The 57,671-nt window shown below is 59.6% G+C and carries 53 protein-coding genes (1 of these 53 only partly in view); 28 read left to right on the plus strand and 25 right to left on the minus strand.

Annotated features, from left to right (window positions below; genetic code table 11):
- From livM to JL39_RS09860, 6 genes are all read left to right on the plus strand, one after another.
- Positions 1–50, plus strand: the 3' portion of a protein-coding gene (gene livM / locus JL39_RS09835) for a high-affinity branched-chain amino acid ABC transporter permease LivM (RefSeq protein WP_037149216.1). 1,339 nt of this gene lie to the left of the window's left edge; 50 of the gene's 1,389 nt are visible here — the last part of the coding sequence; the start codon falls outside the window, past its left edge; its stop codon occupies positions 48–50.
- Positions 50–928 carry an ABC transporter ATP-binding protein gene (locus tag JL39_RS09840; protein ID WP_037149219.1) on the plus strand — a complete coding sequence of 293 codons (879 nt, stop codon included), beginning with the start codon at positions 50–52 and terminating at the stop codon, positions 926–928. Before livM ends, JL39_RS09840 begins: the two co-directional genes overlap by 1 nt.
- A complete protein-coding gene (locus JL39_RS09845; RefSeq protein ID WP_037149222.1) occupies positions 928–1,656 on the plus strand; it encodes an ABC transporter ATP-binding protein in 729 nt (242 codons plus the stop codon). The genes JL39_RS09840 and JL39_RS09845 overlap by 1 nt, the downstream gene beginning before the upstream one ends.
- A gap of 24 nt (positions 1,657–1,680) precedes the next feature.
- The gene (locus JL39_RS09850) at positions 1,681–2,034 is read left to right on the plus strand and encodes a DUF6867 family protein (protein WP_037149225.1); all 354 of its coding nucleotides are present in this window, start codon (positions 1,681–1,683) and stop codon (positions 2,032–2,034) included.
- 142 nt (positions 2,035–2,176) lie between these two features.
- Positions 2,177–3,292, plus strand: coding sequence for a branched-chain amino acid ABC transporter substrate-binding protein (locus JL39_RS09855; RefSeq protein ID WP_037149228.1), 1,116 nt, complete (start codon positions 2,177–2,179; stop codon positions 3,290–3,292).
- Positions 3,293–3,591: 299 nt separating this feature from the next.
- Complete coding sequence (locus JL39_RS09860) at positions 3,592–3,885, plus strand: hypothetical protein (protein WP_037149230.1); 294 nt, start codon at positions 3,592–3,594, stop codon at positions 3,883–3,885.
- Positions 3,886–4,104: 219 nt separating this feature from the next.
- Here the strand turns inward: JL39_RS09860 and JL39_RS09865 are convergent, their stop codons facing one another.
- Both JL39_RS09865 and JL39_RS09870 read right to left on the minus strand, forming a co-directional pair.
- Complete coding sequence (locus JL39_RS09865) at positions 4,105–5,040, minus strand: response regulator transcription factor (RefSeq protein ID WP_037149660.1); 936 nt, start codon at positions 5,038–5,040, stop codon at positions 4,105–4,107.
- Positions 5,033–8,419 (minus strand): ATP-binding protein, encoded by a 3,387-nt coding sequence (locus JL39_RS09870; protein WP_037149233.1) that lies wholly within the window; start codon positions 8,417–8,419, stop codon positions 5,033–5,035. Before JL39_RS09870 ends, JL39_RS09865 begins: the two co-directional genes overlap by 8 nt.
- 411 nt (positions 8,420–8,830) lie before the next feature.
- Here JL39_RS09870 and JL39_RS30905 point away from each other — a divergent pair, with 411 nt between their 5' ends.
- The gene (locus tag JL39_RS30905; RefSeq protein ID WP_081952780.1) at positions 8,831–9,592 is read left to right on the plus strand and encodes an aspartyl/asparaginyl beta-hydroxylase domain-containing protein; all 762 of its coding nucleotides are present in this window, start codon (positions 8,831–8,833) and stop codon (positions 9,590–9,592) included.
- Positions 9,593–9,681: 89 nt separating this feature from the next.
- On the opposite strand, the gene JL39_RS09880 is transcribed toward JL39_RS30905, so the two are convergent.
- Both JL39_RS09880 and JL39_RS09885 read right to left on the minus strand, forming a co-directional pair.
- Entirely contained in the window at positions 9,682–10,278 is a 597-nt protein-coding gene (locus JL39_RS09880; RefSeq protein WP_037149237.1) for a LysE family translocator, read from the minus strand.
- A gap of 74 nt (positions 10,279–10,352) precedes the next feature.
- Positions 10,353–10,790, minus strand: a complete 438-nt coding sequence (locus JL39_RS09885) for a DUF488 domain-containing protein (RefSeq protein WP_037149665.1) — start codon at positions 10,788–10,790, stop codon at positions 10,353–10,355.
- 95 nt (positions 10,791–10,885) lie between these two features.
- Between JL39_RS09885 and JL39_RS09890 the strand changes: the two genes are divergently transcribed.
- On the plus strand, positions 10,886–11,845 hold the full coding sequence (locus JL39_RS09890; RefSeq protein ID WP_037149239.1) for a helix-turn-helix domain-containing protein: 960 nt from the start codon (positions 10,886–10,888) through the stop codon (positions 11,843–11,845).
- Between the two features lie 50 nt (positions 11,846–11,895).
- Here JL39_RS09890 and JL39_RS09895 read toward each other — a convergent pair whose 3' ends face one another.
- Positions 11,896–12,552, minus strand: a complete 657-nt coding sequence (locus tag JL39_RS09895; RefSeq protein WP_037149667.1) for a phytochelatin synthase family protein — start codon at positions 12,550–12,552, stop codon at positions 11,896–11,898.
- A gap of 100 nt (positions 12,553–12,652) precedes the next feature.
- On the minus strand, positions 12,653–12,961 hold the full coding sequence (locus JL39_RS09900; protein ID WP_037149242.1) for a putative quinol monooxygenase: 309 nt from the start codon (positions 12,959–12,961) through the stop codon (positions 12,653–12,655).
- Positions 12,962–13,205: 244 nt separating this feature from the next.
- On the opposite strand from JL39_RS09900, the gene urtA reads away from it, so the two are divergent.
- The 16 genes from urtA to JL39_RS09980 all read left to right on the plus strand — a co-directional run bounded on the left by urtA (position 13,206) and on the right by JL39_RS09980 (position 29,023).
- A complete protein-coding gene (gene urtA / locus JL39_RS09905) occupies positions 13,206–14,495 on the plus strand; it encodes an urea ABC transporter substrate-binding protein (protein ID WP_037149245.1) in 1,290 nt (429 codons plus the stop codon).
- A gap of 205 nt (positions 14,496–14,700) precedes the next feature.
- Complete coding sequence (gene urtB, locus JL39_RS09910; RefSeq protein ID WP_037149248.1) at positions 14,701–16,305, plus strand: urea ABC transporter permease subunit UrtB; 1,605 nt, start codon at positions 14,701–14,703, stop codon at positions 16,303–16,305.
- Positions 16,302–17,474 (plus strand): urea ABC transporter permease subunit UrtC, encoded by a 1,173-nt coding sequence (gene urtC / locus JL39_RS09915; protein ID WP_037149251.1) that lies wholly within the window; start codon positions 16,302–16,304, stop codon positions 17,472–17,474. The genes urtB and urtC overlap by 4 nt, the downstream gene beginning before the upstream one ends.
- A 19-nt stretch (positions 17,475–17,493) precedes the next feature.
- The gene (gene urtD, locus JL39_RS09920; RefSeq protein ID WP_037149253.1) at positions 17,494–18,255 is read left to right on the plus strand and encodes an urea ABC transporter ATP-binding protein UrtD; all 762 of its coding nucleotides are present in this window, start codon (positions 17,494–17,496) and stop codon (positions 18,253–18,255) included.
- A 2-nt stretch (positions 18,256–18,257) separates the two neighbouring features.
- The gene (gene urtE, locus JL39_RS09925; protein ID WP_037149256.1) at positions 18,258–18,953 is read left to right on the plus strand and encodes an urea ABC transporter ATP-binding subunit UrtE; all 696 of its coding nucleotides are present in this window, start codon (positions 18,258–18,260) and stop codon (positions 18,951–18,953) included.
- 221 nt (positions 18,954–19,174) lie between these two features.
- Positions 19,175–20,305, plus strand: coding sequence for a PHB depolymerase family esterase (locus JL39_RS09930; RefSeq protein ID WP_348270562.1), 1,131 nt, complete (start codon positions 19,175–19,177; stop codon positions 20,303–20,305).
- Complete coding sequence (locus JL39_RS09935; protein ID WP_037149258.1) at positions 20,242–21,087, plus strand: urease accessory protein UreD; 846 nt, start codon at positions 20,242–20,244, stop codon at positions 21,085–21,087. Before JL39_RS09930 ends, JL39_RS09935 begins: the two co-directional genes overlap by 64 nt.
- An 18-nt stretch (positions 21,088–21,105) precedes the next feature.
- Positions 21,106–21,408, plus strand: coding sequence for an urease subunit gamma (locus JL39_RS09940; RefSeq protein WP_037149263.1), 303 nt, complete (start codon positions 21,106–21,108; stop codon positions 21,406–21,408).
- Between the two features lie 19 nt (positions 21,409–21,427).
- The gene (locus JL39_RS09945) at positions 21,428–21,733 is read left to right on the plus strand and encodes an urease subunit beta (RefSeq protein ID WP_037149266.1); all 306 of its coding nucleotides are present in this window, start codon (positions 21,428–21,430) and stop codon (positions 21,731–21,733) included.
- An 8-nt stretch (positions 21,734–21,741) separates the two neighbouring features.
- On the plus strand, positions 21,742–22,137 hold the full coding sequence (locus JL39_RS09950; RefSeq protein WP_244446871.1) for a lysozyme inhibitor LprI family protein: 396 nt from the start codon (positions 21,742–21,744) through the stop codon (positions 22,135–22,137).
- Positions 22,138–22,193: 56 nt separating this feature from the next.
- A complete protein-coding gene (gene ureC, locus JL39_RS09955) occupies positions 22,194–23,903 on the plus strand; it encodes an urease subunit alpha (protein WP_037149271.1) in 1,710 nt (569 codons plus the stop codon).
- Positions 23,904–24,107: 204 nt separating this feature from the next.
- A complete protein-coding gene (locus tag JL39_RS09960; protein WP_037149273.1) occupies positions 24,108–24,650 on the plus strand; it encodes a peroxiredoxin in 543 nt (180 codons plus the stop codon).
- Between the two features lie 126 nt (positions 24,651–24,776).
- Positions 24,777–25,238, plus strand: coding sequence for an urease accessory protein UreE (gene ureE, locus JL39_RS09965; protein WP_037149277.1), 462 nt, complete (start codon positions 24,777–24,779; stop codon positions 25,236–25,238).
- 6 nt (positions 25,239–25,244) lie between these two features.
- Positions 25,245–25,916: an urease accessory protein UreF gene (locus JL39_RS09970; RefSeq protein ID WP_037149279.1), complete on the plus strand. Its 672-nt coding sequence runs from the start codon at positions 25,245–25,247 to the stop codon at positions 25,914–25,916.
- A 42-nt stretch (positions 25,917–25,958) separates the two neighbouring features.
- Positions 25,959–26,570: an urease accessory protein UreG gene (gene ureG / locus JL39_RS09975; RefSeq protein WP_037149281.1), complete on the plus strand. Its 612-nt coding sequence runs from the start codon at positions 25,959–25,961 to the stop codon at positions 26,568–26,570.
- 230 nt (positions 26,571–26,800) lie between these two features.
- Positions 26,801–29,023: an adenylate/guanylate cyclase domain-containing protein gene (locus JL39_RS09980; RefSeq protein WP_037149282.1), complete on the plus strand. Its 2,223-nt coding sequence runs from the start codon at positions 26,801–26,803 to the stop codon at positions 29,021–29,023.
- A gap of 12 nt (positions 29,024–29,035) precedes the next feature.
- Here JL39_RS09980 and JL39_RS09985 read toward each other — a convergent pair whose 3' ends face one another.
- The 6 genes from JL39_RS09985 to JL39_RS10010 form a co-directional block, all read right to left on the minus strand.
- A complete protein-coding gene (locus JL39_RS09985; RefSeq protein ID WP_052182792.1) occupies positions 29,036–29,560 on the minus strand; it encodes a YHS domain-containing (seleno)protein in 525 nt (174 codons plus the stop codon).
- Between the two features lie 37 nt (positions 29,561–29,597).
- Positions 29,598–30,188, minus strand: coding sequence for an ankyrin repeat domain-containing protein (locus JL39_RS09990; RefSeq protein WP_037149284.1), 591 nt, complete (start codon positions 30,186–30,188; stop codon positions 29,598–29,600).
- 238 nt (positions 30,189–30,426) lie between these two features.
- Positions 30,427–30,894: a cyclic nucleotide-binding domain-containing protein gene (locus JL39_RS09995; protein ID WP_037149673.1), complete on the minus strand. Its 468-nt coding sequence runs from the start codon at positions 30,892–30,894 to the stop codon at positions 30,427–30,429.
- Positions 30,895–30,946: 52 nt separating this feature from the next.
- Positions 30,947–33,661: an ABC transporter transmembrane domain-containing protein gene (locus JL39_RS10000; RefSeq protein WP_037149286.1), complete on the minus strand. Its 2,715-nt coding sequence runs from the start codon at positions 33,659–33,661 to the stop codon at positions 30,947–30,949.
- Positions 33,662–34,018: 357 nt separating this feature from the next.
- Positions 34,019–34,843 (minus strand): MBL fold metallo-hydrolase, encoded by an 825-nt coding sequence (locus JL39_RS10005; RefSeq protein WP_037149288.1) that lies wholly within the window; start codon positions 34,841–34,843, stop codon positions 34,019–34,021.
- A gap of 198 nt (positions 34,844–35,041) precedes the next feature.
- Positions 35,042–35,596 (minus strand): Pycsar system effector family protein, encoded by a 555-nt coding sequence (locus JL39_RS10010; RefSeq protein WP_037149290.1) that lies wholly within the window; start codon positions 35,594–35,596, stop codon positions 35,042–35,044.
- A gap of 113 nt (positions 35,597–35,709) precedes the next feature.
- Here JL39_RS10010 and JL39_RS10015 point away from each other — a divergent pair, with 113 nt between their 5' ends.
- Together JL39_RS10015 and JL39_RS10020 are read left to right on the plus strand one after the other, a co-directional pair.
- Positions 35,710–39,333: a FecR domain-containing protein gene (locus JL39_RS10015; RefSeq protein WP_244446860.1), complete on the plus strand. Its 3,624-nt coding sequence runs from the start codon at positions 35,710–35,712 to the stop codon at positions 39,331–39,333.
- Positions 39,333–41,300, plus strand: a complete 1,968-nt coding sequence (locus JL39_RS10020; RefSeq protein WP_052182793.1) for an adenylate/guanylate cyclase domain-containing protein — start codon at positions 39,333–39,335, stop codon at positions 41,298–41,300. Before JL39_RS10015 ends, JL39_RS10020 begins: the two co-directional genes overlap by 1 nt.
- Positions 41,301–41,544: 244 nt before the next feature.
- On the opposite strand, the gene JL39_RS10025 is transcribed toward JL39_RS10020, so the two are convergent.
- From JL39_RS10025 to JL39_RS30500, 9 genes are all read right to left on the minus strand, one after another.
- Positions 41,545–42,249, minus strand: a complete 705-nt coding sequence (locus JL39_RS10025) for a Crp/Fnr family transcriptional regulator (RefSeq protein ID WP_152601090.1) — start codon at positions 42,247–42,249, stop codon at positions 41,545–41,547.
- A gap of 162 nt (positions 42,250–42,411) precedes the next feature.
- On the minus strand, positions 42,412–45,747 hold the full coding sequence (locus JL39_RS10030; protein ID WP_037149293.1) for an efflux RND transporter permease subunit: 3,336 nt from the start codon (positions 45,745–45,747) through the stop codon (positions 42,412–42,414).
- Between the two features lie 21 nt (positions 45,748–45,768).
- Positions 45,769–46,962: an efflux RND transporter periplasmic adaptor subunit gene (locus JL39_RS10035; protein ID WP_037149295.1), complete on the minus strand. Its 1,194-nt coding sequence runs from the start codon at positions 46,960–46,962 to the stop codon at positions 45,769–45,771.
- A gap of 293 nt (positions 46,963–47,255) precedes the next feature.
- The gene (locus tag JL39_RS10040) at positions 47,256–48,227 is read right to left on the minus strand and encodes an ABC transporter substrate-binding protein (protein WP_037149297.1); all 972 of its coding nucleotides are present in this window, start codon (positions 48,225–48,227) and stop codon (positions 47,256–47,258) included.
- A gap of 54 nt (positions 48,228–48,281) precedes the next feature.
- Positions 48,282–49,409 carry an ABC transporter permease gene (locus tag JL39_RS10045; RefSeq protein WP_037149298.1) on the minus strand — a complete coding sequence of 376 codons (1,128 nt, stop codon included), beginning with the start codon at positions 49,407–49,409 and terminating at the stop codon, positions 48,282–48,284.
- Positions 49,406–50,293 carry an ABC transporter permease gene (locus JL39_RS10050; RefSeq protein ID WP_037149301.1) on the minus strand — a complete coding sequence of 296 codons (888 nt, stop codon included), beginning with the start codon at positions 50,291–50,293 and terminating at the stop codon, positions 49,406–49,408. Before JL39_RS10050 ends, JL39_RS10045 begins: the two co-directional genes overlap by 4 nt.
- A complete protein-coding gene (locus tag JL39_RS10055) occupies positions 50,293–50,628 on the minus strand; it encodes a hypothetical protein (RefSeq protein WP_037149303.1) in 336 nt (111 codons plus the stop codon). The genes JL39_RS10050 and JL39_RS10055 overlap by 1 nt, the downstream gene beginning before the upstream one ends.
- Before the next feature lie 3 nt (positions 50,629–50,631).
- Positions 50,632–51,423, minus strand: a complete 792-nt coding sequence (locus JL39_RS10060) for an ABC transporter ATP-binding protein (protein ID WP_037149680.1) — start codon at positions 51,421–51,423, stop codon at positions 50,632–50,634.
- Positions 51,420–51,869, minus strand: coding sequence for a hypothetical protein (locus JL39_RS30500; RefSeq protein WP_152601091.1), 450 nt, complete (start codon positions 51,867–51,869; stop codon positions 51,420–51,422). The genes JL39_RS10060 and JL39_RS30500 overlap by 4 nt, the downstream gene beginning before the upstream one ends.
- Here JL39_RS30500 and JL39_RS10070 point away from each other — a divergent pair.
- A complete protein-coding gene (locus JL39_RS10070) occupies positions 51,857–52,276 on the plus strand; it encodes a cupin domain-containing protein (RefSeq protein WP_037149306.1) in 420 nt (139 codons plus the stop codon). The two genes, JL39_RS30500 and JL39_RS10070, sit on opposite strands and share 13 nt — an antisense overlap.
- An 88-nt stretch (positions 52,277–52,364) precedes the next feature.
- Here the strand turns inward: JL39_RS10070 and hydA are convergent, their stop codons facing one another.
- Genes hydA through JL39_RS10085 form a run of 3 tightly spaced genes read right to left on the minus strand, consistent with a single transcriptional unit; the run spans position 52,365 to position 55,384 of the window.
- Positions 52,365–53,819 (minus strand): dihydropyrimidinase, encoded by a 1,455-nt coding sequence (gene hydA / locus JL39_RS10075; RefSeq protein ID WP_037149310.1) that lies wholly within the window; start codon positions 53,817–53,819, stop codon positions 52,365–52,367.
- Entirely contained in the window at positions 53,816–54,094 is a 279-nt protein-coding gene (locus JL39_RS10080) for a hypothetical protein (RefSeq protein WP_037149313.1), read from the minus strand. The genes hydA and JL39_RS10080 overlap by 4 nt, the downstream gene beginning before the upstream one ends.
- Positions 54,095–54,130: 36 nt before the next feature.
- Positions 54,131–55,384 (minus strand): Zn-dependent hydrolase, encoded by a 1,254-nt coding sequence (locus JL39_RS10085; protein WP_037149315.1) that lies wholly within the window; start codon positions 55,382–55,384, stop codon positions 54,131–54,133.
- A gap of 249 nt (positions 55,385–55,633) precedes the next feature.
- On the opposite strand from JL39_RS10085, the gene JL39_RS10090 reads away from it, so the two are divergent.
- Entirely contained in the window at positions 55,634–56,278 is a 645-nt protein-coding gene (locus tag JL39_RS10090; RefSeq protein ID WP_037149318.1) for a TetR family transcriptional regulator C-terminal domain-containing protein, read from the plus strand.
- 79 nt (positions 56,279–56,357) lie between these two features.
- Here JL39_RS10090 and JL39_RS10095 read toward each other — a convergent pair whose 3' ends face one another.
- Positions 56,358–57,392 carry a glutamine synthetase beta-grasp domain-containing protein gene (locus JL39_RS10095; RefSeq protein ID WP_037149322.1) on the minus strand — a complete coding sequence of 345 codons (1,035 nt, stop codon included), beginning with the start codon at positions 57,390–57,392 and terminating at the stop codon, positions 56,358–56,360.
- Positions 57,393–57,671: the final 279 nt, after the last annotated feature.

The following is a 57,671-nucleotide window of genomic DNA, read 5'->3' on the forward strand; positions in this document are numbered from 1 at the left end:
AGGAGCGCAAGGTGGTTTCCGGCAGCTTTACGAAGGAGGGTCACGGCTGATGGCCCCCGAGACGAACACGATGACTTCCACGACAGTTGGCGACACCATCCTCAAGGTCGAGCACCTCTCGATGAAGTTTGGTGGCCTGATGGCTATCAACGACTTCTCCTTCGAAGCCAGGCGCGGTGATATCACGGCCCTGATCGGCCCCAATGGTGCCGGCAAGACGACCGTCTTCAACTGCATCACCGGCTTCTACAAGCCGACCATGGGCATGATCACGCTCAGGCAAAGGGATGGCCGCGAGCACCTTCTGGAGCGGCTCAAGGATTTCGAGATCACGAAGTCCGCGAAGGTCGCCCGCACCTTCCAGAACATCCGCTTGTTTTCGGGTCTCACGGTTCTGGAAAACCTGCTGGTCGCGCAGCACAACGTGCTGATGAAGGCATCCGGTTACACGATCCTCGGCCTGCTCGGCCTGCCGACTTACAAGAAGGCAGTCGGGGCGTCGATCGAGAAGGCGAAATACTGGCTGGACAAGGCCGATCTTACCGATCGCGCCGACGATCCGGCGGGTGATCTTCCCTACGGCGCCCAGCGCCGTCTGGAGATTGCCAGAGCCATGTGCACGGGCCCGGAACTGCTCTGCCTCGACGAACCGGCCGCCGGTCTCAATCCGCGCGAGTCCGCAGCGCTCAACACGCTTCTGCATTCGATCCGCAGCGAGGGCGTTTCGATCCTGCTCATCGAACACGACATGTCGGTGGTCATGGAAATCTCCGATCATGTGGTGGTGCTGGAATACGGCCAGAAGATATCCGACGGTACGCCGGACCATGTGAAGAACGACCCCAAGGTTATCGCCGCCTATCTCGGCGTCGAAGATGACGAGGTAGACGAGGTGATTGCGGTAGAGCTTGAGGGAGGGGACCGCTGATGGCCGGTGAATCCCTTCTGAAGGTCCAGGGCGTCGAGACCTATTACGGCAACATTCGCGCGCTGGCGGGTGTCGATGTCGAGGTCAACAAGGGCGAGATCGTCAGCCTGATCGGCGCCAACGGCGCCGGCAAGTCGACCCTGATGATGACGATCTGCGGCAGTCCGCAGGCCCGTAACGGACAGGTCATCTTCGATGGCGAAGACATTACCCGCCTTCCGACACATCTGATCGCTCGCAAGCGGATCGCGCAATCTCCGGAAGGCCGGCGCATTTTTCCGCGCATGACCGTCCTGGAAAATCTGCAGATGGGCGCGGGCCTCGATAACCTCAAATATTTCGCCGAGGACGTCGAGAAGATTTTTACGCTCTTCCCGCGCCTCAAAGAGCGCCAGAGCCAGCGCGGCGGTACGCTCTCGGGTGGCGAGCAGCAGATGTTGTCGATCGGGCGCGCGCTGATGGCGCGGCCGAAGCTGCTGCTGCTTGACGAGCCGTCGCTGGGCCTGGCGCCTCTCATCGTCAAAGGGATTTTCGAGGCGATCAAGAAGCTCAACCAGGAGGAGGGACTGACCGTCTTCCTCGTCGAGCAGAATGCATTCGCGGCACTCAAGCTTTCCGACCGGGCCTATGTCATGGTCAACGGCAAAGTAACGATGAGCGGGCCTGGCAGGGAGCTTCTCGCCAATCCGGAAGTGCGCGCCGCCTATCTCGAAGGCGGACGTCACTGACCGGGCCGCGAAGGGAGATTTGATATGCAGGGACTTTTCTTCGAAGACGATACCGGTGTCCGCTACGTCCTGCGCTTTCTCGTCATGCTGATCGGTTTCTGGACCGCCTGGCGTACCGGCAAGGCGGTCGCCGACGGCTGGAGCGGCCTGCCGACGGTGATCGTCTATACGCTCCTTCTCGGGGTCGTGATGCGTTTCATGCATTACGCGCTCTTCCAGGGGCCGTTCATCAGCGCTTTTTACTACGTGATCGACGTGGTGCTTCTCTCGATCTTTTCGATCGCCGGATTCCGCCTGCGCCGGACGCGCCAAATGGTGCAGAATTACTACTGGCTCTATGAGCCGACCTCCGCTTTTTCATGGAAGAAGAAAGATTGACAGGTGGAGTTTTCTACCCTCAGATTGGTTCAGGTCGAGCCTCAAACTGAAACCTAGAGTGGAACAATTTCCGGCACGGTCATGGTGGGTATTGTGCCGGTTTTTCAAACCAAACCCGCTTTAAGAAACTGGGAGTAAATCAATGAAGAAGTCTCTTCTTTCCGCTGTTGCGCTGACGGCCATGGTCGCTTTCAGCGGCAGCGCATGGGCCGATATCCTCGTCGGCGTCGGCGGACCGCTCACCGGCCCGAACGCCGCCTTCGGCGCGCAGCTGCAGAAGGGCGCCGAGCAGGCTGCTGCTGACATCAATGCCGCCGGCGGCATCAACGGGGAAAAGATCAAGATCGTTCTCGGTGACGACGTTTCCGACGCCAAGCAGGGCGTTTCGGTCGCCAACAAGTTCGTCGCTGACGGTGTGAAGTTCGTCGTCGGCCACTTCAACTCGGGCGTATCGATCCCGGCTTCTGAAGTCTATGCCGAAAACGGCATCATCCAGGTCACTCCGGCGTCCACCAACCCGACCTTCACCGAGCGCGATCTGTGGAACACCTTCCGCACATGCGGCCGTGACGACCAGCAGGGCGGGGTTGCCGGCAAGTACATCGCCGACAACTTCAAGGACGGCAAGGTCGCCGTCATCCATGACAAGACCCCGTACGGTCAGGGCCTCGCCGACGAAACCAAGAAGGCGATGAACGCCGCCGGCGTCAAGGAAGTGCTCTACGAAGGCGTTACCACCGGCGACAAGGACTTTTCGGCTCTGATCGCCAAGATGAAGCAGGCCGGTGTCACGCTTGTCTACTGGGGCGGTCTGCACACCGAAGCTGGCCTCATCATGCGCCAGATGAAGGATCAAGGCATCAAGGCTCCGATGATGTCGGGTGACGGTATCGTTTCGAACGAGCTTGCCTCGATCGCCGGCGATGCCGTCGACGGTACGTTGATGACGTTCGCTCCCGACCCGCGCAAGAACCCTGCTGCCAAGGAGCTCGTCGAGAAGTTCCGCAAGGCTGGTTTCGAGCCGGAAGCCTATACGCTCTACTCCTACGCTGCTCTGCAGATCATCGCGGAAGCTGCCAAGAAGGCGGGTTCGACGGAAGGCGAGAAAGTCGCCGAAACCATGAAGTCCTCCGGCCCGTGGAAGACCGCGATCGGCGAGATCGGCTTCAACGAGAAGGGCGACATCACCCGTCCGGACTATGTCATGTACAAGTGGGGCAAGGGCGCCGACGGCAAGTACACCTATACCGAGATGTGATTTCGTTGCGGGGTCACCTGCACGAAAGAAGTCGCGGAAGCCGGGCATTGCCGGGCTTCCTTGCTTTTGGAACCGCCGCAGGCAGTCGGATGGTGATTGGGCATCGGGAACACATATAAAAAGGTCGATGCTGCCGAGCGCATTCATCTGTTACCTCGGCGGGAGGAGGATATTCCGTCGACATCAAACGAGGGGCCATAAACGAGGGGCCAATCGAAAATAAGCTGTTGGTACCGGACTTGGAAATTGCCGCCGTTGGTACATATTAACAAATGTCATCCAACGGGGGAGATCAGGTTATGGATTTAAGTGCCATTATTGCCCAGATCATCGGCGGTGCAGTCGGCGGAGCGGCGGGCGGAAAAATTCTGAAAGATTCTGACCTCGGTCAGATCGGGAATCTCATAGCTGGCGCAGTCGGAGGCGTTGGCGGCGGTTCTATCCTCGGCTCAATGCTTGGCGCCGGCGGCGCTGCGGCAGGAGGCATCGACATCGCGGCTCTTGCCGGCCAGCTCGTCGGCGGCGGTGTTTCCGGCCTTGTTGTTCAAATCATCGTTGGTCTGGTCATCAACAAGCTTTTCAAGAAAGCCTGACTGCAGCGACGCATCGAATGGAAGGGCAGGGAGGCAACCGTTCTGCTGCTTTCCCGTGATGTCGTCGCACGCAAGCTTTGATATCTGCTGCCCGGCGGGAGCAACGGCCCCGCTATGTAATCATTTGGCCGGACCGGCGCTCGGCGGACAGTTTCCGGCGGCGTTTGCCTGGCCGTAGGTGCTCGTTTTTCACGACGAACCACTCGATCGTTCAGGCCGTCACGCCGACCGCTCCTCACCATGCAGGACATGGGCGGCTTTGACGGCGGCCGAGGCACGGTTCTCAACGCCGAGCTTCACATAGATCTGTTCGAGATGCTTGTTCACCGTGCGGGCCGATAACCCGAGAATATCGCCGATGTCGCGGTTCGATTTTCCCTTGGCGATCCAGAGCAACACCTCGGATTCGCGCTGGGTCAGCGGAAAATGCTGGCGCAGCACCTCATCGTCCGGGCGCCTGTTGGCCGCCATCAAACGAAAGAGATATTCGTCGGCGCCGATCGCACCGAGGAACGAGAATTGCAGGCTCGTCTGGCCGTTGTCGGCCAGCGAAAAGGCTGCGTCGCGCGCAAAGCCCGGTTTGTCGCGCTCGCCCATCCAGGCGAAGACGCGCTGCACAACGATGTCCAGACCGTCATCGCTGCCGGTGGCGGCATTGATCAGCCTTGTCGCCTGCGGGGTCGACCAGCGGATGCTGCCGTTCGCCTTGACCGCGAGGAGATGCCGACCGGCGGCGTCCAGCGCGACGCGGGCGCTCTGGGCCGAGCGGGCATTGGAAAGATGGACGCGGATACGGGCGCGCAGCTCATCGATATTGATCGGCTTCGTCAGGTAATCGACGCCGCCGGAATCGAGCGCATGCACCACATGCTCGGTCTCGGTGAGCCCGGTCATGAAGATCACCGGCACCTGTGCCACGGCAGCGTTTGTCTTAAGCTTGCGGCAGGTCTCGAAACCATCCATGCCGGGCATGACCGCATCGAGCAGGATGAGGTCCGGCGTGATGCGCTCGACGATCTTCAGCGCCGCCTGGCCAGACGTGGCAATCAGCACCGAGAAACCGGATCCTTCCAGTGCCTCGGTGAGGAAACCCAGCGCTTCGGGGCTGTCGTCCACCAGAAGGACGATATCGCGCGGCAGGACCGTCTCAGCCATCATTCGTCCTCTCTGCCTCCAGCCAGGTCAGGAATTTCATATAGCCGGCGAGATCAAAAGCCTGCACATAGGCGCCAAGTTCCTCGGCGAAGGGGCGATGTTCCTCCTGCTTCGCGAGATCGGCGAGCTTTGCCTCGATGCCGCGCACGTAGCCGATTTCTCCGAGCCGCAAAAGGTCCTGCACATGGTTCGTCCCCGGACTTTTGATCGGTTTTTTCGGGCCGGCGGGGAGCGTGGCCGCTACCTCGTTCTCGTAGATCCAGACGAGACCGAGATGAGCGGCGAGCTTGTCTGCTAGCCGGCGGATATCGACGGGTTTGGCGATCGCGTCGCTATGGCCCTCGTCGCCGGTATTTGCACCGGAACCATCTCCGATATTGGCCGACAGCATGATGACAGGCGCGGTCTGGCCGATTTCGCGAAGCTTGCCGACGAGTTGCCAGCCATTCATGCCGGGCATCGAAATATCGACGAGATAGAGGTCGGGCGTCAGGCCCTCGATCAGCGTCAGGCAGTCCGGACCGCTGCCTGCGGTCAGCACCACGAAATCCATCGGAACCAGCACTTCCCGCATCAGGTCGCGATGGTCCTCATTGTCGTCCACCACCATGATGGTGCGGCGGGGGCCGGTATAGGAGACGATCTTCTTTTCTGCCGCCGGCGCCGTATTCGGCCGCTCCACGGCCGACAGCATCAGCCGTACGCGGAAGGTCGAGCCCTCGTCCTTCTTGCTGGTCGCCGCAATCTCACCGCCGAGTGTATTGGTCAGGAGCTGGGTGATGGTAAGGCCGAGGCCAAGACCCGGCATGGGGCGGATGCTGTCGGCTTCGCCGCGCTGGAAGGGCTCATAGATACGGGCGAGGTCCTTCTCGGCGATGCCACGGCCGGTATCGGAGATGGTGAAGGTCGCGACCTGGCTGCGATAGGCGACCTCGAAACGCACCTTACCCTCGTCGGTGAACTTGATCGCGTTGGAGAGCAGGTTGACGAGAATCTGGCGCAGCCGCTTCTCGTCGGTGCGGACATACTGGGGTAGGGCGCGGGAGCGTTGATGCTCGAATTCGAGCCCCTTGACCTGCGCTTGTAACCCGAACATTTCGACGATCTGGTCGAGAAAGTCCTGGATGTTGATTTCGTTGGAATAAACCTGCAGGCGACCTGCCTCGATCTTCGAAATGTCGAGCAGCCCGTCGATCAGGCCCGACAGATGGTCGGCAGAGCGCTTGATGACCTTGATCGCCGACTGGCGGGGAGCGGGGATCGTCTCGTCCCGCTCGAGGATCTGAGCATAGCCCAACACGGCATTGAGCGGCGTGCGCAGTTCATGGGAGAGGCCGACGACATAGCGGCTCTTGGCGCGGTTGGCGGATTCCGCTGTTTCCTTCGCTTCTTGAAGAGCGGCATCTGTCTTCTTGTGGGCGGCGATTTCCTTGAGCAGCAAGGTGTTCTGGCGAGAGGATTCCTCTTCCGCCACGACGCGGCTGTCATGGGCGAGCACGTAGAACCAGGAGACGATGCCGGCAATGATGGCGAAAACGAAGAAGACGATCAGCACCGTTCCCAGGATAACCTCGGCGTTGGCGGGTGCGGCCCGGCTCACCTGATAGGCGATCATGGCAAGGATCGCCCCGATCATCGAGATCGAGACGATGGCCGTCATGGCATAACGACCGAGGCGGGTCGTCAGACGCGTAATGACGCTCTCCGGCAGGAAGGAACGGGCGACGGTACCCACCTGCGTGTTCAGCCGGGCGTTCGGCTTGCACATGTCGTGGCAGCGGCTATCGAGCGAGCAGCAGAGCGAGCAGATCGGTGCGGCATAGGCCGGACACCAGGCCATGTCTTCCGGCTCAAACGGATGTTCACAGATGGAGCAGGTGATCGAGCCGAGGCTTTTCCAGCTCTGGCGCGGTTTGCGGGCAAGATAGAATTGGCCGCGCGTTGCGAAGGCGACCGCGGGCGAGATTACGAAGGCGATCAGCGTTACGTAAGTGGCAAGCGAAGCCATCAGCGGTCCGAACAGGCCGAAATGGGCGGCAAGTGCTACGCTGGCTGAGCCCAACATCGCGCCGAGCCCGACGGGGTTCACATCGTAGAGGTGGGCGCGCTTGAATTCTATGCCGGGTGGAGCAAGGCCGAGCGGCTTGTTGATGAACAGGTCCGCCGAGATGGTGCAGAGCCAGGACATGGCGATGATCGAGAAGATGCCGAGGGTGGCTTCCAGCAGACGATAGATGCCGAGTTCCATCAGCAGCAGCGCAATCGCCACGTTGAAGACCAGCCAGACGACACGACCGGGATGGCTATGAGTGAGCCGCGAGAAGAAATTCGACCAGGCGAGCGAGCCGGCATAGGCATTCATCACGTTGATCTTGAGCTGCGAGACGACCACGAAGGCGGCCATCAAGAGAAGTGCCGCCGTCTCGTTCGGGATCATGTAGCCGAAGGCGGCGAGATACATATGGGCCGGATCGGCGGCCTCGCCGATCGGAACGCCGGTCGACAACGTCAACACCGCGAGGAACGAGCCTGCCAGAAGTTTCGGCACGCCGACCACGACCCAACCGGGGCCGGCCAGGAAGATCGCCAGCCGGTGGCGCCATTTGCGCTGGCCCTCCGGCGGCAGGAAGCGCAGGAAGTCCACCTGCTCACCGATCTGCGGCATCAGCGCCAGGATGACCGCGGATGCCGCGCCGAATTCGATGAGGTCGAAGGGAGCCACGCCGCCCGCCTCGGCGTTCGAATGATGGATGCCGGCAAAGGCGCGCCACAAATCGAATTTCTCCCAGTCAAGCAAGGCGATGAACAGGAAGGGGAGAATATTCAGCACGATCCAGAAGGGCTGTGTCAGGAGTTGAAACCGCGAGATCAGCCGAACGCCGTAAATGACGAGCGGAATTACCACCGCAGCGCTGATGATATAGCCGATCCAGGGCGGAATGCCGAAGGCGAGATCCAGCGCGCCGGTCATGATCGAGGCCTCGATCGCGAACAGCATGAAGGTGAAGCTCGCATAAATCAACGAGGTGATGGTCGAACCGATATAGCCGAAGCCGGCACCGCGGGTCAGAAGATCGATATCGACGCCGTGGCGGATGGCGTAGCGGCTGATAGGCAGGCCGATGACCAGCATGGCGACGGCGGCCGCGACGATCGCGAAAAAGGCGTTTGTCGTACCGTAGGAGAGGGTGATCGTGCCACCGATCGCCTCGAGCGCCAGGAAGGAGATCGCGCCGATGGCGGTTTGCGAAATGCGGCTCGACGAAAAGCGGCGGGCGCTCTTGGCGGTGAAACGCAGTGCATAATCCTCAAGCGTCTGGTTGGCGACCCAACGGTTGTATTCGCGCCGGACGGGGATGATGCGTTGTCGCGCTGCCATGCCTAATTTCTAGCACCCAAAAGAGAAAGATCATCGAATGGGCACTTTCGGCTGTGGCGTGGCGTTTTGCAAGCATGCTTTCGCAGGTGCGAAGTGCTGGCGCGAATTCATTCGTGTGTTTCGCCGTTTGTGACAGAGATGCGCCGCTTCAACAGGCACGTCCTGATAGAGCGTTCCTTCTGCCACACGTCCGGTAATAATGTTCCAAGCTGCCACAACTGCGACACAGATGCTTGCAAGCTGGAACATGACGTCCCATGTCAAGTAACGTGCCAAAGCGGAAAAAGGCGTGATGGCAAATGCCTTGCCGCCCCAGATCAACCTTTCTTATCAGGCGCTTCACAAGTGAAACCGTCATCCCCTACAATCCCTGAACCTGAACAAAGCTTCGGTACGACCGGTATCGCACCGATGGGTCGTCCCAGTGCAATCACCCGCTTCTTCATGGCGATCGTCGCCTGGGCGGAGCGATTGAATTTCAAATATGCCAAGCTCGGCAACCCGCCGGTTTATGACAATGCAACCTTCCCCTGGACGGCCGAAATCGAGAAGGCGGCGCCTGCTATCCGCGCGGAGCTCGACCGCATTCTGGTCCGCAAGGACGAATTGCCGACCTTCCAGGACATTTCCACCGATGTGAAGACGATTTCGACCGACAAGGGCTGGAAGACGTTCTTCCTCCTCGGCTTCGGAGTGAGGTCGGAGCAGAACATCCAGGCATGCCCCGAGACCTGGAAAGCGATGCAGAAGATTCCGGGCCTGACGACCGTGATGTTCTCGATCTTCGAGCCGGGAAAACACCTGCCGGCGCATCGCGGACCTTATAACGGCGTGTTGCGCCTCCATCTCGGTCTCATCGTGCCGGAGCCGCGCGACAAGCTGGCGATCCGAGTGAAGGATCAGATTTGCCACTGGGAGGAGGGCAAGGTCCTGATTTTCGACGACGCCTACGAGCACGAGGCCTGGAACCACACGGACAAGACCCGCGTCGTGCTTTTCGTCGACTTCGTCAAGCCGCTGAAATTCCCGGCAAGGTTCGTCAATTGGCTGCTCATGCACATGGCTATCTTCACGCCCTTCATCAAGGAAGGCCTCGATAACCATAAGGAATGGGAAAAGAAGTTCTATGCACAGGCGGAAGCCTGGCGAAACCGTCCCGAGGCGAACGACTGACAGCCCGCATCGCGTGCAGCGGGGAGGTGTCTCCCCTCTCGGTGGCCGTCCTGAGAGAGGGCGGCCTTGTCGTTTCGGCTGCCCCGCCTTCACATCATCAGCGGCCAGAGCGTTGCGACGAGCAGCAGGCCCATGACGATATTGAACCATTTGAGACGTATCGGATCGGTGAGGAAGGTGCGGAGGGCCATGCCGAAGCCTGCCCAGACCGCCACGCTCGGCAGGTTGACGATGGCGATCACGAGCGTGATCGCGAGCACCGACACGAAGGGGCTTTCGTCGCTGGCATAGGCCGCCATGGCTGTCAGCGCGGCAACCCAGGCCTTCGGATTGACCCACTGGAAGGCGGCGGATTCCAGGAAGGTCAACGGCCTTGAGGCTGCTGTTTCGCCGCTTGCCACGGCGCGCGACATGGCGATCCGCCAGGCCAGATAAAGAAGATAGGCGGAGCCGGCAATCTTGAGCAGCAGGCCGACTGGCGGATAGGCGTGAATGAGGGCGCCGAGCCCGAAACCGACTGCCAGCAGCACCGAAGACAAGCCGATCGTAATGCCGAATATCTGCGGCAGCGTGCGCCGGAATCCGAAATTGGTGCCGGAAGCAAGCAGCATGAAATTGCTCGGTCCGGGCGACACAGAGCCGACAAAGGAAAACAGGGCGATGGCAAGAATGGTCTGGTAGGTCATGACAATCGGCTCCCCCACGCAGGGAGGCGATCTCCCCGCGGCGTTCAAGGATCAGGATATCGGTTAGGATCAGGTCAGAGGTGGCGGACGCTCAGCTTGCCACCCCATTTGCCGTTCAGATAGTCGCAGACGAGCTTTCGGTGGCAATGGTGCGGCTTGTCCTCCGAGCAGAGCAGACAGGAGCCGTCGAACTGCTCCGGTTTCAGCCGGCTCTCAATCTTCCGTTCGGCCATCAGGTCCAGGAAATCGTTCTGGAAGACGTTCCAGTCGCCCTTCTTCTTCTTGAATGCGGTCATGATTTCTTCGGTCGGCGCAAGCAGCGGTTCGTGCACGTAACCGGTTCCGCAGAGCGCCTTGAGAAAGAAAGCGAGGTCGTCGGACTTTGCAAACCCCGCAAGCTGTGACGTGTTGTGAAGCCTGACATCCATGACGCGCTTGACGCCTGCGGCTCTGATGCGGCCAAAGAAATCCTCGGCCGTCGTCCTGGTGAAGCCGATCGTGGTTACGTCCATGTTCATGCCCTTGTCCTCTTTCGACAATGCCATCATGGCGGAAGCCGGTGTCGCCTGCTATTGTCAATATTGACATTGTTGATGGGAATATTGCCATGAAGTTGCAGGTGTTGGCACTCGACGGTGTTTTTGATACCGGCCTTTCATCGATCCTCGACGTCTTCACAACCGCGAACGAACTTGTTTCGATGCTCTCGCTCACCGTGCCGCCCTTCGAGGTCTCGGTTGTCGGAATGCGCAACGGTGTCCGGACGGCGCAAGGACTTTGTGTCCCGGCTTCGGGTGCATTCGATCCACGCGCGGGCTGGCTCGTCATTCCGGCGATCGCCTACAAGATGCCGGAAATGCTCGTGCCGGCACTCGACCGCCCGGACATCCGGGATGCGGGTGCCTTGCTCCGGGAGGCGAGAGGGGCCGGCATGAACATCGCCGCCGCCTGTATAGGCACGTTCGTGCTTGCCGAATCCGGTCTTCTCGACGGCGAGAAGGCGACGACCACGTGGTGGCTCGCCCCGCTCTTCCGCCAGCGTTATCCCGCCGTACGTCTCGAAGATGGCCACATGCTGGTGAAGTCCGGGGCGCTGGTGACGGCGGGTGCGGCGCTCGGACATATGGACATGGCGCTCTGGCTTGTGCGGCAGGCGAGCCCGGAGCTTGCGAACCTCGTCGCACGTTATCTCATCGTCGACAGCCGACCGGCGCAATCGGCCTATGTCGTCACCGATCACCTCGCCCATGCCGATCCGCTGGTGGAGAAATTCGAACGGTGGGCGCGCGGCCGGTTGTCCGAAGGCTTTTCGCTCGACGTCGCAGCCGATGCCGTCGGCGCCAGCAAGCGCACGCTCGCTCGTCGTCTGCAGCAGGTGCTCGGCAAGACACCGCTTTCCTATTTTCAGGATTTACGGGTCGAGCGCGCAGTGCATCTCCTGAAGACCAGCGACGAGAGCCCGGACGAGATCGCCGCGCTGGTCGGTTATGCCGACGGCGTGACATTGCGTGCTTTGCTGCGCCAGAGGCTCGGGCGCGGCGTGCGGGAGATGAGGAGCAGAGAATAGGGCGTTCAACATCAGCCCCTTGCGGAAAAAATTCTCGGCGCCTGATCCCACTATTCGATCAGAAGCAGGCCCCGCTTCTTGTCGCCATCGAGAGTGTCCATTGCCAGGAACAGCCGCTCCCGCTCGATCAGCCAAGGCCGGTAGTTCTCGTTGACATCCAAAACGAACACCATGTCCTCAGCCTCCAGATATCCTCCGATGGGCGAATGATGGCCGCTGCCCGAGCCAAAGATTGTCATGCGGGCAAAATTGATGACGTAGCGTCGGCCGGGATCGTTAGCGCGCTTCATGTGTTCGTGGAACTGCTCGGCGGTCAGGTCGCGGAGAACCGAAACCTTTCGCTCGGTTTTCATTTGGGCCAGTTCGGCAAGTTCGTCCAGCGTGAGCCCGATTATGCAAAGCCCCGTCCAGCACATTCCGGTTCCATCCAGAACCTCGGCTTCTGTCGTCTCCTCCTCGCCGACGGATCGGAATGCGTTGGCAATACTCGCCGGGCCGCACCGCGATGCGTTTGTTTGCCAGGTCAGGTCCATGCCGAAGGTCGCCGCCACAGGCAGCTTCCACGCCCTGTCGACCAGATCAGGAGAACGGATGACGGACGACTGGATCGCCTCCGGCGAGACCTTTGTCTGACCGACGAAGATAAATAATGCCCCGGCGACAAGCCCGGCAGCACCGATAATGCCGAAAAATAGACCGCGCTTCATTTCCGTGCCCTCGAAGCAAAGGGTGATCTGTACAATGACCCATAGGGGCCACGACATCAATCCGGCAGGTAACGGGCGACAGCTTCTTCCAAGAGCGAGATTACTCCGAGCGGTCACTGCGGACCGGACGCCAGATCGAAATGTCGCGCGGGCCGGCGAGGAGTTCCGGCAGCGCCGCATGCCATGCGTTCCGGTAAGGACGCTTCAACTGCACCTCCAGAACGTCTTCATGATCCTCCCAGGTCTCGTAGAGCATCATGCGGTTCTCGTCGTCGGGATCGGCGTGCAGCACCGCCTGATGGAACATCGGTTCATGCCGCATGGCGTCCAGCACCTCCGTCAGCAGCATCATGAACCTCTCCCGCTGATCGGGGCGGATATCGAAACGGATGACGTAAGTTACGGCCATGGCTTTGCCTTTCTTGATCGAACAAAATTGCGGCTCGCGAGCCGCGCGCCATCCTAGAACGAATAGCCGCAGGTGCGGACGAGGTCGATTACCTCCGAGGTCATAAGGTCGGTCGCGACCGTTCCCGGTTCTCCCCCTCGGATACGTCATTTTACGTATACGGTTTTGCGATGCAGCAACCGATAGTCGTTCAAGCAACGGTCAGTTCTTCGTTGCGGACGAACGAGAAGAGGGGTTCGAACCAATGACATTCAAGGCAAAGCTTGGCGGCGCGCTCGTTGCTGCCATTATGTCGACGACGGCGCTTCACGGCGCCTTTGCTGCCGACGACACGATCAAGATCGGCGTTCTCCATTCGCTTTCGGGCACCATGGCTATCTCCGAGACGACCCTCAAGGACGTCATGCTGATGCTCGTCGACGAGCAGAACAAGAAGGGCGGCGTTCTCGGCAAGAAGCTCGAAGCCGTCGTGGTCGATCCGGCTTCCGACTGGCCGCTGTTTGCCGAAAAGGCCCGCCAGCTGATCTCCCAGGACAAGGTCGCCGCCGTCTTCGGCTGCTGGACCTCGTCTTCGCGCAAATCGGTGCTGCCGGTCTTCGAGGAGCTGAACTCTATCCTGTTCTACCCGGTGCAGTACGAGGGTGAGGAATCCTCGCGCAACATCTTCTACACCGGTGCCGCTCCAAACCAGCAGGCCATTCCGGCGGTCGACTACCTGGCCGAGACCGAAGGCGTAGAGCGCTGGGTTCTCGCCGGCACCGACTACGTCTATCCGCAGACGACCAACAAGATCCTGAAGGCCTACCTGATGTCCAAGGGCGTCAAGGAAGAGGACATCATGATCAACTACACGCCATTCGGCCATTCCGACTGGCAGACGATCGTCTCCGACATCAAGAAGTTCGGCTCCGCCGGCAAGAAGACCGCCGTCGTCTCCACCATCAACGGTGATGCGAACGTGCCCTTCTACAAGGAACTCGGCAACCAGGGCATCAAGGCCGAGGACATCCCGGTCGTTGCCTTCTCTGTCGGCGAAGAAGAACTTGCTGGCCTCGATACCGGCCCTCTCGTCGGCCATCTCGCTGCCTGGAACTATTTCCAGTCGGTCGATGCTGACGTCAATGCCGAGTTCATCAAGGAATGGCATGCGTTCACCAAGAACGAGAAGCGCGTGACCAACGACCCGATGGAAGCCGCCTATATCGGTTTCAACGCCTGGGTGAAGGCCGTCGAAGCCGCTGGCACGACCGATACGGACGCCGTGCTCGACTCGATCATCGGCGTTGCCGTTCCGAACCTTTCGGGCGGCTATTCCACCGTCATGCCGAACCATCACATCACCAAGCCGGTGCTGATCGGCGAAATCCAGGCCGACGGCCAGTTCGAGATCGTTCAGGAAACGCCGGCAGTCGTTGGTGACGAGTGGTCCGATTACCTGCCGGACTCCAAGGACCTGATCTCCGACTGGCGCAAGCCGATGGAGTGCGGCAACTTCAACGTCGCCACCGGCAAGTGCGGCGGCAAGGGCAGCTGATCCGGCGAAGTTGAGGGCTAAACCTGCCCCTCATCCTAACCCTCTCCCCGTTTCGATGGGGAGAGGGGACGTGCCATACGGAGCGCTGACGCGGACTGGATAGGGCGCGGCAAATGTCCTTCTCCCCGCATGCGGGAGAAGGTGCCGGCAGGCGGATGAGGGGCAAGAGCCATCAACCGTCCGGCCATCCCCGGGGAACTTCGACATGCTTATCCGTCTTTTCAGTCTGATTTTCCTTATCCTTTCCGTCGCCGCGCCGGTCCAGGCGCAGAGCGATCCGAAACCTTTGATCGATGCGCTTGCCAAAGCCGATTTCAATGAGGCCGAAAAGCTGATCGGCCAGATCGCCGCGACCGGCGACACAAGGGTTGTCCCGGCGCTGGGAGCCTTCGCCGAAGGCGACCTCTATTTCCGCAAGTCGGACAACCTGGTCTTCATTGCAAAAGCCGCAGGCTCCAGTTTCGAACTGATCGACCCGCTGACGGGTGCTTCCGCCGGTACGGTTCCGAAGAGCGCCGTCACCAAGATCAGGGTGAACAACAATCTCCGTCGTGTCATCCGCTCCGTCATGGGCGGGCTTACCCTTCTGAGCCCGGACCGGGCTGTTCGCCTGCAGGCCGCCGATGCGGTGCTCCGCTCCCCAAGCCCGGAAAACCTCGAACTGGTCGAGGCGGCGCTTGCCAAGGAGACGGACGGTGAGGTCAAGGCGCGCATGGAGGAGGCGCGGGCGGTATCGGTGCTTTCCTCCAATCGTTCTGTCGACGAGAAGCGCGCCGCCATCGAGACGATCGGGAGCCTCGGCGGACGCAATGCGCTCGGTATCCTGAATTCCGTGTCCGGCTCGATCGATGCGAGCCTCAAGGGTGATCTCAATACCGCGATCTCCTCGATCGAAAGCGAACTTCAGCTCTGGGACATGGCGCAGAACGTCTGGTACGGCCTGTCGCTCGGTTCGGTCCTGCTGCTTGCCGCGATTGGCCTTGCGATCACCTTCGGCGTGATGGGCATCATCAACATGGCGCATGGCGAAATGGTCATGCTCGGCGCCTATTCCACCTTCGTGGTGCAGGATATGATCCGCTCGAACGCACCCGGCCTGTTCGACTGGTCGCTGGCGATCGCGCTGCCTGTCGCCTTCCTGGTGACGGGCGCCGTCGGCTTCGTCATCGAACGTGGCGTCATCCGCTTCCTTTACGGCCGGCCGCTCGAAACCCTGCTCGCCACCTGGGGCGTTTCGCTCATCCTGCAGCAGGCGATCCGCTCGATCTTCGGCCCGACCAACCAGGAGGTCGGCAATCCGTCATGGATGTCCGGCTCGTTCGCGCTCGGAGGGCTGACGATCACCTGGAACCGCCTGTGGATAGTGGTTTTCTCTCTGTCGATCTTCGTGGCGCTGCTGGTGGTGATGAAGAAGTCCGCCTATGGCCTCAGCATGCGGGCCGTCACCCAGAACCGCCGCATGGCGTCGTCCATGGGCATCAGGACGCCGTGGGTCGATGCGCTCACTTTCGCGCTGGGCTCGGGTATTGCGGGTATCGCCGGCGTTGCGCTTTCCCAGATCGACAACGTCTCGCCCAATCTCGGCCAGAGCTACATCATCGACAGTTTCATGGTTGTGGTCTTCGGGGGCGTCGGCAACTTGTGGGGCACGCTGGTCGGGGGGCTCTCGCTCGGCGTGCTCAACAAGTTCCTCGAACCCTCGGTCGGCGCCGTGCTTGGCAAGATCCTCGTGCTGGTGCTGATCATCCTGTTCATCCAGAAACGTCCGCGCGGCCTCTTCGCGCTCAAGGGAAGGGCGGTGGAAGCATGATCACGGGCTTCATCCTGCGCGCGCTCGAAGGCAAGATCGTCATCGCCGTCGCGATCCTTCTGGGTGTCGCCATCCTCGTGCCGGCGCTCAACCTGCTCGCCCCGCCGGACAGCGCCCTGCACATCCCGACCTACCTCATGGCGCTGATGGGCAAGTATCTCTGCTACGCGCTGCTGGCGCTGGCGCTCGATCTCGTCTGGGGTTATTGCGGCATCCTCTCGCTCGGCCACGGCGCCTTCTTCGCGCTCGGCGGTTATGCAATGGGCATGTACCTGATGCGGCAGATCGGTTCGAGGGGTGTCTACGGCAACCCGATCCTGCCGGACTTCATGGTCTTCCTCAACTGGAAGGAACTGCCCTGGTTCTGGTACGGGTTCGACTGGTTCGCTTTCGCCATGGTCATGGTGCTCTTCGTGCCCGGCCTGCTTGCGTTCGTGTTCGGCTGGTTCGCTTTCCGCTCTCGCGTCAATGGCGTCTATCTGTCGATCATCACGCAAGCCATGACCTATGCACTGATGCTTGCCTTCTTCCGCAACGACATGGGCTTCGGCGGCAATAACGGCCTCACCGACTTCAAGGACATTATCGGTTTCCCGGTTCAGGCGGATGGAACGCGCGCGGTGCTCTTCGCCATGTCGGCGATCATGCTGGCGCTCTGCCTCGTCATCGCATCGGCGATCGTCCGCTCGAAATTCGGCAAGGTTCTGGTCGGGGTGCGCGATGCGGAGAGCCGGGTGCGTTTTCTCGGCTTTAGGGTGGAAAACATAAAGCTCTTCACATTCGTCGTGTCGGCGATGATGGCGGGGGTCGCCGGGGCTCTCTTCGTGCCGCAGGTCGGCATCATCAACCCCGGCGAATTCGCGCCGGCCAACTCGATCGAAGTTGTCGTCTGGACGGCGGTCGGCGGTCGCGGCACGCTGATCGGCCCGATCATCGGCGCGGTGCTCGTCAATGCCGGTAAGAGCTTCTTCACCGGCGCCTTCCCGGAATTCTGGCTCTATGCGCTGGGGGGCCTCTTCATCGCCGTGACGCTCTTCCTGCCGAGAGGCATCGTTGGCACGATTCAGCACGGCTTCAAGGCGCGCCAGGCGCTGAAGGCCGCAGCGGAAGCCGAGAAGGGCAGGGGCGACGAAGAGGCGGTGGCGCGGGCCGTGCAGGCGGCGGAATGAGAGACGGGGGCACGAACCGATGAACACGATTGCCGAAACGAGAACGAAGAGCCTGCTCTACCTCGAAAACGTCTCCGTTTCCTTCGACGGATTCAAGGCGCTGAATTCGCTTTCCTTCGTCGTCGAACCCGGGGAACTCAGAGCCATCATCGGTCCAAACGGTGCCGGTAAGACGACGATGATGGACATCATCACCGGCAAGACCCGGCCGGATACCGGCACGGTGCTCTTCGAGGATACGGTCGATCTTACGAGACAAGACGAGGCGGATATCGCCCAGCTCGGCATCGGCCGGAAATTCCAGAAACCGACCGTGTTCGAAAGCCATACGGTCTGGGACAATCTGGAACTGGCGCTGAACCGCGACCGCGGTGTCTTCGCGACGCTCTTCTACACGCTTTCCCCCGAAGACAAGGCGCGTATCGAGGAAATTCTCGAAACGATCCGGCTGACGCATCGAAGGCAGGAACTCGCCGCCAACCTCTCGCATGGCCAGAAGCAATGGCTGGAGATCGGCATGCTGCTCGCCCAGGAGCCGAAGCTGTTGCTGGTGGACGAGCCGGTCGCGGGGATGACCGATGCCGAGACCGTCGAAACGGCGGAGCTCTTGAAAGAGATCGCCAAGACGCGATCGGTCGTCGTCGTCGAACACGACATGGGCTTCATCCGCGATCTTGGCGTCAAGGTGACCTGCCTCGCGGAGGGTTCGGTGCTGGCGGAGGGCTCGATCGATTTCGTTTCGAACGATCCGAAGGTGATCGAAAACTATCTGGGGCGGTGACCATGCTGACAGTCAACAACGTCAATCTTCACTACGGCGCGGCACAGGCGCTGCGGGGCGTCTCGATCAATGCTGACATGGGCAAGATCACGTGTGTGCTGGGGCGCAATGGCGTGGGGAAAAGCTCTCTTCTGCGCGCCATTACCGGCCAGCACGCGGTGAGCGCGGGTACGATCAGCTTTCAGGGTGAGGTGCTGAACGGCCTGCCGCCCTATGCGCGCGCCAAGCACGGGATCGGATATGTGCCGCAGGGGCGGGAGATCTTTCCGCTGCTGACCGTACAGGAGAATCTCGAAAGCGGCTATGCGCCACTCGCCCGCAAGGACAAGTTCATTCCAGATGAAATCTTCTCGCTGTTCCCGGTCTTGAAATCCATGCTCGGCCGTCGCGGCGGCGACCTTTCCGGCGGCCAGCAGCAACAGCTTGCAATCGGCCGCGCTATGGTGACGCGGCCCAAGATCCTCGTCTTGGACGAGCCAACGGAAGGCATCCAGCCATCGATCATCAAGGATATCGGCCGGGCAATCCGCTATCTCCGCGACAGCACCGGCATGGCCATTCTGCTGGTCGAGCAGTATCTCGATTTCTGCCGGGAGCTTGCCGACCAAGTCTACATCATGGATCGCGGCGAGATCGTGCATGAAGGGGCCGCCGAAACATTGGATACGGCAGAAGCGAGACGGCATCTGACTGTCTGATGCTAGTATTTCGCCGGTGAATGTTTGTATCGCATCGCAGTATTTCGTGCGTTTCATATCGGGCTGATGTGTGTTACCAAGGCCGTGTTTAGGGCATATTCCGCATATCGTTGACACACCACTCTTGCACCCATGATGAGGCGCTGATGGAATTTGCATGCGTTGCTGGTAGGCTTGCCAACACTGCTCTTACTCGCATGATCGCGGTAGGGGCTTTTTTCTTGGCTGCAAGCGGGGCCTATGCGGGTTGCGGCCAGCCGATGGAGCCGGGACGCCATCCGATGGTTGTCGAGGCCGACGGCACCATTCGTTCTGCGGTCTATTTCATCCCGTCCTCCTATACCGGCAAGGACAAGGTTCCGGTCGTTTTCGATTTGCATGGCAGCAACAGCAATCCAGATGGCCAACTGAACAGAAGCTCGTGGGACAAGGTGGCGGAAAAGAACGGCTTCATTGTCGTTGCGCCGCAAGGCAGCCTGCCCGGCAAGTTTACCGGCACCTATGCCTGGAACGTTCCTTTTGTGACCAGGCAAGAGGGCGGCCTCGACGAGATCGCCTTCATTCAGCAGGCGCTGAAGACCGTGAAGGAGGAATTCTGTGTTGATCCGGCCCGCATCTACGGATCGGGTTATTCCGGCGGCGGTCGCATGCTCTCGGCCTATCTCTGCTCCGGCCGCGACGATTTTGCAGCCGTCGGCGTCGTGCATTCATTGCGCGCCGGCCGCCCCGTGGAGATCGGCGGGAAATGGGTGCCGGATCAGGCCAATTGCAATCCGGCCCGCCCCGTCTCGATCATGGCTTTCGCCGGCCTGAAGGACACGGCGAACCCTTACGCCGGCGGCGGCAGCGCTTACTGGCAATACGGTTTCAAAGTAGCGATCCAGCGCTGGACGGAACTGGACGGCTGCAAGGGCGACGGCAATCCCAAGACCGTCGAGGATGTTACGTTCAGCCTCTACGGCGCCTGCAAAAGCGGTGCGCGCATTGTATCCTATGTCTTTGCCAATGGGACGCATGCCTGGCCGAAGCAGGCTCCTGCGACGGAAGCCGTGCTGGCGGCCGCCAAGGACGGCGCCGCGAGCGTCGTCCCGGCCGTGTCCGTCGCGTCCGCCAAGCCCGCGTTCGATCCGAATGTTGATCCTGCGTCGCGGATGTGGGAGTTCTTCGGTAAGGCCGACAGTACCGATGTCGTCGCCACCGCCGTCCCGGTCAAGATCAGTTCCGGGACTGCGTCTGGCACGGGTGTTGCATCGGACTGCGGAACGCAAGCCGATCTTCAGGGGAATACGTGCAACAGCAGCCAGCCGACCGATATGCGCCGCAGCGGGCAAGAGGGGCAGGGCGCCTTGTAACCAAGGCTTTCGGCGGGCGCACGAAGCTTGCCGAATTCTTCCAGGAAGGCTGCGCAAAAATACGCCTTCCAGAGACATTTTCGCCTGAAATGGAGGCGATCCTCATCAATACGTCAGGGGGACTGACGGGCGGCGACGCGATCGAATGGTCCGTCGCCGCTGCGGCTTCCACGAAGCTTTCGATCACCACCCAGGCGAACGAGAAGATTTACAAGGCCGCCGCCGGTACGGCCTCCGTATCCACCCATATCACCGTGGGCAAAGATGCTTGCCTCCACTGGCTTCCTCAGGAAACCATCCTTTTCGACCAGGCCTCGCTGACGCGCAGGCTCGATGTCGATCTTGCCGAAACCTGCGAATTCCTGGCTGTCGAAGCCGTGCTGCTTGGTCGCAAGGCCATGGGCGAGGCGGTTCGTGGCGGTTTCTTCCGCGATCGCTGGCGGGTGCGCCGGTCAGGCAGGCTCATCCACGCCGAAGAGATGAAATTCGAAGGTGAGATCTGGCGTCTCACAGACGCTGCGGCGGTGCTGTCAGGGCAGGTCGCCTTCGCAACCCTTTTCTATTCCGGTCCGCTTGCCGAGGCGCTTTTCCCGAAACTGAGAGCTTGCCTCGCCGGTACGTCGGGCGGCGCGAGCCCGTGGACTGGCGGTGCCAGCCACTGGAACGGCAAGCTGGTCGCCCGGCTTGTGGCGCCGACCGGATTCGAACTGAGAAAAATCCTGGTACCGGCAATTTCCGTATTGCGTAACGGCGCGCCAGTGCCGAAAGTCTGGAACATCTGATCTTATTGCGGGATTCCCATGAACCTCACCCCCAGAGAAAAAGACAAGCTTCTGATCGCCATGGCGGCGATCGTCGCCCGCCGCCGGCTCGAACGCGGCGTCAAGCTCAACTATCCGGAAACGGTGGCGCTGATCACCGACTTCGTCGTGGAAGGTGCGAGAGATGGCCGTTCGGTGGCCGATCTGATGGAGGCCGGTGCGCATGTCGTCACCCGCGATCAGGTGATGGAAGGGATAGCCGAGATGATCCACGACGTGCAGGTGGAAGCGACTTTTCCGGACGGGACCAAGCTCGTCACCGTGCATGAACCGATACGTTAATTCACTGGGAGATTGAATCATGATTCCGGGCGAAGTGATTGCAGCAGAAGGTGAAATCGAGCTCAATGCCGGTGCGCCGACCGTTGCCGTCGAAGTATCCAACACCGGCGACAGGCCGGTTCAGGTGGGCAGCCATTACCACTTCTTCGAGACCAACAATGCTCTCTCCTTCGACCGGGAAAAGGCGCGTGGCATGCGGCTCGATATCCCTGCAGGGACCGCAGTCCGCTTCGAGCCCGGTCAGACACGTTCCGTCACGCTGATCCCGCTTTCGGGCAAGCGCGCCGTCTATGGCTTTCAGCAGAAGATCATGGGTGCACTGTGAGATTGACGATTGCCGCCGCCATTCTGGCGTTTTCCGCGCTTCCCGTCCTCGCTCAAGAGCCGAAACCTGACTGCAAGAACCCGATCACGCAGATGGAGATGACCTATTGCGAAGAACAGGAGCTGGATGCCGCCGACAAGATACTCAACGCGGAGTATCAGAAGGCCCGCAAGGCCATGAAGACCTGGGACGCCGATGCGGAGGGGAATTTCAAGGGGGCTGAAGATGCGCTCGTAAAGGCGCAGCGCACCTGGATCGCCTATCGCGACGCGCAGTGCGCATCCTATGGATTCCAAGCCCGCGGTGGCACGATGGAGCCGATGCTCATCTACGGCTGCCAGGCGGAGCTTACCCGCAAGCGTACCGAAGAACTCAAAGACCTGATCGAGGCTATGGGGAACTGAGTTCCCCATAAGCGTACCGTTTTTGAAACTGGCCGAAATTCAAAGGTAGACCGACCATGCCCCACAAGATGTCCCGCGCCGCCTATGCCAGCATGTTCGGTCCGACCGTGGGCGACAAGGTCAGGCTGGCCGATACCGAGCTCTTCATCGAGGTGGAGAAGGACTTCACCACCTATGGCGAGGAGGTGAAATTCGGCGGCGGCAAGGTCATCCGCGACGGCATGGGCCAGAGCCAGGCGACGCGGGCGGAGGGCGCGGTCGACACCGTGATCACCAATGCGCTGATTGTCGACCATTCCGGCGTCTACAAGGCTGATGTCGGTCTCAAGGACGGCCGCATCCATGCGATCGGCAAGGCTGGCAATCCGGATACGCAGCCGGGTGTGACGATCATCGTCGGCCCCTCGACCGAGGCGATCGCCGGCGAGGGCAAGATACTGACCGCCGGCGGTATGGATGCGCATATCCATTTCATCTGCCCGCAGCAGATCGAAGAAGCACTGATGAGCGGCGTCACCTGCATGCTGGGCGGCGGCACCGGCCCGGCGCATGGCACGCTTGCCACCACCTGTACCGGCGCCTGGCATATCGAACGGATGATCGAGAGCTTCGATGCTTTCCCGATGAACCTCGCACTTGCCGGCAAAGGCAATGCGTCACTGCCGAAGCCGCTCGAAGAGATGATCCTGTCCGGCGCCTCTTCGCTCAAGCTGCACGAGGATTGGGGGACGACGCCGGCCGCGATCGACAACTGCCTGACAGTCGCCGATCAATATGATGTGCAGGTGATGATCCACACGGATACGCTCAACGAAAGCGGCTTTGTGGAGGATACGGTCGCAGCCATCAAGGGACGCACCATCCACGCCTTCCATACCGAGGGGGCGGGCGGTGGGCACGCTCCGGATATCATCAAGGTCTGCGGGCAGCCGAATGTCATTCCATCCTCCACCAACCCGACCCGGCCTTATACGGTCAACACGCTCGCCGAACATCTCGACATGCTGATGGTCTGCCATCACCTGTCGCCGTCCATTCCCGAAGACATCGCCTTTGCCGAAAGCCGCATCCGCAAGGAAACGATCGCGGCGGAAGACATCCTGCATGATATCGGCGCCTTCTCGATCATTTCTTCGGACAGCCAGGCTATGGGCCGTGTCGGGGAAGTGGCGATCCGTACCTGGCAGACAGCCGACAAGATGAAACGCCAGCGCGGACGGCTGAAGGAAGAGGCCGGCGACAACGACAATTTTCGCGTCAGGCGCTATATCGCCAAGTATACGATCAACCCGGCGATCGCTCACGGTGTCAGCCACGAGATAGGCTCCGTCGAGGTCGGCAAGCGCGCCGATCTCGTACTCTGGAACCCGGCCTTTTTCGGTGTGAAGCCGGAGATGGTGCTGCTCGGAGGTTCGATTGCGGCTGCCCCGATGGGCGATCCGAACGCATCGATCCCCACGCCGCAGCCGATGCACTACCGGCCGATGTTTGCCGCCTACGGAAAGCTGAGGACGAATTCCTCGATTACCTTCGTCAGCCAGGCATCGCTCGATGCCGGCCTATCCCAGCGCCTCGGCGTCGCCAAGAAACTGGTGGCGGTCAAGAACGTCCGCGGTGGTATTTCCAAGGCGTCGATGATCCATAATTCGGCGACCCCGCATGTGGAGGTCGATCCTGAGACCTACGAAGTCCGCGCGGATGGGGAACTCCTGACCTGCGAACCAGCCACCGTGCTGCCGATGGCTCAGCGCTACTTCCTGTTCTGAGATCGAATTCAAGGCGTAGGCGACAATGAACCGGTGGACATCGACCGGGTGGTCCCTTGTCACTCACGTATGCACAGAGCGCATGGCTGTTATGTCGCAGACCTTTGATGCTGCACTGCAAGATATTTTACGTTAGTTTTTGTCGTCTCATTCAGGCGGTCCCCCAAGCCGTCGATTTTCCACGATTTTAGGAGAGTTGAATCCATGCTTATTGGAAAACGCATTCCCAATGTGACGTTCCGGACCCGCGTGCGCGACGAATCGATCGGCGGTCCGAATCCATTCCGTTGGGAAGATAAGACGACAGCAGATTATTTCGGCGGAAAACGTGTCGTACTCTTCTCTCTCCCGGGCGCCTTCACGCCGACCTGCTCGACCTATCAGCTGCCGGATTTCGAAAAGCTTGCCGGCGAGTTCAAGGCAGAAGGCATCGATGAGATCTACTGCATCTCCGTCAACGACGCCTTTGTCATGAATGCCTGGGGAAAGAGCCAGAACCTTGAAAAAGTGAAGCTCATCCCGGATGGTTCGGGTGAATTCACCCGCAAGATGGGCATGCTGGTCGCCAAGGACAATCTCGGCTTCGGCATGCGTTCCTGGCGTTATGCGGCTATTATCAATGACGGCATCGTCGAGCAGTGGTTCGAGGAGGAAGGTTATTCCGACAACTGCGATTCCGACCCTTACGGCGTTTCTTCGCCGCAGAACATCCTGGAAAATCTGAAGTCGACCAAGATCGCCGCTTGATCTGGTGTATTCCGCTTCATCCAAAACCCGGACGCGAGTCCGGGTTTTTTTGTTCACTGCCCAAAAGTCTTGCTCGCGGCGGCAAGCTCCGCAATGATGCGGTTTTCGCAGACAGACGAGTGTCCCATGCAGCATATCCGTTCCTACCATCCCGCCGGCGTCATCACTGATCCGCCCGTCGACGTCGTGACCTTGCCGCACGACCTGCGTCATCTGCGCCGCAAGCTGCTGCATCTTTCCAACGGTGACATGGTGATGCTCGACCTCAAGGATGCAGTGCTCTTCCACCACGGGGACCGTCTGGTGCTCGACAATGGCGACACTGTCGAGGTGCGAGCCGCACCCGAAAAGCTCTTCGAGGTGACGGCGCGCGACGCGCTGCACCTGATCGAGCTTGCCTGGCATCTCGGCAACCGGCATCTTTCGGCGCAGATCGAGGAAGGCCGTATCCTCATCCTGCGCGATCACGTGATCCGGTCGATGCTCGAAGGGCTCGGCGCGATCGTGACGGAGGTTGAGGAACCGTTCCAGCCGGCTCGCGGTGCCTATCATTCCCATGGTGGGCATTCCCATGGCCATCATGATTGAGCCTGCATGAGCCAGGGCCTCGATACACCGGCGCTGCTGAGACTGATGGCCTGGTTGTCGCCGGCCTTCCCGATCGGCGGTTTCGCCTGGTCCGGCGGGTTGGAGCGGGCAGCATTCGACGGTCTGGTGAAAGATGCAGGAAGTCTGGCCGGTTGGCTTTCGACCCTGCTGCAACATGGTGCGTTATGGAACGATGCGGTGCTGTTTGCGGAAGCCTGGCGGCAGTTCGAGGATGAGGCTTCGCTGAAAGAGACAGCGGAGCTGGCGCTGGCGCTGGCCGGTTCGGCGGAGCGGTTCACCGAGACGCTCTCGCTCGGCAAAGCTTTTGTTGTCGCAGCCTCCGCCTGGCCGCATCCGGCTTTCGATCGCCTGCCGAAAGATGTGCCGTTTCCGGTCGCTGTCGGTTCGGTGGCTGCCGCACATGGCGTCCCGTTGGACCAGGCGCTCGCTGCCTATCTGCATGCGATGGTCTCGCAATCGGTCTCGGCCGGCATCCGGCTTGGCGTCTGTGGGCAGACGGAGGGAGTCAAGGTCCTCGCAGACCTGGAAGGATTGATCGGAGAGGTTGCCAAGAATGCCGCGCGGGCGACGACGGATGATCTCGGCGGTGCCACGGTGCAGGCGGAGATTGCATCACTCCGACATGAAACGCAAAACACGCGGCTTTTCCGTTCGTAGGAACAGGCTAAAGCTGGTCAGGAAAATGAGAAAGGACGGCATATGAAATCGGCGAACGGCCCCTTGCGCGTCGGTATCGGCGGGCCTGTCGGCTCTGGTAAAACGGCGCTGACGGAAAAACTTTGCAAGGCGATGCGGGAAGACTACTCCGTCGCGGTCGTCACCAATGACATCTATACCAAGGAGGATGCCGAAGCGTTGGTGCGCATGCAGGCGCTCTCATCAGACCGTATCGTCGGTGTCGAAACGGGCGGCTGCCCGCATACAGCGATCCGCGAGGACGCGACGATCAATCTTCAGGCGATCGCCGGCTTGACGGAGCGAATTCCGGACCTCGACGTGGTCTTCATCGAATCCGGCGGCGATAATCTGGCGGCGACCTTTTCACCCGATCTTGCCGACATCACCATCTATGTGATTTCCACCTGCCAGGGGGAGGAGATTCCGCGCAAAGGCGGGCCGGGCATTACCCGCTCGGACCTCCTGATCATCAACAAGAAGGACCTGGCACCTTATGTCGGCGTCGATCTCGACGTGATGGATCGCGATGCATCTCGCATGCGCGAGACAAAGCCGCATCTCTTCACCGATCTGAAGCGCGGCGAAGGCGTGGACCATGTGGTCCGGTTCCTGAAGGAACAGGGCGGGCTCTGAGCCGCCCGAGGCAGGCTATGCAAACAATGCCGGCCGGTGGCTTTGTGCCACCGGTCAGTGTTGAGCGGCCGGGAGCGCCTCGTCGCCGAGTTTCCCGACGGGGAGACGCCACGCCGCCCTCTACCTTTGCCTTTTCGGCTTCTCCTCCAATCACAAGCTGAATCGCTTGTTTGATGGCTTCGGCGCCGCGTGTGTTGTAACATAATCGCTAATATATTCTGTGAGGGAGCATGGAACGCCGTCTCGCAGCCATCCTGATTGCAGATGTCGTCGGTTACAGCCATCTGAGCGAGATCGACGAGGAGAGAACACGAGCGCAATTTCACTTCGATGCCGAAAGCATCTTCTTCCCCGCAATTGAAACCAACAATGGTCGGTTGGTGAAAACGATAGGGGATGGTCTTCTTGTGGAATTTCATAGCGTCGTCGATGCGTTGCGTTGCGCGCTCGACGTGCAGGTTCTGAAAGCCGAGCGAAACGCTTCGGTTCCGCCGGATCAGCAAATGCAGTTTCGCATAGGCATCAACCTTGGCGACATTATCGTCGAGGGAGAGGATATCCATGGCGACGGGGTCAACATTGCAGACCGGATACAGGCGCTTGCGGAACCCGGAGGCATAGCAGTCTCCGGTTCCACCTATGATCAGCTGAAATCCAAGCTTCCCGTCGGATATCTGTCGCTCGGCCGGCAGAAGATAAAAGGTATCGCCGAGCCAATCAGGGTCTATCGCGTTCTGCTTCAGCCCGCTGCGGCCGGGAAAACGATCGCCAGCAGAGGGCGCTGGTGGCCCTGGGTCCATGTCGTCACAATCCTAATCTGCGGGCTTCTCCTGGCGAGCATGGTTTACTGGTGGCAGCCCTGGTCGCCTTCGCAATCTCAGGGAGCGATAGGCCGCTTTGCCTATCCCCTGCCGGACAAGCCGTCCGTTGCCGTCCTGCCTTTCATCAACGTGAGCGGTGATGCGACGCACGATCACCTTGCGGAGGGATTGACGGACGATCTCATCACCGAATTGTCCAAGGTGTCCGGTCTTTTCGTCATCGCACGTCATTCGGTCTTCGCCGTTCGCAATACGTCCGGGACGATCCAGGACGTTGCTGCCGAATTGGGGGTCCAATATGTCCTGGAGGGAACGCTGCAACGGGATGGGCTTCGCCTGCGCATCAATGTCAAATTGATCGAGGCGATGACCGGTCTTTCTCTTTGGGCGGAGAAATATGACCGGAAATATGCCGACCTGTTCGCGGTTCAGGATGATGTGATCGGCAAGATCATATCGGCCCTCGCGGTGAAACTGAGCCAGGGCGAACGGACGCAACTGGCACGCATACCGACCGACAATCTGGAAGCATACGATTATTATATGCGGGCCGAGCATGAAGGCTTCATATACGGCGACGTCGCCACCTATCGCCGAACGCTGTCTTTCTACCAGAAGGCCATCGATCTTGATCCCGGTTTTGCGAATGCGCATGCTGGCATCGCCCGCGTGGCGGTCGACGTCTGGCGGAACGACTACAATTTCCTGTGGTCTGCGGCCATTGCCAGGAAGATCGCCTATGACGCTGCCGGGCAGGCTCTGAAGCTGGACCCGAACAACGCGCGCGCCCATGCGGTCCTTGCATTGTTGCAGTGGGTTGACGGCCGCGAGACGGAGGCGCTGGAGTCCGCCAAAACAGCAATCGCAGCGCAGCCGAACGACGCCGAGGCCTATGGTAATCTGGCACTCATATTGGCCCATACCGGCAGCCGAGGGCAGGCGATCACCGAAATCGAGAGGGCGTTGCGACTCGACCCTTCGCCGGCGCCCGGATTCCAACTGCTCGCCGGTATCGTCTTTTATACGGCGCGGGAATATCGGCGGGCTATCCCGCTGATCGAGGCGGCGCTCGGCGACCTGCCCAGAGCCGAACCGGCGCGCGAATATCTCGCCGCCGCCTATGCCAGTGAGGAGGATCAGGCACGCGCTGAACAAGAGGCAGGAAAACTTCTCGAGCTATTTCCTGAAAGCAACCTGACCTACTACAGTTATCTTTATGATTACTGGCGCGACGAAGATCTCGATCGTCATCTGGCAGCACTGAAGTCAGCCGGCGTGCCGCAATGGCCTTTCGCTTTCCAAGGCAAGGATGCCGATCGTGTCAAGGGAACGGATCTCCGCGATCTGATCGACAGCCGGACATGGGTCGGCAGGCACAAGAACGGTACCGATTTCATGCAGTATTTCGACAAGACCGGAAAAACGGCCTATCGCAGCACCAACACAAACATCACTGGCGTCGTTGAAATTCAGGACGACAGTCTGTGTGAAAAATTCGATGGGTATTTTCTGGACAGATTGGTATGCGGTCAGGTTTTCCGCAATACGGATTCAACCGGGCGGAACGATACCTACGTCCATGTCACGCCGCGCTCCCTGCAGTTCTTCTCATTGGTACGCGATGGGCACTAATCTTGAATCCGGTCATTGGGCAGCAGGATGCAGCCAGTCTCCGTGCATTTTTTCAGAAATCAGCGTCTGCTGAACTTCGGACCAGTGCCTTTGCGAATCGACGACCTTTGTGGGGTTCTTTTCCATACCTTCAGCGGCGCCGGGGTCGTAACTTATATAAAGTTTGCCATCGATGATGCGCCAGGCACGCGGGTCGACATTGGTGGTTACCGTTCCGAACGAAACGCCGTCGGCGCAATAGCCGCCATATTGAGGCGCATAGCTGGATGGGTCCTTGACGAAAAGATCGCGGTTTTCCGCGCTCGAAAAATGCCAGACCGCTCCGAGCCAGCGATGGGAATATTTTTCGCTCCCTTCAACAGCTTTGCCTTCGACAAAATAAGCAACCGGATCATATCCCTTGATTGCGACATCGCCAAAGTAACCGGTGTTGACCACATCTTCCGCAAAAGCCGGCTGGGAGAGTGAAATCAACATGGCAGCGCCGCCGATGGCCAATATGTTCGGCATGCATGCCTTCAGACCGTTGCGAGACATCTCAGTCCTCCATTCGTATTTCGTCCCAAGGATCAGGCTATTTGCGCCTGATGCATTCGTTGTAGAGCGGCTCCCCGACGAGTTCGGCTTTCTGACAGACCGCTCCAGCCTTCATTAAAAGTTCGGCAACATCCCAATAGCCGCGCCATCCGGCTTGCGTGAGGGGGGTATAACCGTTCCTCTCGGCGGCTTCGATATCGGCCTTGTGTGCCAATAGAAAGGCCACGACGTCGGCATGACCTTCTTCCGCCGCTGCATGCAATGGCGACATCTTGTAAAAGTTCTTGGCATCATTGACGGCCGCGCCCTTTGCCACGAGCAGTTTCACGACATCCAGATTTCCGGCATAGGAGGCAGCATGCAATGCAGTCAGTCCGCCTTTGTTTCGGACCTCTATATCGGCGCCTCTTTCGAGCAGAAGCGCCACGGCATCGACCCGACCCTTTAGAGATGCCAGTACAAGTGCCGGATCTCCCGCCTCGTTCGGTTCTGACATATCGGAGCCGCCATCCAGCGAGCGCTTGATAAGCTCCAGATCTCCCTGTTCAGCGGCATCTTGCAGAGGGCCAGCCGAAGCAACACCGGCGACCAGCACAACGGCAAAGAAGATTGATCCAAAGGAAACCACGGCACGCCCTCTCCCTACATCGGGTCACGGCCTGATGGTCGTTCTCAAAGGCAGGCCAGTGTTATCGCGGCAACGTTGAATTTTAGCATTTTTCAATTTCTTCGGCAAGTTATGCGTGTCGCGCGACCTTACGATGCCGTCAAAGTAAAGATTTTCAGCCTAAATGACTGCAATGACAGCAGCTATCCATGTGAAGTCGAGGTTTCTGCAAGACCATTATTTATCGGTATCGGCCGTTTTATTGGGCGGTCGAAGGCGGATTCAATGCGCGGGCTGCGGTCAGCTCTGCGGTGGCATGGCTCAACCGCGCGGCAAGCATGCGCATGATCTCCACGGCCACTTGGGGAAAATCGTTCACGAGTTCCAAGAAATGTTCCTTTTTGATCCGCAGGACCTCAAGTGCAGATGTGGCGCGCACGGTGGCAGTGCGAGAAACATCGCAGAGAACCGCGATCTCTCCAACGATGGCGTTCTCTCCGACATCGGCCACCTTGATCTCTCCGGCCGGCGAGGAAACGATAATATCAGCCGTTCCGGAAAGTATCACATAGACCGCGTCGCCCACGTCGCCCTGTCGGCATAGGTCCTGGCCCTGGCGGTAGGTCATCCGGTCGGAGGCAAAAGCAAGCAGCTTGAGCTTCGCCGGCTTGATCCGGGCCAAGATGGGTACCTGTCTCAGCATTTCGACTTCGTCTATCAGCAAAATAAGCGTCCTGCCTGTTGCCGTAAGCCCTGCTAACGTCTTCTTCCGCAAAATATTACGATAGCAGTTCCTTGAAAATCCTGTTTGTCTGCGAGAGTTTCAGATAACTGCCGGATTCCGCCAATGTTCCTCGGTGGAAGAGGAGGACCCGGTCGAAGATTTCCGCAAGGCTCGGGTCGGAAAGGACCCAGGTGATGGAAGGGCGATGACCTCCCCGATGCAGATCCTGGATGACACAGCGGGTTATCTGGTCCTGAAGCCGCCGGTCTAGCGCAGACAATGGGCGATTGAAGATAAAATAGTCCGAGCGTTTCAGCAGCGCGCGGGCAAGATTCAGCTTCTGCCGCTGCACCATGGTGAGGCGCTTTCCGCCTGAACCGACGTCGAACTGAAGGCCGACAGACAGCACGTCGTCATAGAGATCGAGAGCGAAGAAAATCTCTCGCATGAGCGTGCGGATCTGATCGGAGGCATCAGCCATCTGGTGGGCAACGCGACCGAAAAGCACGTTGTCCATGAGGCTCGCCGACTTGGAGAAGCGTTGCGGGTCGTGGCGCTCCACCAGTCCGGCCAAGTCGTCGGGAATGTGGGCATGGAACCTTTTGCGCGCGTTGACAATCTTCTCCATGAGGTTCTGGTCCAGCAGACCAAAGCGGTGGCGCGGCTCGATATAGGAGAAGCTCAACCCGAGTATCAGCGTGCGATCCTCCGACGACACCTCGTTCGGGGGGCTGCCTTGAAGCCGCTGAAGCAGACTTTGATAGGCGGGGATCTCATCGGCTGTCATGAAGGTCAGCTGCTGGAAAAACGCATGGTGCGGCGGCAGGTCATGGAAAAGCTCGACGGCATTTTCGGCGATCTCAAAGCCCATCGCGTAAAGATCGTCGTTCAGGCTTGTGCCACCAAGGATCTGTTGGAGATAAGGATGCGTCGCAAGCTGAGGGCTATTCTTCATAGGGTGCTTGGTTGTGCCGAAGAACAGATTTTCGCCGACTGTAGCCTGCGCGTTGTAAAGATCGAAATCGAACGGTACGACGATGTCGTCGAGGTCCTCTTCCGCCAACCGTCTGCGCAGAGAGGTTCGCAGCTCGACAAGATGCAGGCCGATCGTCGTATGGACATCCGGATCGATGGTCGACCGCAACGCGAGATCGAAGATATCCTCGGAGATCTGCACCGCATCCAGCACCGGTCGAATTATCTTGAGAAGATCTTCCGGTCCCTGGGCTCCGGCGGCTGCGTAATCCACCCAGTCGCTGTTGAGGTCGAAGGCTGGATTGCCCGCCTTGCGTGCTTCAATCGCGTATGTTTCGAATTCGCGGGCATTCCCACCTTCGTACCGTGCCTCTCTCAAAGGTGAGTGTTTCAGCCCATAGAGCAGGTTGTCGCGCAGCGTTCCATGCAGGAAGAAAGTATCGGCCGATGCATAGGATATCCTGCGGCCGGTGATCGATTCCGGAAGTTGGAGCAGGTCGCGGCCATCGATGGTAACGCCGCCCGAATCCGGCCAGGCGAGCCTGCCGAGCGCCTCCGCAAAGGCTTCAGCTCCGCTGCCGTTGGCGCCGACAATGGCAACGGTTTCATTAGGCTTGATCTCGGTTGAGACCTGGTTCAGGAGCCGGGCGCCGCTGTCGTCGCTGAGCGAGAGGTTGTTGATGACGAGTGCGCTTTTCAGCGCCGCCACCGGTGCTGTCGCAACCGCCTGGATGCCGCTGTCGATCAGCGGCTCCACGTTGAACTGTTCATAGACCTGGGAATATTTGACCTGCACATCCTGGCGAGCCTGATCCCAATCGATGAGCTCCTTCAGCGGTCCAGGCAAGTCCTTGTAGGCGGCAATGACGGCCACCAACTGGCCGATGTCCAGCCTGCCCAGCAGAACGAAATAGCCGCCGATAGCGTAGAAGAGGAACGGTGTGACCTGGGCAAGGAAGTTGTTGATGAATTTCACCAGGAACTTCCATTGATAAAGGTCGTAGCGGATGGAGAAGATGCGCCCGAGACGCCAGGCGATGTCGGCACGCTCCAGGTTGGAGGTGTCGTTGCCATGGATCGCGCCAATGCCGTCGACGATTTCGCTCACTCGCCCGGATAGTTCGCGGGCTGTAATCTGACGCTGACGTCCGAGCTCCAGCAGTCTTTTCCTCATGCGCGGTATGAGGATTGCCTGAACCACGACGATGCCTGCGGCGATCATTCCGAGCCAGAAGTTCTGGACGATGATAAAGATAAGCGTCGTGAGTGCCTGGCCACCGAGCAGCGCCGGCTGAACGAACGCGTCTCCGGTGAAGCCGCCAAAAGGCTCCACTTCATCCTTGATCATGGTCGCAATCTCGGCGGATTTCACCCGCTTGAAATGCTTGGGTGGAAAGCGCAGGACGCGGTCGATGAGCTCGAAGCGGATGCGGCGCAGCAGACGTTCGCCGAGCCGGCCCTTATAGGTGTTGATGTACAGCTTGAAGAGGCCGTTCACCACCACCAGTGCCAGGAAGATGAGGCTGAGCACTGCAAGCATCTGCAGGCGGTTGAGCTCGATGCCCCTGAAGAACTCAACATTGCCGAAGAGCGGAACGTCATAGGCAATATGCAGGAATGTCTGGCGTGTGTCCGGATCCTCGAAACCACTGCCCTGGATCGGTCCGTTGACGATCCGTTTCGGCAGGTCGAAAGCCAGGAAGTAGGGCACCATGGAGGCCGCAACGACAAGCAGAATCCACAGTTGCTGCAGCCGGGTATTCTTCCAGATATAGCGGAGCAGGCTCTTTTCCATCGTTGTCGTCAACCCGCTCGGAAGCTCACGGCCGGGACGAAAAGGCCACAAGGGAAAGGGTTTGTAGAAACGAAGCCACGGAAACTCCCACCAGCGAAGTAGATCGACCTATCATCATCGACAAACGCGCCAAACACAATGCAGTCGCTGTGAACGAAGGGAAAAAGGGTGCGCGACGAGTTTGATGACGTGGTTCATCGGCAGCAACGGGATGAAAAGCCCGAACCAAATCCGGCTGCATCGCCCATCGTCATTCATTGCGGTTCTTGAAGTTGGTTGCGAAGCCATGCCACGATACAGGCAGATATTTGCGATTTATGACATGGGACGCTAGCGAGCAACCTGCCGGCCTGGGAGTTAAATCTCCACGATCTGTCCTTCATATGCCGCGAAAGCGCCGGGGAAAACGAGTTTTGCGCTGCGCTCCATCTCAGCGAGCTGCTGATCTGTGCGCGAGGGAGCATGATGGAACATGGCAAAGCGTCTTGCATGCGCCATCTGGGCCAGCTTGATTCCGTGTTGCCAAGAAGAATGACCGAAGCCCCTGAAATGCTGCATTTCGTCTTCGTTGTAGGTGCAATCGTAGACGACCAGATCGGCGCCTTTCATTAATTCCAGCAGGGTGGGATCGTAGACCCCCGGACTGTGTTCGACATCGTAGACCAGCGCTACGGATTTGCTTCTCCACTCGATCCGGTAGCCGACCGCTCCGCCTGGATGGTTCAACATGAAGGTCCTGATCGTTATGCCTTTGCGGGGCGTGAGCATCTGTCCAGGGCTGAAGTCGCGGAAATTGACTGTCGCGGGGAAGGCGTGAAGCGGAAACCATGGTGGGCTGATGAACTGTTCGACCATCTGCCGTGTAGTCATCTTACCGTGCAGGTGGCCTGACCAGATATTCGTCTTGACCGACGGACGGTAGATGGGGTCGAAGAAGGGCAAGCCGATGATGTGATCATAGTGGCAGTGGCTCAAGAACAGGTCGACATCGCTCACGCCGTCGGCGGCCAAGGCAAGGCCAGCCTCGCGCAGACCGGAACCAGCGTCGAACAAAATGCGATCATCACCGCAGCGGATTTCGATGCAGGCCGTATTGCCGCCATAGCGGCTGAAATCGGGGCCGGATACGGGAATGCTGCCGCGGACCCCCCAGAACCTCACTTGAAGCCTATCGTTGTTCATCTTTTCTTAAAATGACCTTCCGGGCATGAGCCTCTCAGGAAATAGTCAAAGGAAATCAGTCGCCTGACTATCCGAGATGCGATGCCTTTGCTGCCTCCATTCCTTCTCTGTCAGGATAACCCCTGAAAGACACAAGCGCTACGGCGTCCATTGCAGAGGGACAGTCGGCTCCCGGCATCGATCCTTCGGGTTGCATGGCTATGTTTGGTTCTGGGCCAAGAGCAGAAGCAGGACATAAGCGACAACCGTGACCATAAGTCCGCGGAAAGCGTAGGACACAAGTTTATATTTCTGGGTCGCGATCAGCGAGAGAACATCCGCATTGTCCAGATATTCCTTGAAGAGGTAGCCGATATCGCCGTGCTCGGCAGCCTGCTCGAAGACTGGCCGATGCTGAGTCCACGTGCCCCAGAACAGCGTTGTCGATTTTTTTGCCTTGCGCGGCAATACAACCATTATCGCCGACAGTATTGACCAAACAGACGCCAACGCCAGAGCTCCAGAAAAAGTTATCTCTATCCAGCTTCCCTGGGAATAGCGTGACCAGTTAAAAACGTTTCTTCCTTCCGTGGAGGAAACAAGGAAGGCAAGCATGAACGTAAAAATGTAAGCTGCCTTCTGGTCCGAGATTTTTATTTGGTCGTAATAGACATCGTTTATCTTGCGTACGTGATTAAAATATTCCTCGGTGACCTCACCGGACGCCATCGGCATTTCCAGCAACTCGGTAGGTGCGCCTTCAAAGTCACTCACTCATTTTCCCTCCGCATATCAACTGTTTCCCTGTTAATACACTCTGGCAGGAAAGCAATCCTCTTGCCGGCGTGCTTCTTGACACTTGCGGAGTTTACACGCAGTGGTGAGGCATGTTGGGGGTTCTCTGTCGATTTTATCTCGTAGCCATGTCGGCGTCCGTGCTTGCCGGCGGATTGGTGTCGCCTGCGGTGGCGGACCCTGTTCCGCGTTCAGGCCCGGCTGCGGGGGCCGTCATTGCACGCAAGGCGGGGGAAGAAGTCCGCTTCATCGATGTTTCGAACTGGCGGTTCGTGGACCTCAGGCAAGACCTGCTCACCGGCGACGTGTTGCGCACGAATGCCACAGGTCAATTGGCAATTTTATTTTCCGACAGGACCCAGATTCGCCTTGGCCGCAATTCCGCGCTTGTCGTGAAACAGGTTACATCCGGCACCAGTGCCGACACCGTACTTCAACTGCAGTCCGGCACCATCTGGGCTCGCGCCGAGCGCGGCGGGCCTGGCGTGCAGGTCGAGACGCCCGCGGCCGCGGCGGCGATCCGCGGCACGGACTGGACGATGACCGTCAGTGGAAGCCAGACCTCTCTTACGGTTCTGGAAGGCGTCGTTCAGTTCAGCAATCCGCAGGGCAGTGTAGAGGTCAGGCAGGGTGAGGGGGCGGTCGCCTCGATCGGCCAGGCCCCACGCAAGGTGGTCATCGTCGAATCAGACGACCGCGAGCAGATGCTCTTCTACCTGCCGCCACGCGAGGCTTTCGAGCGCATGCCGCCATCGGTGCAACCCGTTGCGGACATGCGCCGGCATGCTGATCGTATCACCGCGATGCCGCCGGAACAGCGCAGCACCGAGGATTGGGTGTCGCTTGCAGAAGCGCAGCTTTCGCTGGAGGGGCGGGCAAGGACCAAAGAGACGCTCGCTGTGCTCCAAGGTCGGCAGCTCTCCGCAGCGCAGCGGGCGCGTGTTACCCTTATCGAGGCCATACTCGCGGCGAGCGAGACCCGATATGCTGATGCCGCACGGCTGTTCGCCAAGGCTGAACGAGGGCTCGATTCCAAACGGCGTGGTATCGCGCTTTATGGCGGCTATTACGCCCGCTCGCTTGCTGATCCGAATCGGGTCGAGCCGTTGCCGCCTCAGGTAGGAGGACCGGACGGAGCCTTCCTGCGCGCTTACGCGGTCGGTTTCCTCCAGGATCTCAAGGCCGCGATCAAAGTTCTGGCGGATGCCGAGAAACAGTACCCCGACGATCCGGAGCTTCCCGCCTATCGCGCATGGCTGGCGTTGCTATTGAATGATCGGCAGCAGGCACAAGACGCGATGAAAAAGGCGCTTGCAATCGATCCTCAGGAGCCGACCGCCCTTGAGGTGCGTTCCCATTACAAGGCCGGAATAGAGGGCGACATCGATGGTGCGCTCGCCGATGCTGAAGCCGCCGTCAGGGTCACCCCGGGGAGCAGCTCGACCTGGAACGAGATCGGAAACCTGCAGTCGGAGCGCAGCGCCGGTCGCGAAGCGGAGGCTGCCTACAGGAAGGCGATCGAACTCGATCCGGAAGATCCGGTGGCGCGGGCCAATCTGGCCTTCTTCTATCTGGACCTTAATCGTGTCGAGGACGCGAAGCGGGAAATCGATCTGGCGCTGGAACGCGATCCGACGCTCAGCGTAGCGTTGATTGCCCGTGGCCGCTACTTCATGCAGACCGGCGATATGGACAGGGCGCTTGAGGATCTGCTGGCCGGTACGGTTTCCGATCCGGCCTATGCCGAAGGTCAGGCATTGCTGGCTGCGGCCCTTTATCAGAAGGGAGATCGGGTCGCCGCCGAACAGGCGGCCGACAATGCGGATCGGCTGGATGACAACAGCCCCGGAATTTCGGCCCTTCGCACGTCGGTCGCCATCGATAGTTACGATTCCGAAGGCGCCATCCGCAACGCGCAGGAATATGTGAAGCGTGCCAGGGCCCGCGGCGGACAATACAGTTCGCTTGGCGCCAACCAGCAGGCCGGCTCGGCCTTGAACTATGCGTTCCGCTTTCAGGGGCTGAATGCCTGGGGCGAATATTACAGCGATGCCGTGTTCGATCCGTTCTCGGGCGTCTCCTATATCGACCAGGGCATTCGCGGTAGCGCCAACCCTTTCGCAAACGGCTATCTCTACGGCGTCGACATCATCAACAATAGCCCCAATGGTCAGGGCTTCTCGTCAATTCTGCAGGGATTGCTGCTCGAGCCCACTCTGATTTCGTCACGCACCCGCGGTATCGATCTGCTTCCCCAGCCATTCCTGGAAGCTTCGATCGGTGGCGGCATTACGAGTACGGGCGGAGACCTGGGCTATGTCGCCGAAGGGGAAGTTCAAGGCTACAGCAATCTTCCCTTCCCGATCAGTTTCTATGCCAATCTGGAATGGCAAACGCTGCCGGACAGCCGCGATATCAGCGGACTGACAGATCTCGATATCGACAACAAGGTTTTGGGTGGCAACGTATATCTGACTGCCAGCCCGACGCCTTACGACCGGTTCGTTCTGTATTTCAATCAGGCGCACGCCGATTTCAGCCGGGATTCTCAGACTATCTTAGTCCCCGGTTTTGCTTTCGTGGACGATATCGATGCTACTACCACGATTACCAATGGCGGAATCGGCTGGAGTCATACATTCAGCTACGAGAACATTCTCAATGCGGCCGTGCTTTTCAACGAGCAGAAGAGCAAAAGCGACCTTTCCCAAGGGTTTGTCATCGGTGGGGTCCCCATCGTCGGTACGGTGACTAACGAACTCCATACACAGACTTACATTGCAGCAATCAATCACAGTATTGGAATGGAAAAATTTGCCCTTCGATATGGTATAGAGGGGGGCTGGATCGACGCGTTTCAATCTCTAGAAGGCTCAGACAGAAACGGTGTCGGCCGCATCTATGCCGATCTGCTTCACGACATAACGGCCGACCTCAAGGCCGAGTATGCGTTGTTCGGCTCGCTGATCTCGGATGACACAGCCGACACGGTGAGGCTCGATCCGCGCGTCGGTATCGCCTGGTCGCCGTTCGAAGGGCAATGGTTGCGTGCCGGATTTATCCGCAACAGCGTCGATCTGAGCACACCGACCTTGTCGCCAGTCGGTATCGTCGGCCTCCAGCAGAACGAAATTTCATTCGATCCGGGTGGTTCGCTGGATACCTACGCTTTTCGCTGGGATGCGGAATGGACAACGGATTTCTTCACGGCGTTGGAATATCAACACCAGGACGTCCACGACGCCAGCATCATCCTTCCTCTGCAGGCCGATACCTTTGATACGGGCCGCGGAAGCATCGACCGAACCAGCTTGACCGCGAATCTCTTGCTCGGGCACGGCTTTGGATTGTCCTCCACGGTGGCCTATTCGGATACGGACGACAAAAGCAGCACTCCAACTGCCGGAGGGCAGCTGCCTTTCGTTCCCGAATGGGCGGGACAGGTGGCACTCACCTGGGTCAACGAAGCCAACGTCAAGGCCACAATTGCAGCGAATTACATCGGTGAGCGTGTCGACGAGGACGGTCTTGATCTCGGCGACTATTGGACGCTGGATGCCAGCCTGACCTGGGAGCCGTTCGACAAGCGTTTCGAACTGGAGTTGGCGGCGTATAATCTTCTGGACGAGGATTTCACGCTCGACCACGATGATTTCGGCAATCCGATCACGGGCTGGGGCAGGTCTTTCAAGGGTACACTCAAAGTGCGGTTCTGATGGCTAGTCGCGGCCTCCCACTGTCTGCAACGCGGTTCTTTTCATCCCGCCGCGTGCAGGTCGCCACACTTGCAGCCTTCATCTTCGCGGCCGTCACCTTGATCACCCGGCTGCCGGGCTGGCCGCTCATCGACGACCGCGCCTTCGACTATCTCTCCACTATCGGAGCACAACCGCTTCCTGAAAACGGGCCGATCATCGTTGCGATCGATGAGCCGTCCCTGGCCGAAATCAATGTGCAGTGGCCTTGGCCGCGCAGCCTGCATGCGCGGTTGATCTCGGCGCTGCGCGCCGCGGGCGCGAGAGTGATCGGGCTCGACATCATCTTTTCGGAGCCTTCGACTTCATCTGAAGACGAGGCGCTTGCCCAGTCTCTCGGCCCGGACGTGGTGCTTGCGGGCGATGAGACGCTGGTGACATCCGATCAGGCCGATCAGTTTATTCGGGTCATGCCTCTTCAGATGTTCTCGGACAGGCTGGCACTTGTCGGCATCGCCTCGGTCAATCTTCACCGCGACGGCGTGCTGCGTGCGATGCCTGCCTACGACGACAGCTTTGCCGCGATGATTGCGACCGCTGCCGGCATCGAGACCGAGTTGCCGGAACCAGGCGGCCTGATCCAGACTTTCGGGGGAGCGAGGACCTATCCGACCGTTTCCTATTATCAAGCGCTCGATCCGGAAAATTTCCTGCCGCCTGGAATTTTCAAGAACCGCATGGTCATCGTTGGCCTGAGCCTCCAGAACGCGCCTTCGATCGACAAAGGGGGCGCCGACGCCTTCCCGACCTCCTATACCGTGCATACGGGCAAATTGGTCGCCGGTGCCGAGGTCCAGGCAACGATACTCGATAACCTGCGAATGAGGAGCTGGATAGCGGAGGCCAGCGGAACCATGAAGCAGCTTCTGCTGATCGCTGCAGTGATTGTCGCCGCCGTATTTGTCTCAAAGGGCACCGGCTGGCGCACCATTATCGTTGGAGCGGCCGCGATGGTGCTGCTGTTTACCGGCAGCTACCTGATCTTGCGCTTCGGCCGTGTCTTTGCTTCGCCGATGGCGCCTTCGCTGGCCTTCATCGGCGTCGCGGCCGCGCAGGCAACGCTCGATTATGCCGAAGAGCGAAAGAACCGTCGCCAGATCACGCGCGCGTTTTCTCAATACCTTGCGCCGGCCCTGGTGGAGCAACTCGCCCGTGATCCCTCCAGGCTAAGGCTTGGCGGTGAAAGACGCCAGCTTTCCATTCTCTTCTGCGATGTGCGCGGCTTCACGACAATCTCGGAATTGCTGAAGGACGATCCCGAACAGCTCACAATGCTGATCAACCGCCTGCTGACACCGCTTTCGGACATCGTGCTCTCCTATGGGGGAACGATCGACAAATATATCGGTGATTGTCTCATGGCCTTCTGGAACGCGCCGCTGGATGATCCCGACCATGCAGTCCATTCCGTCTCGGCTGCCCTCGACATGCTCGTCTCGATGGAGACGCTCAACAGTGATCTGCGAAGGGAGGCTGAAGCCGCCGGCCGGACCTATTATCCGCTCAGGATCGGCATCGGCATAAATACCGGCGAATGCGTCGTCGGAAATATGGGGTCGAGCAGCCGTTTCGATTATTCAGCGCTCGGCGATGCCGTCAATCTGGCTGCAAGACTTGAGGGTGCTTCAAAGGCCTATGGTGTGCCGCTTCTGATCGGCGAGGCGACTGCCCATGCCGTGCAGGAGCATTTCGTCGTGTTCGAACTGGACCGGATCGGCGTCAAGGGCAAGTCCGAACAGTCGGTGGTTTTCACAGTCGTCGGAGAAGAGTGCAGACAAAGTCTGCCCCTGCATCGCGATTTCCTGCAGGCGAAATATGGCGGGGACACCGCGACAAAGAAGGCACTCGCGCCGATGCTGATCGAACAGGTGCCAAGGCTGACGACATACTATGCCGACTCTATCGCAAACTCCGAAATTGACCCCTGATGCGGTAATCAGGTTTCAATCAATATGAACCGGGGGGCGTGGAGTGCTGCGCTTCACCTGCGGACATAGGGTTACGGCAAACGATATCAAATGCTCGCTCAAGTGGATTGAGCCTGTTTTCCTTCGCGAGGAGGGTATGGCGGCATACGCGCCGGGCTGATCAGCGTTGCGTGTCGGAGGGTTGTCTCTTCTTCGCCGCCTTCAGATCCTAGAACCCCGTGCCGCATCAATGCCGAGGTGGCCGCTAGACCTCGCGCAGGGCCTGCACGTCGACGACCTGAATCACCCGGCCGCGTACTGTGACGCCGGTTTTGCGGAGCGCCGAGAACGCACGCGAAAGGGCCTCCGGTGCGAGACCAAGCATCCCCGCGAGCAAGCTCTTCTGGAAAGGCAGGCGGATGGAAGCCGGGCCGCCGTCGACCGGACACCGCGCCAGAATATAGTTCGCAACCCGTTGCGGCGCCGTATACAGCCTGTCGTTGGCGACGCAATCCATGGTCGAGAGAAGATGCCGGGACAAGGACGTCATCACGGCTTTGGAGATATCCTTCTCCTGCTCGGCCAATTCCCGAACCGCCTGCAGATCGAATCTGGCGAGCGTTACTGCTTCGGCGGCCTGGGCGTTGTAACGGAATTGGTTACCGCCATAGATCAGGCATTCGGCAAATGTATCACCAGGACCGCAGATGCGGATATCCGCTTCACGGCCTTCGCGATTAAGCCGGTAAAGCCGCACATAACCGCTTAGAACACAGTAGAGAGCATCAGCATTTTCCCCCTCCCGGAAAACCGACTTGCGCGCCGAAAGGCTCACCACGGTCATATTTGCAAACATCCGAATGAGGGAATTGCCGCTTAACCCGGCCAGGAAAGGCGTTTTCATCAGCACAGCCCGATCCCGATTGGTGAGCTTCAGGTTGCTGTTCATCATCTCCGTCGTCGCTTCCATCGCTTGAGCCGTTGCGCATTCCCGATGTCACGGAAAGTAACAGGTTTATGAACGCTCCGTTTGACGCCGATCAAATTCCGAGAATTTTCTGCAATTTTTGCGCGCCCAAGAAAAACGCCGGACCCAAGGGCCCGGCGTTACTGAAATGCCGTTGAACGATGCTTATTCCGCAGCCATCGGCGGCAGACGGAGCACCTTTGTACCCGTCTGGGCGCCGGAAGAACGATCGTCGTTGGCGCTGGTCTGCCGTTCGATCTGGTTGAGGCGTTCTTCCAGCGAAGCGATCGACTCGGCGCTCTTGCGGGCTTCCCTGCTGAGCTCTTCCTTGGAGAGATCGACCTCTTCCTCTTCCTTCCTGCCGACGAGCCGTCCGAAAATCCTGCCAAGCAGGTGAGAAAGATCGTCCATGATCAGGAAGAAGGATGGCACGACCACGAGCGAGAGCACCGTCGAAACGATGATGCCGCCGATCACCGCGATCGCCATGGGAGCGCGGAACGAGCCGCCTTCACCGACGCCGAGCGCGGAGGGCAACATCCCCGCCGACATGGCGATCGAAGTCATGATGATTGGGCGGGCACGCTTGCGGCCTGCCTCCACCATGGCGTGAACCCGTTCCAGGCCGTGGCGCTTCATTTCGATCGCGAAGTCCACGAGCAGGATGGCGTTCTTGGTCACGATGCCCATCAGCATCAGGATGCCGATGAGAACCGGCATGGAGAGCGCATTCTGGGTGACGATCAGCCCCACCGCGACACCGCCGATCGCAAGCGGCAGCGAGAACAGGATGGTGAAGGGCTGGATCACGTCCTTGAAGAGCAGGATCAGCACCACCAGCACCAGCATCAGGCCAAGCAGCATGGCATTGCCGAAGCTCTGGGTCATCTCGGCCTGGATCTTGGCGTCACCGCTTTCGGCAAGCCGTACGCTCGGGGGGAGTTCGGTCTCGTCGACGATCCTTTTGAACTCGGCTGTCGCCGTGTCGAGCGCGGTGCCGAACGGTACGTCGGAACCGATCGACACGACACGGTTGCGGTCGTTGCGCTTGATCGAGCTTGGACCTTCCGCGTAGTCGATGTCGGCGACGCTATAGAGCGGCACGCTTGCACCGGAAGCCGTTTTGATCTTGAGCGCGCGGATCGCGGCAAGGTCGCGGCGGACGTCAAGCGAGGCTTGCACCCGGATCGGGATCTGCCGGTCGTCGAGAGATATCTTGGCAAGGTTGGCGTCGATATCGCCGATCGTTGCGACGCGCACGGTCTCGGAAATCTGCTGCGGTGTAATGCCGAGCCGTGAGGCCTGGTCCATGCGCGGACGGATCTGCAGTTCCGGTCGGGGCAGGGCGCCTTCCGAAGAGATGTTGGCGAGGATGGGCGAAGCGCGCAGCTTCGATTCCAGCAGGCTGACGGCCTCGTTCAGATCCTCTTCGCTCTTGGAGAGGAAGTTGAACGAAAGATCGCGTTCGGCACGGTCGTTGACCTTCGAGATACGGACATCCGCAATCGACTGGACGGCAGCGAATATGTCCTTCTCGACATCCCATTGCGGGCGGGTACGGCCATTCTCCTTTATCTTCGGCAGGTAGTCGCCAACCAGGGGAATGGATCCGAGACCCTTGTTGACCAGGGTCTTCACCAGCGAATGGTCGATGTTCTGGAGGATAACGCGCACCGTCGCGCGACGCAGTTCGAGATCGCCTTTGGGAGAAGCGCCGCCGAGAATGAAAATGCTCTCCACGCCGTCAATGTGGCGTATGGCGTCGTAGACCTTGTCCGTTGCGGCAGCGGTTTCATCGAGGGTTGCATTCGGCGGCAGCTCGACCGAGAGCACCACGCGCGAAGAGTCGTCCGGCGGCATGAAGCTACCGGGAACCTGCGCGAGAAGCGCCATTGAGCCAACCAGGAAGGCGATCGCGGCGAGGAGTGTCGTATACCGCCAATACCATTTGCGGGTCGTGCCGGTAACGAGCCTGGTATAGGCTTTCATCAGACGGCTATCGTTGTCGTGATGGTCTTCCATGGCGTCTTCGGCGCGCATCAGATAAGCGGCCATCAACGGCGTGATGAGGCGTGCCACCATCAGCGAGAAGAAAACGGAAAAGGCGACCGTCAGGCCAAACTGGATGAAATACTGACCCGGAATGCCGGGCATGAACGAGACCGGCACGAAGACCGCAATGATCGTGAAGCTCGTCGCGATGACCGCAAGCCCGATCTCGTCTGCCGCTTCGAGCGCTGCCCGATAGGGAGTCTTGCCCATCTTGATATGCCGGGCAATGTTCTCGATCTCGACGATTGCGTCGTCGACAAGGATACCGGTGGCCAACGTCAGGGCCAGGAAGCTCACGAGGTTCAGCGAGAACCCCATAATGTCCATGATCCAGAATGTCGGGATCGCGGAAAGCGGCAGGGCGACTGCAGCGATCAAGGTGGCGCGCCAGTTCATGAGGAACAGGAAGACCACGATGACGGCGAGGAGCGAACCTTCCATCAGGGTATGAAGGGCAGCCTCATAGTTGCCATAGGTAAAGTAGACCGAGTCATCGACCATCTCGATCGAAACGTCCGGATTGGCCTTGCGCACCTCGTCAAGGCTCGTCGCGACCGTTTCGGCGACCGAGACCTCGCTGGCCCCCTTGGCGCGGAAGACCGCGAAAGTGACGGACGGCGTACCGTTGAAGCGCGAGAAGGATTTCGGCTCTTCATAGGTGTCGGAAACGGTTCCGAGTTCCGAGAGTCTCACGAAACGGCCGGTCGGGAGCGTGATCGTCGTATCGGCGAGCTGCGCTACATCACGGGCGTCGCCGAGCGTGCGGATCGTTTGCTCGTTATTGGCCACCTGCCCGCGGCCGGAACCCAGATCGACGTTCGTGCCGCGAAGCTGTTGGTTGACGTCCGCCGCCGTTATGCCGTAGGCGTTGAGTTTGGCGGGGTTCAGCGACACCCGGATTTCCCGGTCCGCGCCGCCATAACGATCAATGCGGCCGACGCCCGGCTGACCCTGCAGGGCGCGCTTCACCGTGTCGTCAACGAACCAGGAAAGCTCTTCGAGCGTCATGTTCGGGGAGGAGACGGCGAAGGTCTGGATCGCCTGGCCTTCGACGTCCACCTTCGTGACGACGGGCTCTTCGATCCCAGCAGGCAGATCGCTGCGGATCTTGTCGATTGCGTCCTTGGTATCCTGCACGGCCTCATCGGTCGGCTTTTCGATACGGAAAACCACGACTGTCTGGGACTGGCCGTCGGTCACCGTCGACTGAATCTCGTCGATGCCGCTGATCGAGGCGACAGCGTCCTCGATCTCCTTCGTCACCTGCATTTCAAGCTCTGCGGGCGAAGCGCCGCTCTGGGTCACGGTGATCGATACGACCGCAACGTCGATATTCGGGAAGCGGGTGATCGGCAGGGCATAGAAGGACTGGATGCCGACAAAAAGCAAAAGCGCGAAGCCAAGCAGCGGCGCGATCGGATTTCGGATCGACCAGGCGGAGAAGTTCATGTGGCTTACCTCGTTCTGGTCTCAGTTGGAAATGGTGTTGGGCTCGGCCGGAACCGGAGCGATCTTGTCGCCATCGCGGACAAAGGCGCCGGCTTTTGCCACAACCATGTCACCGGCTTCGAGACCGCTGACGACCTCGACGAAACCACCGTCCTGGATGCCGGTTTCGATCTTCACCTGCTTGACCACGTTATCCTCAACCTTGCGGGCGGTGGAGCCGTTGCGGTCGGTGGTGACGGCGGAAAGAGGGAGTGCCAGCGCGCTTGTTTCAGTGACGATGATATCGGCGCTGGCATACATGCCGGCGCGCGCGCCGCTCTCGTCGTCGACGACGATATGTACGGAGCCGAGCCGCGTGGTGGAGTCGACCGTTGGTGAAACGAGGCGCACCTTGCCTTCGATCTTCGTCCTGCCTCCGGCAATCGTCACGACCGCTTTCTGGCCGACCTCGATCTTTTGGATATCGGTCTCGGAGAGGTCGGCAACAAGTTCGATCGCACCGTCCTTGATGATCGTAAAGAGCGGATTGCCGGTCCCGCTGGCGATCGCGCCTACCTTGGCATTGCGCAGGGAAATCACGCCGGCGACGGGTGTCTTTACGCCTGTACGGGCAAGTTTCAGGTCGACGTCTTCAATCTGGGCGTCGACCACGTTGATGTCGGATTCCCCAACCGCGACCGCCTGTTTGGCGGCATTCAACTGCGCCTGACGCACCTCGACGAGGGCTTCCGCCTGTTCGAGTTGGGAAACCGTGCTCGTACCGCTCTGGCTCAGCCGCTTCGTACGGTCGCGCTGACGCGTGGCGTCATCAAGATTGGCCTGCGCTTCAATCACTTGCGCCTTATATTGTGCAAGGGCAGCCTCGGTCTTCGCCCTGTTGGCTTCAAGCTGGCTCCTCTCCAGGAGGAGCGCGTCGTCATTCAGCGCTGCAAGAACGCTGTCGGCCTTCACTTCGTCGCCGACATCTGCATTGAGCGTCTTGATCGACAGGCCCTCGACCAGCGGCTGTACATAAACCTCTTCAACGGGCTTGATCGTGCCGGTCGCGATCACTCGATCCACGAGCGGCTTGGTCACAGCCTCGGTGACGACGATAGATGGCAGTTTCGGCTCGGCGGGGGCCGAGGGAGTGACCTCCTGCGATAAAGCGGAACTCGCGGCAAGCGAGAGGAGGAGAGCCGTAATACCGGCAGACTTCGGGAACTTGCGAAACATGCGACTATGTCCGACCTAATATCAGGGGCAAGTATTTCGCTGGGAACCTCTCCGGTCTCGTCGCATCCCCCCGCACGCGATGACCCCGGATCAAGGTGGGAACCGCACAAAACGGTTACAAGACCGGCAGTGAAAGATTCCATCCGGGCAGAACTTTTACGTGTTTGCGCCGCACAAATCAATCCGCACCCGTTATGGGAGAGATGACTTTTGGTTATATTTTGTATCAAAATATTTCAGAGAACGCGCAGAAAGAAGCCGCGCGTTCTCAATTGGTGAACGGCAGACGATTTTTATTTCAATGCCGCGTCAGTGATCTCGGTCGTGTACGCACCTTCAGGTTGCTTGGTGATGATCTTCTGATCGAGGAGTGCCTTGACGGTCCGCTCGTAGAGTTCCGGCTTCAGCACGCCCGATCCGTCGCCGATCAGCTTAGCGACTTCACCCATCATGCGCTTCTGGTGGTTCTCGTCCTGTCCGCCATTGTCCATGACGATCTCCGCGGCTTCGTCCGGGTTATCGATGGCGTATTTCCAGCCCTTCATGGAGGCGCGGACGAATTTGACCATGCTTTCCTTGAAGGCGGGATCCTTCAGCTTGTCTTCCCTGGCATAGAGGCCGTCCTCGAGCAGGTCGTTGCCCATTTCAGTATAGTTGAAGACAACCAGGTCTTCCGGCTTGAAACCGGCGTCGATCGCCTGCCAGTATTCGTTATAGGTCATGACCGAAATGCAGTCGGCCTGCTTCTGGACGAGCGGCTGCACGTCGAAACTTTGCTTCAGCACCGTTACACCGTCCTTGCCGCCATCGGTCTTGAGGCCAAGCTTGTTCATCCAGGCGAAGAACGGATATTCGTTGCCGAAGAACCAGACGCCGAGGGTCCGGCCCTTGAAATCGGCCTCGTTCTTCACCGGACCGTCTTTGGGGCAGATCATTTCGAGGCCCGATTTCTGGAAGGGCTGGGCGATGTTGACGAGGGGCACGCCCTTTTCGCGAGCGACGAGCGCGCCTCCCATCCAGTCGACGATGACGTCGGCGCCGCCGCCGGCGATCACCTGCTCAGGCGCGATGTCAGGCCCACCGGGCTTGATCGTCACGTCGAGGCCTTCTTCCTCGTAGAAGCCTTTGTCCTTGGCGACGTAATAGCCGCCAAATTGACCCTGTGCCACCCATTTGAGCTGCAGCGTGACCTTGTCGGCGGCCATCGCCTGGGCGCTCGCGAGCGAGAACGCGCCCGCCATCAATGTCATCATAATCTTCTTCATTGTCGTTTCCCTCTGTCGTACCGGCCCCATTTGCTGGGGTCCGGATTTCAGCGCCTAACCCCCACGGTTAGACGGATGCCAGAACGTCGTCGCCCTTTCCGCAAGCGCCACGACACCATAAAAAACCGAACCGACCACCGCCGCAACAGCGATTTCGGCCCAGACCATATCGACATTCATGCGGCCGATTTCAGTCGAGATGCGAAAACCCATGCCGACGATGGGCGTGCCGAAGAATTCCGCCACGATCGCGCCGATCAGTGCCAGCGTCGAGTTGATCTTCAGCGCGTTGAAGATGAACGGCATGGCGGCCGGAAGGCGGAGTTTCATCAGCGTCTGCCAATAATCCGATGCATAGGAGCGCATCAGATCCTGCTCCATGGCTCCTGCGGCGCCAAGGCCTGCCACCGTGTTCACCAACATCGGAAAGAAGGTCATGATGATCACGACCGCTGCCTTGGACTGCCAGTCGAAACCGAACCACATCACCATGATTGGTGCAACGCCGATGATCGGCAGGGCCGAAACCATGTTGCCGATCGGCAGAAGTCCGCGCCGCAGGAAGGCTACGCGGTCCGCGAGGATCGCGACGATGAAGCCGGATGCGCAGCCGACGATGTAGCCGAAGAGCACAGCCTTGAAGATCGTTTGCTGCACGTCCGCCCACAACGTCGCGACCGATCCGGCGATGCGCGCGCCGATCGCCGATGGCGGCGGCAGGAGGATGAAGGGAATGCCTGCGCCGCGGGTGATCGCCTCCCAGAGGATCAGGATCCAGGCACCGAAGATCGCCGGTATGAGGAGCTGCAGGAAGGTATCGCCGCCCTTCGATTTCGGATGCATATCGGAGAGCACCGTGACGCAGCGCCAGGCGAGGAGCCAACATGCGGCAATCAGAAGGAAGAAGGCCATAGTCGCCTTGCCCTCGTAGCCCGCAAGTCCGCTGATCAGGAACCAGGTCGCCAGATGGGGCCCGACAAACAAAATTGCGGCCAGAAGGGGTGCGGGGAGCCTGCTGAAAGAAAGCAGCGCGGTGCCGATCGTGAGTGCGAAGATCAGGGCTAAGGTGCCACTGCTGAAAGGCGAAGGTGTATCCGTCTTCAGCAGGGGCAGAGAAGCGAGGGCTGCAAGACAGAGGAGAAAGGCAAGTGCGCCCTGCCAGGAGCGGAAGATCGCGTTCATGCCGGCCTCCCGCCCATCGCGCGGTCGACGATCTTCGCTATCACTCCAACAAAGGTGACCAGAATGGCCGCCAGTACCGAACCGGCGATCAGCGCCGCCCAGATGTCGATCGTCTGGCTGTAATAGGAACCTGCCAAGAGTTTTGAGCCGATGCCGGCGACCGCGCCGGTCGGCAATTCGCCGACGATCGCGCCAACCAGGCTTGCCGCGATCGCTACTTTCATCGACGTGAACAGGAACGGGATCGACGCCGGCACGCGCAGCTTCCAGAAGGTCTGCGCCGCGCTGGCATGATAGGTGCGCATCAGGTCGAGCTGGATGAGTTCCGGCGAGCGCAGGCCTTTCACCATGCCGACCGCAACGGGAAAGAATGAAAGATAGGTCGAGATCAGCGCTTTCGGGATCAATCCGGTGACGTTCACCGCCGCCAGCACGACGATGACCATAGGCGCGATTGCCAGGATCGGCACGGTCTGCGAGGCGATGATCCAGGGCATGAGACTGCGCTCGAGCGCCTTCACATGCACGATGCCGACGGCGATCAGGATGCCGAGCAGGGTGCCGAGCGTGAAGCCGACGGCGGTCGACGAAAGCGTGACCCAGCTATGATAGACGAGGCTGCGGTTCGAGGTGACGCGGCGCAGAAAGGTATTCTCGAAGACGTTGCTCGCCACTTGATGCGGTGCCGGCAGGACCGGCTTCGGCTGAGAGAGCGTCCTTTCGATGAAATCCATGGGTGTCGACGTGACATTGCCGCGCCGGTCGAGATCGCGCTGAAAGGGTGCGTTCATGAAGACCGCTGCGGCATACCACACCGCAACGATGATAAAAAGGATCGTGACGACCGGCAGGATGCGGTGATGGAGGAGCCTTTCCTGCTGCATCAGCTTTTGGCCTCCAGTGGAAAAAGCATCAGCACCATGGCGACGACGCCGAGCCCGACGCCGGCAAGCTGGGTTGTGCTTAGGCGCTCGCCGAAGATCGCGAAAGAAATAACGTTGATGAGCAGGAGTTGGGCAATGGCCGAAGCGGAAATCGCCAGTCCCAGCCCTGCCTCGCGCATCAGCCGCACCATCATCAGGTTGCCGATGCAATAAAGCCCGAGCGACAGGAGAAGCACGAGGATATTGCTGTTGGTGACATAGGCACGTGAGGCAGTCGCGGCGGACAGGAATGTCACCATGGCGCCCGTGAGCCAGAGAAGGAAGACGGAGTTCATACCTCACTCCTCATAGCTGTGTCCCGCTCTCAGGCCCTCACGCACGCGGTGGGCGATTTCGAGGAATTCCGGTGTCTCGCGGATATCGAGCGGGCGCTCCCTTGGCAGCGTCGACTCGATGATGTCCGTCACTCGGCCCGGGCGGGGCGACATGACGACGATCCTGGTCGAGAGATAGACCGCTTCCGGAATGGAATGCGTCACGAAACAGATGGTTTTTTCCGTCCGGGACCAGAGCTTCAGAAGCTGTTCGTTCAGATGGTCGCGAACGATCTCGTCGAGCGCGCCGAACGGCTCGTCCATGAGCAGCAGATCGGCATCGAAGGCGAGGGCGCGGGCGATCGAGGCGCGCTGCTGCATGCCGCCCGAAAGCTGCCATGGATATTTCTTGCCGAAGCCCGACAGGTTGACGAGATCGAGGGTGCGTTCGATACGCTGAGCGCGCTCCGCTGCCGAGTAGCCCATGATCTCCAGCGGCAGCGCGATGTTCTTGTCGATCGTCCGCCAGGGATAGAGCGCCGGTGCCTGGAAGACGTAGCCGTAGGAGCGAGACTTGCGCGCTTCTTCCGGTGTCATGCCGTTAACGGAGATTTCGCCCGTCGTGTTCTTCTCCAGGTCGGCAATCACGCGCAGGAAAGTGGTCTTGCCGCAGCCGGACGGGCCGATGAAGGAGACGAAATCACCTTTCCGGACCTCCAGATCGACATTCGAGAGGGCATGTACCGGACCGTCACTGGTCTCGAAAGTCAGGCCAAGCTTTCTTGCCGAGACGACGGAAGAAGGGTGTTCGTTCATCGGCATTTTGTAAAAGGCCCCCATTCAAGTCCATCTGCGAAGCGCACAGTATAGACATCGCCATTGCGAAGGATATCGATCACCGACTCATGCCTCTGCTCTTCCCCTTCTTCATCACAGACCGCCTCCGTCCTGAAGCCGCCGACAATCGGCTTGGCCATTCCTTTGAATTCACAGTGGGAGAGGGCGGTGGTCACGCTTTCGCCGGTGAGGGTCGCGAAAAACTCTTCCCATTCGTTGGTGCGTGCAAAGCGGCAGCCGCCTTCGTCACCATAAACACCGTCGATAACAGATATCTGTGCATCGGCATTTGAACCTGTCGCCAGAAAAAGCAAAGCGAGCGCAAGTGCCGTTTTTCGCTTTCCTTCGCCCTTGATCGGGGACCGGATATGATATGCTGAAGTCTTGTCCCCGCCAAATGAGGATCGACGCAATGGACCGCGCATCAAAACCCACCTGCCGTGTCGTGAAGCCCGATGCCACCTATGACGGAAAGCAGGGCTTGAGTTATTTCCAAGGGATCGCCACGGAGACTGTGGGTTCGAAAGGCATCTGCATGCATCTGCTGACCATCCCGCCGGGTGTGAAGGCGAAAGCCCATCTGCACGAATCCCACGAGACGGCGATCTACATGCTCTCCGGCTCGGCGCACACCTGGTATGGCGACCGGCTGGAGAACCATGTCGTGCTGCATGCCGGCGAGCTTATGTACATTCCGGCAGGCGTGCCGCATCTGCCGGCCAACCTTTTGAGCACGCCGTGCACCGCGGTGATCGCCCGCACCGATCCGAACGAACAGGAAAGCGTCATCCTGCTGCCGGAATTGGACGGGTTGGTGGAAATTCCGACCTGACGTTTTACAATCACGCTCGCTGAGGAGGCGGAAATGTCCGCTGGAGCAAAGTGGGGCAGTCTGGATATGTCCCCGCATCGCCCTCACATCACACTCCGCTTGCCGGAATGCCGGTGCGTTCCACCTTGCGTGGCGCGGTGATCTCCTTCCAGGTGGACAGCGCCTTGTTGACCGCCTGGAACGGTTCGCGCTTGACGAACTGGCCGTGGCCTTCGCGGGTCTTGATCGCCCCTTCCTCAATGGTCACGACACCGCGGGTCAGCGTATAGCGCGGCAGGCCGGTGACCTCCTTGCCCTCGAAGACGTTGTAGTCGATCGCTGATTGCTGGTTCTTCGCCGAGATCGTCTTGGAACGCTTCGGGTCCCAGACGACGATGTCCGCGTCGGCGCCGACGAGGATCCCCCCTTTTTTCGGGTAGATATTGAGGATTTTTGCGATATTGGTTGAAGTCACCGCGACGAACTCGTTCATGGTGATGCGGCCGGTCGCCACCCCGTAGGTCCAGAGCATCGGCATGCGATCCTCAAGCCCGCCGGTGCCGTTCGGGATCTTTCTGAAATCGCCGACACCATACCGCTTCTGGTCGGTCGTGAAGGCGCAGTGGTCGGTCGCGACCACCTGCAGCGAACCGGACGAGAGCCCCGCCCAGAGACTGTCCTGATGCTGTTTGTTGCGGAAGGGCGGGCTCATGACCCGGCGAGCGGCGTGGTCCCAGTCCTTGTTTAAATATTCGCTCTCGTCGAGCGTCAGGTGCTGGATCAGCGGTTCGCCATAGACGCGCATGCCGTTCTGGCGGGCACGGCGGATCGCCTCATGCGCCTGTTCGCAGGAGGTGTGGACCACATAAAGCGGCACGCCCGCCATGTCGGCGATGATGATCGCGCGGTTCGTCGCTTCACCTTCTACGGAGGCAGGCCGGGAATAGGCGTGCCCCTCCGGGCCATCGTTCCCTTCGTCCATCAGCTTCTGTTGCATGGCGGCGACGACATCCCCGTTTTCCGCATGCACGAGGGGCAGGGCGCCGAGCTCGGCGCAGCGGCTGAAGGAGGCGAACATCTCGTCGTCGTTCACCATCAGCGCGCCCTTGTAGGCCATGAAGTGCTTGAAGGTGTTGATGCCGTGGTGGAGGACGACCGCCTTCATCTCGTTAAAAACCTGTTCGCCCCACCAGGTCACCGACATGTGGAAGGAATAGTCGCAGTTCGCCCGGGTCGCCTTGTTGTCCCAGCGTTTCAAGGCATCGAGCAGCGACTGGCCGGGCTCCGGCAGGCAGAAGTCGACCACCATGGTCGTGCCTCCGGCAAGCGCGGCGCGGGTACCGCTTTCGAAGTCGTCGGAGGAATAGGTGCCCATGAAGGGCATTTCGAGATGGACATGCGGATCGATACCACCCGGCATCACGTAACAGCCTGCAGCATCCAGCACTTCGTCGCCGGTAAGATCCGGGCCGATCTCGACGATCCTGCCGCCCTCGATCTTGACGTCCGCCTTGTAGGTCAGGTCGGCGGTGACGATGGTTCCACCCTTGATGACTGTGGTCATTCTCCAAACTCCGTGTTGCTGCGTGGCGCGTCGGCCAGTTGCTGGTCGAGCGATTGGCGGTAGCGAATACAGCCGCGCATGAATTGCGGCCAGTCGGGCACGATCTGTTTGCCGGTCGGAGGTTCGGGCAGCAGCGCCCACATGTCCGGATGGTGCCAACAGAGCTCGTGCATCGAACTGTCGCGGTGTTTGCGGATCGCCTGGCGCATCGCTCGTGCGGTTGCAAGCAGCGCGGCGTGATCCATCTTCTCCAGGTCTGCATCTGGATCGCTCATCGGTGCCGCCCTCCTGCTAGCTGGTCACTATCGAGCCTACTCCACAATCCCCGCGGTCTCCAGCACGGCATGGAAGAGCACGTCGGCGCCGGCGGCTGCCCATTCCTTGGAGATGTCCTCCGCCTCGTTGTGGGAAAGCCCACCGACGCAGGGGCACATGATCATCGTGGCCGGCGCTACCTTGGCCGCCCAGCAGGCGTCGTGCCCTGCGCCGGAAATGATGTCGCGATGGCTGTAACCGAGCTTTTCCGCGGCATTCCGCACGCGGCCGACGAGCGTCGGATCGAAGGTCACCGGATCGAAATGACCGACCGCCTCGACCGAACAGCCGACACCGAGCTTTTCGCAGATCTTCGCCGCCTCGGCCTCGATTTTCGCCCGCATGCGGTCCAGCTTTTCCTGGCTCGGCGTGCGGATATCGACGGTGAACACTACCTTGCCCGGCAGAACGTTTCGCGAGTTCGGCGAGAAGAAGACCTGGCCGACGCCGCCGACGGCGCCCGGCTGCTCGCTCATCGCCACCTCCTGCACCATTTCGAAGATGCGCGACATGGCAAGCCCGGCATTGACGCGCATGTTCATCGGCGTCGAGCCGGTATGCGCCTCCTTGCCGGTCAGCGTGAATTCCAGCCACCAGAGGCCCTGACAATGGGTGACGACGCCGATCTGCTTGTTCTCAGCCTCAAGAATCGGTCCCTGTTCGATGTGGTATTCGAAATAGGCGTGCATCTTGCGGGCGCCGACCTCCTCATCGCCGATCCAGCCGATGCGCTTCAACTCGTCGCCGAAAGTCTTGCCGTCCGGATCCTTGCGGCCATAGGCATAATCGAGCGTATGCACGCCGGCAAAGACACCCGAAGCGAGCATGGCCGGCGCGAACCGTGCGCCTTCCTCGTTCGTCCAGTTGGTGACGACGATCGGATGCCTGGTCCTGATCCCCAGGTCATTCATCGTGCGCACGACTTCGAGCCCGCCGAGCACACCGAGTACGCCGTCATACTTGCCGCCGGTTGGCTGGGTATCAAGGTGGGAGCCAATATAGACGGGAAGGGCGTCGGGATCGGTGCCGGCGCGGGTCGCGAACATGGTGCCCATCCGGTCGATGCCGAGGGTGAGCCCGGCATCCTCGCACCATGTCTTGAAGAGGCTGCGGCCTTCCTTATCCGCGTCCGTCAGGGTCTGACGATTGTTGCCACCGGCAACGCCCGGGCCGATCTTCGCCATCTCCATCAGGGAATCCCACAGGCGATCGCCATTGATGCGCAAGTTCTCGCCGGGTGCTGCCACCATTTTTCTGTCCTCACCTGTTTGTGCCCCGCCGGTCGTCGGCGGCATGCTTTTCGTTCCCTTCGGTCCTTCATCCGCTTCTGGCAATTGAAGATCGGCATTGCTTTTTTGCTTGTCGCCGATAATTTGACCGATTGGTAAAACATTACAATTTCCGTGCCGTCACTCAAGCCGAAAATCACGAAAAATCCAGAGGAAATTCTGGGGCGGCGAAGCGGCACCAACAAAAGCAGAGAGGGGCGGGAAAATCGGATGACCATCCCACGGGCGGCGAAGACGCAAAGGCGCACACGTATTCAGGAAGAAAAGGAGGAGCGGATTCTTGAAGCGGCGCTCGATGTCTTTTCCTCAAGCGGATTCCGCGGCTCGACCATCGACCAGATCGCCGATGCGGCGGGCATGTCGAAGCCCAATCTCCTTTATTATTTCCGAACCAAGGAAGCGATCCATCGGGCGCTGATCGATCGGGTTCTATTCACCTGGTTGGAGCCGCTACGCGCCTTCAATTCCGAGGGCAATCCTGAGGCGGAGATTCGGTCCTATATCCGCCGCAAGCTCGAAATGGCCCGTGATTTCCCGCGCGAAAGCCGGCTTTTCGCCAACGAGATCCTGCAGGGCGCGCCACATATCGAGGACGAACTGAAGGGGCCGCTCAAAAAGCTTGTCGACGAGAAGGCGGAGGTCATCCGTGCCTGGGCACGGACCGGCAAGATCGCCAGATGCGATCCCTATCATCTGATCTTTTCGATCTGGGCGACGACGCAGCATTATGCAGACTTCGACGTGCAAGTCCGGGCCGTGCTCGGCCAGGAGTCCGCAGGCGAGGGGCGTTTTGAGGATGCGGCCCGCTTTCTGGAGCAACTCTACATGGACGGGCTCAGAATCAACAAAAGCTGAACGGAAGCCCGGCTCGATCACATAGAAGAAAGACGCCGGCGCTGAGGCCGGCGTCTTCACAGTCGGTAGTTTCACTTTATCAGGCGGCAGCGGCCTTGGAGATCGGAACTTCCGAGATCGTCTTCAGAACCTGGGAAGCGATCTGGTAGGGGTCGCCCTGGGAGTTGGGGCGGCGATCTTCGAGATAGCCCTTGTAGCCGTTGTTGATGAAGGAGTGCGGAACGCGGATCGACGCGCCGCGGTCGGCAACGCCGTAAGAGAACTTGTTCCACGGTGCCGTCTCGTGCTTGCCGGTCAGACGCATGTGGTTGTCCGGGCCATAGACGTCGATATGCGCCTGCAGATTCTTGTCGAACTGCGCCATCAGCGCTTCGAAATATTCCTTGCCGCCAACTTCGCGCATATACTTGGTCGAGAAGTTGCAATGCATGCCCGAGCCGTTCCAATCGGTATCGCCGAGCGGCTTGCAGTGGAATTCGACGTCGATTTCGTACTTTTCGCAGAGGCGGAGGAGCAGGTAGCGCGCCATCCAGATCTGGTCGGCGGCCTTTTTGGAGCCCTTGCCGAAAATCTGGAATTCCCACTGCCCCTTGGCCACTTCGGCATTGATGCCTTCATGGTTGATGCCGGCTTCGAGGCAAAGCTCGAGATGCTCTTCAACGATCTGACGCGCGACGTTGCCGACGTTCTTGAAGCCGACGCCCGTGTAGTAGGGGCCCTGCGGAGCCGGGTAACCGTGTTCCGGGAAGCCCAGCGGACGGCCGTCCTTGTAGAAGAAGTATTCCTGTTCGAAACCGAACCAGGCACCTTCATCATCGAGGATCGTGGCGCGGCTGTTCGACGGATGCGGCGTGACGCCATCCGGCATCATGACTTCGCACATGACGAGAACGCCGTTCTTGCGGGCCGGGTCCGGATAGAGGGCGACGGGCTTCAGCACGCAGTCGGAACTGCGGCCTTCGGCCTGATTGGTCGACGAACCGTCAAAGCCCCACAGCGGAAGCTGCTCCAGCGACGGAAAAGTGTCGAATTCCTTGATCTGCGTTTTGCCGCGCAGGTTTGGTACCGGTGTGTACCCATCGAGCCAGATGTACTCGAGCTTGTACTTTGTCATTTTTTTGTCTCTCAGGCCGTGATGTTCATGGTTGAGCCATCCTGAGGTTGCGACGTCCGAGTGAGCCGCGCCTCCGGGATAACGGGATGAACGCATTTCCCGTGCCAGTTTGAGCCCTGGATCGCGCTTCTGCTTAAAAAAGTGTAAAGATGTCTGTCGCGCAGGCGGTAAATGCGGGGAGACCGAAGCAATACGGAAAATGCGTCATAGGAAATCACCGCTTTTGACGCTTCTGAGACGGCCGTTCGGAACCTCGGGCGTCGAGTCTGCGTTGCCTGC

The organism is Rhizobium sp. YS-1r (assembly GCF_000757525.1).
Lineage (GTDB): Bacteria > Pseudomonadota > Alphaproteobacteria > Rhizobiales > Rhizobiaceae > Neorhizobium > Neorhizobium petrolearium.

Bases quoted from the DNA above. Each gene is read 5' to 3' on its own strand.
- ureG (WP_037149281.1), top strand. From the start codon at position 25,959: ATGAAATCGGCGAACGGCCCCTTGCGCGTCGGTATCGGCGGGCCTGTC.
- JL39_RS30905 (WP_081952780.1), top strand. From the start codon at position 8,831: ATGGGTCGTCCCAGTGCAATCACCCGCTTCTTCATGGCGATCGTCGCC.
- JL39_RS10005 (WP_037149288.1), bottom strand. From the start codon at position 34,843: ATGAACAACGATAGGCTTCAAGTGAGGTTCTGGGGGGTCCGCGGCAGC.
- JL39_RS10095 (WP_037149322.1), bottom strand. From the start codon at position 57,392: ATGACAAAGTACAAGCTCGAGTACATCTGGCTCGATGGGTACACACCG.
- JL39_RS10025 (WP_152601090.1), bottom strand. From the start codon at position 42,249: ATGGAAGCGACGACGGAGATGATGAACAGCAACCTGAAGCTCACCAAT.
- JL39_RS09840 (WP_037149219.1), top strand. From the start codon at position 50: ATGGCCCCCGAGACGAACACGATGACTTCCACGACAGTTGGCGACACC.
- JL39_RS09970 (WP_037149279.1), top strand. From the start codon at position 25,245: ATGAGCCAGGGCCTCGATACACCGGCGCTGCTGAGACTGATGGCCTGG.
- hydA (WP_037149310.1), bottom strand. From the start codon at position 53,819: ATGACCACAGTCATCAAGGGTGGAACCATCGTCACCGCCGACCTGACC.
- JL39_RS09880 (WP_037149237.1), bottom strand. From the start codon at position 10,278: ATGACCTACCAGACCATTCTTGCCATCGCCCTGTTTTCCTTTGTCGGC.
- JL39_RS09885 (WP_037149665.1), bottom strand. From the start codon at position 10,790: ATGGACGTAACCACGATCGGCTTCACCAGGACGACGGCCGAGGATTTC.
- JL39_RS09845 (WP_037149222.1), top strand. From the start codon at position 928: ATGGCCGGTGAATCCCTTCTGAAGGTCCAGGGCGTCGAGACCTATTAC.
- ureC (WP_037149271.1), top strand. From the start codon at position 22,194: ATGCCCCACAAGATGTCCCGCGCCGCCTATGCCAGCATGTTCGGTCCG.
- JL39_RS09980 (WP_037149282.1), top strand. From the start codon at position 26,801: ATGGAACGCCGTCTCGCAGCCATCCTGATTGCAGATGTCGTCGGTTAC.
- JL39_RS09860 (WP_037149230.1), top strand. From the start codon at position 3,592: ATGGATTTAAGTGCCATTATTGCCCAGATCATCGGCGGTGCAGTCGGC.
- JL39_RS10070 (WP_037149306.1), top strand. From the start codon at position 51,857: ATGGACCGCGCATCAAAACCCACCTGCCGTGTCGTGAAGCCCGATGCC.
- JL39_RS10055 (WP_037149303.1), bottom strand. From the start codon at position 50,628: ATGAACTCCGTCTTCCTTCTCTGGCTCACGGGCGCCATGGTGACATTC.
- JL39_RS10085 (WP_037149315.1), bottom strand. From the start codon at position 55,384: ATGGTGGCAGCACCCGGCGAGAACTTGCGCATCAATGGCGATCGCCTG.
- JL39_RS10045 (WP_037149298.1), bottom strand. From the start codon at position 49,409: ATGAACGCGATCTTCCGCTCCTGGCAGGGCGCACTTGCCTTTCTCCTC.
- JL39_RS09945 (WP_037149266.1), top strand. From the start codon at position 21,428: ATGATTCCGGGCGAAGTGATTGCAGCAGAAGGTGAAATCGAGCTCAAT.
- urtA (WP_037149245.1), top strand. From the start codon at position 13,206: ATGACATTCAAGGCAAAGCTTGGCGGCGCGCTCGTTGCTGCCATTATG.
- JL39_RS10080 (WP_037149313.1), bottom strand. From the start codon at position 54,094: ATGAGCGATCCAGATGCAGACCTGGAGAAGATGGATCACGCCGCGCTG.
- JL39_RS09895 (WP_037149667.1), bottom strand. From the start codon at position 12,552: ATGAAGCGCGGTCTATTTTTCGGCATTATCGGTGCTGCCGGGCTTGTC.
- JL39_RS10000 (WP_037149286.1), bottom strand. From the start codon at position 33,661: ATGGAAAAGAGCCTGCTCCGCTATATCTGGAAGAATACCCGGCTGCAG.
- JL39_RS10040 (WP_037149297.1), bottom strand. From the start codon at position 48,227: ATGAAGAAGATTATGATGACATTGATGGCGGGCGCGTTCTCGCTCGCG.
- urtB (WP_037149248.1), top strand. From the start codon at position 14,701: ATGCTTATCCGTCTTTTCAGTCTGATTTTCCTTATCCTTTCCGTCGCC.
- urtD (WP_037149253.1), top strand. From the start codon at position 17,494: ATGAACACGATTGCCGAAACGAGAACGAAGAGCCTGCTCTACCTCGAA.
- JL39_RS09870 (WP_037149233.1), bottom strand. From the start codon at position 8,419: ATGGCAGCGCGACAACGCATCATCCCCGTCCGGCGCGAATACAACCGT.
- urtE (WP_037149256.1), top strand. From the start codon at position 18,258: ATGCTGACAGTCAACAACGTCAATCTTCACTACGGCGCGGCACAGGCG.
- JL39_RS09855 (WP_037149228.1), top strand. From the start codon at position 2,177: ATGAAGAAGTCTCTTCTTTCCGCTGTTGCGCTGACGGCCATGGTCGCT.
- JL39_RS10015 (WP_244446860.1), top strand. From the start codon at position 35,710: ATGTTGGGGGTTCTCTGTCGATTTTATCTCGTAGCCATGTCGGCGTCC.
- JL39_RS10050 (WP_037149301.1), bottom strand. From the start codon at position 50,293: ATGCAGCAGGAAAGGCTCCTCCATCACCGCATCCTGCCGGTCGTCACG.
- JL39_RS09890 (WP_037149239.1), top strand. From the start codon at position 10,886: ATGAAGTTGCAGGTGTTGGCACTCGACGGTGTTTTTGATACCGGCCTT.
- JL39_RS10035 (WP_037149295.1), bottom strand. From the start codon at position 46,962: ATGTTTCGCAAGTTCCCGAAGTCTGCCGGTATTACGGCTCTCCTCCTC.
- JL39_RS09940 (WP_037149263.1), top strand. From the start codon at position 21,106: ATGAACCTCACCCCCAGAGAAAAAGACAAGCTTCTGATCGCCATGGCG.
- JL39_RS10020 (WP_052182793.1), top strand. From the start codon at position 39,333: ATGGCTAGTCGCGGCCTCCCACTGTCTGCAACGCGGTTCTTTTCATCC.
- JL39_RS10090 (WP_037149318.1), top strand. From the start codon at position 55,634: ATGACCATCCCACGGGCGGCGAAGACGCAAAGGCGCACACGTATTCAG.
- JL39_RS10060 (WP_037149680.1), bottom strand. From the start codon at position 51,423: ATGAACGAACACCCTTCTTCCGTCGTCTCGGCAAGAAAGCTTGGCCTG.
- JL39_RS10030 (WP_037149293.1), bottom strand. From the start codon at position 45,747: ATGAACTTCTCCGCCTGGTCGATCCGAAATCCGATCGCGCCGCTGCTT.
- ureE (WP_037149277.1), top strand. From the start codon at position 24,777: ATGCAGCATATCCGTTCCTACCATCCCGCCGGCGTCATCACTGATCCG.
- JL39_RS09900 (WP_037149242.1), bottom strand. From the start codon at position 12,961: ATGGCCGTAACTTACGTCATCCGTTTCGATATCCGCCCCGATCAGCGG.
- urtC (WP_037149251.1), top strand. From the start codon at position 16,302: ATGATCACGGGCTTCATCCTGCGCGCGCTCGAAGGCAAGATCGTCATC.
- JL39_RS09865 (WP_037149660.1), bottom strand. From the start codon at position 5,040: ATGGCTGAGACGGTCCTGCCGCGCGATATCGTCCTTCTGGTGGACGAC.
- JL39_RS30500 (WP_152601091.1), bottom strand. From the start codon at position 51,869: ATGCGCGGTCCATTGCGTCGATCCTCATTTGGCGGGGACAAGACTTCA.
- JL39_RS09985 (WP_052182792.1), bottom strand. From the start codon at position 29,560: ATGTCTCGCAACGGTCTGAAGGCATGCATGCCGAACATATTGGCCATC.
- JL39_RS09960 (WP_037149273.1), top strand. From the start codon at position 24,108: ATGCTTATTGGAAAACGCATTCCCAATGTGACGTTCCGGACCCGCGTG.
- JL39_RS09850 (WP_037149225.1), top strand. From the start codon at position 1,681: ATGCAGGGACTTTTCTTCGAAGACGATACCGGTGTCCGCTACGTCCTG.